39 protein-coding genes are annotated in these 46,116 nt (G+C 64.6%); 20 read left to right on the forward strand and 19 right to left on the reverse strand.

The genetic code is table 11. The features are described from left to right. Positions 1-97: 97 nt before the first annotated feature. The 5 genes from ACFFWD_RS03830 to ACFFWD_RS03850 all read right to left on the reverse strand — a co-directional run bounded on the left by ACFFWD_RS03830 (position 98) and on the right by ACFFWD_RS03850 (position 5,533). Complete coding sequence (locus ACFFWD_RS03830; RefSeq protein ID WP_376961747.1) at positions 98-904, reverse strand: helix-turn-helix domain-containing protein; 807 nt, start codon at positions 902-904, stop codon at positions 98-100. A gap of 148 nt (positions 905-1,052) precedes the next feature. After that, positions 1,053-1,709, reverse strand: a complete 657-nt coding sequence (locus ACFFWD_RS03835) for a glutathione S-transferase family protein (RefSeq protein WP_376961604.1) — start codon at positions 1,707-1,709, stop codon at positions 1,053-1,055. 102 nt (positions 1,710-1,811) lie between these two features. Then, entirely contained in the window at positions 1,812-3,023 is a 1,212-nt protein-coding gene (locus ACFFWD_RS03840) for an acyl-CoA dehydrogenase family protein (RefSeq protein WP_376961606.1), read from the reverse strand. Between the two features lie 52 nt (positions 3,024-3,075). Continuing rightward, a complete protein-coding gene (locus ACFFWD_RS03845; protein WP_376961608.1) occupies positions 3,076-4,239 on the reverse strand; it encodes an acyl-CoA dehydrogenase family protein in 1,164 nt (387 codons plus the stop codon). A 157-nt stretch (positions 4,240-4,396) separates the two neighbouring features. Beyond that, positions 4,397-5,533 (reverse strand): acyl-CoA dehydrogenase family protein, encoded by a 1,137-nt coding sequence (locus ACFFWD_RS03850; protein WP_376961610.1) that lies wholly within the window; start codon positions 5,531-5,533, stop codon positions 4,397-4,399. A gap of 219 nt (positions 5,534-5,752) precedes the next feature. Here ACFFWD_RS03850 and ACFFWD_RS03855 point away from each other — a divergent pair, with 219 nt between their 5' ends. Next, complete coding sequence (locus tag ACFFWD_RS03855) at positions 5,753-7,294, forward strand: acyl-CoA synthetase (protein WP_376961612.1); 1,542 nt, start codon at positions 5,753-5,755, stop codon at positions 7,292-7,294. Between the two features lie 137 nt (positions 7,295-7,431). Then, positions 7,432-8,658: an ABC transporter substrate-binding protein gene (locus ACFFWD_RS03860; RefSeq protein ID WP_376961614.1), complete on the forward strand. Its 1,227-nt coding sequence runs from the start codon at positions 7,432-7,434 to the stop codon at positions 8,656-8,658. Between the two features lie 149 nt (positions 8,659-8,807). Here ACFFWD_RS03860 and ACFFWD_RS03865 read toward each other — a convergent pair whose 3' ends face one another. Further along, complete coding sequence (locus tag ACFFWD_RS03865; protein WP_376961616.1) at positions 8,808-9,572, reverse strand: helix-turn-helix domain-containing protein; 765 nt, start codon at positions 9,570-9,572, stop codon at positions 8,808-8,810. Positions 9,573-9,782: 210 nt separating this feature from the next. Between ACFFWD_RS03865 and ACFFWD_RS03870 the strand changes: the two genes are divergently transcribed. The 3 genes from ACFFWD_RS03870 to ACFFWD_RS03880 all read left to right on the forward strand — a co-directional run bounded on the left by ACFFWD_RS03870 (position 9,783) and on the right by ACFFWD_RS03880 (position 15,290). Continuing rightward, complete coding sequence (locus ACFFWD_RS03870; RefSeq protein ID WP_376961618.1) at positions 9,783-12,176, forward strand: marine proteobacterial sortase target protein; 2,394 nt, start codon at positions 9,783-9,785, stop codon at positions 12,174-12,176. A gap of 5 nt (positions 12,177-12,181) precedes the next feature. Beyond that, positions 12,182-12,751 carry a class GN sortase gene (locus ACFFWD_RS03875; protein WP_376961620.1) on the forward strand — a complete coding sequence of 190 codons (570 nt, stop codon included), beginning with the start codon at positions 12,182-12,184 and terminating at the stop codon, positions 12,749-12,751. A gap of 316 nt (positions 12,752-13,067) precedes the next feature. Then, positions 13,068-15,290 (forward strand): acetate--CoA ligase family protein, encoded by a 2,223-nt coding sequence (locus ACFFWD_RS03880; protein ID WP_376961622.1) that lies wholly within the window; start codon positions 13,068-13,070, stop codon positions 15,288-15,290. Between the two features lie 176 nt (positions 15,291-15,466). Here the strand turns inward: ACFFWD_RS03880 and ACFFWD_RS03885 are convergent, their stop codons facing one another. Both ACFFWD_RS03885 and ACFFWD_RS03890 read right to left on the reverse strand, forming a co-directional pair. Beyond that, positions 15,467-15,982: a DUF992 domain-containing protein gene (locus ACFFWD_RS03885; protein ID WP_376961623.1), complete on the reverse strand. Its 516-nt coding sequence runs from the start codon at positions 15,980-15,982 to the stop codon at positions 15,467-15,469. A 125-nt stretch (positions 15,983-16,107) separates the two neighbouring features. Further along, entirely contained in the window at positions 16,108-16,869 is a 762-nt protein-coding gene (locus tag ACFFWD_RS03890; RefSeq protein WP_376961625.1) for a S1 family peptidase, read from the reverse strand. 113 nt (positions 16,870-16,982) lie between these two features. Here ACFFWD_RS03890 and ACFFWD_RS03895 point away from each other — a divergent pair, with 113 nt between their 5' ends. The 6 genes from ACFFWD_RS03895 (at position 16,983) to recQ (ending at position 23,849) form a co-directional block, all read left to right on the forward strand. Then, positions 16,983-17,615 carry an HAD-IA family hydrolase gene (locus tag ACFFWD_RS03895; RefSeq protein ID WP_376961627.1) on the forward strand — a complete coding sequence of 211 codons (633 nt, stop codon included), beginning with the start codon at positions 16,983-16,985 and terminating at the stop codon, positions 17,613-17,615. 73 nt (positions 17,616-17,688) lie between these two features. Then, positions 17,689-18,009 (forward strand): hypothetical protein, encoded by a 321-nt coding sequence (locus ACFFWD_RS03900; RefSeq protein WP_376961629.1) that lies wholly within the window; start codon positions 17,689-17,691, stop codon positions 18,007-18,009. A gap of 154 nt (positions 18,010-18,163) precedes the next feature. Continuing rightward, the gene (locus tag ACFFWD_RS03905) at positions 18,164-19,111 is read left to right on the forward strand and encodes an AAA family ATPase (protein ID WP_376961630.1); all 948 of its coding nucleotides are present in this window, start codon (positions 18,164-18,166) and stop codon (positions 19,109-19,111) included. An 8-nt stretch (positions 19,112-19,119) separates the two neighbouring features. Further along, a complete protein-coding gene (locus ACFFWD_RS03910) occupies positions 19,120-20,496 on the forward strand; it encodes a vWA domain-containing protein (RefSeq protein ID WP_376961632.1) in 1,377 nt (458 codons plus the stop codon). 117 nt (positions 20,497-20,613) lie between these two features. Beyond that, positions 20,614-21,837, forward strand: coding sequence for a T6SS phospholipase effector Tle1-like catalytic domain-containing protein (locus ACFFWD_RS03915; protein ID WP_376961634.1), 1,224 nt, complete (start codon positions 20,614-20,616; stop codon positions 21,835-21,837). A gap of 143 nt (positions 21,838-21,980) precedes the next feature. Then, complete coding sequence (gene recQ, locus ACFFWD_RS03920) at positions 21,981-23,849, forward strand: DNA helicase RecQ (protein ID WP_376961636.1); 1,869 nt, start codon at positions 21,981-21,983, stop codon at positions 23,847-23,849. 27 nt (positions 23,850-23,876) lie between these two features. On the opposite strand, the gene ACFFWD_RS03925 is transcribed toward recQ, so the two are convergent. Both ACFFWD_RS03925 and ACFFWD_RS03930 read right to left on the reverse strand, forming a co-directional pair. Then, a complete protein-coding gene (locus ACFFWD_RS03925) occupies positions 23,877-24,263 on the reverse strand; it encodes a hypothetical protein (protein WP_376961638.1) in 387 nt (128 codons plus the stop codon). Between the two features lie 141 nt (positions 24,264-24,404). Continuing rightward, positions 24,405-26,321: an SWIM zinc finger family protein gene (locus tag ACFFWD_RS03930; RefSeq protein ID WP_376961640.1), complete on the reverse strand. Its 1,917-nt coding sequence runs from the start codon at positions 26,319-26,321 to the stop codon at positions 24,405-24,407. 70 nt (positions 26,322-26,391) lie between these two features. Here ACFFWD_RS03930 and ACFFWD_RS03935 point away from each other — a divergent pair, with 70 nt between their 5' ends. The 3 genes from ACFFWD_RS03935 (at position 26,392) to ACFFWD_RS03945 (ending at position 30,107) form a co-directional block, all read left to right on the forward strand. Next, positions 26,392-27,084 carry an alpha/beta hydrolase gene (locus tag ACFFWD_RS03935; RefSeq protein WP_376961642.1) on the forward strand — a complete coding sequence of 231 codons (693 nt, stop codon included), beginning with the start codon at positions 26,392-26,394 and terminating at the stop codon, positions 27,082-27,084. A 152-nt stretch (positions 27,085-27,236) separates the two neighbouring features. Beyond that, entirely contained in the window at positions 27,237-28,985 is a 1,749-nt protein-coding gene (locus tag ACFFWD_RS03940; RefSeq protein WP_376961644.1) for a flavin-containing monooxygenase, read from the forward strand. 180 nt (positions 28,986-29,165) lie between these two features. Continuing rightward, a complete protein-coding gene (locus ACFFWD_RS03945; RefSeq protein WP_376961646.1) occupies positions 29,166-30,107 on the forward strand; it encodes a metallophosphoesterase in 942 nt (313 codons plus the stop codon). 18 nt (positions 30,108-30,125) lie between these two features. Here ACFFWD_RS03945 and ACFFWD_RS03950 read toward each other — a convergent pair whose 3' ends face one another. Then, a complete protein-coding gene (locus ACFFWD_RS03950; RefSeq protein WP_376961648.1) occupies positions 30,126-31,391 on the reverse strand; it encodes a S1C family serine protease in 1,266 nt (421 codons plus the stop codon). A gap of 507 nt (positions 31,392-31,898) precedes the next feature. Beyond that, positions 31,899-32,912 (reverse strand): 1-aminocyclopropane-1-carboxylate deaminase, encoded by a 1,014-nt coding sequence (locus tag ACFFWD_RS03955; protein ID WP_376961650.1) that lies wholly within the window; start codon positions 32,910-32,912, stop codon positions 31,899-31,901. Positions 32,913-33,072: 160 nt separating this feature from the next. Between ACFFWD_RS03955 and ACFFWD_RS03960 the strand changes: the two genes are divergently transcribed. The 5 genes from ACFFWD_RS03960 (at position 33,073) to ACFFWD_RS03980 (ending at position 38,097) form a co-directional block, all read left to right on the forward strand. Beyond that, positions 33,073-33,537, forward strand: coding sequence for an Lrp/AsnC family transcriptional regulator (locus ACFFWD_RS03960; RefSeq protein WP_376961652.1), 465 nt, complete (start codon positions 33,073-33,075; stop codon positions 33,535-33,537). Positions 33,538-33,792: 255 nt separating this feature from the next. After that, positions 33,793-35,196 carry a selenium-binding protein SBP56-related protein gene (locus tag ACFFWD_RS03965; protein ID WP_376961654.1) on the forward strand — a complete coding sequence of 468 codons (1,404 nt, stop codon included), beginning with the start codon at positions 33,793-33,795 and terminating at the stop codon, positions 35,194-35,196. Continuing rightward, a complete protein-coding gene (locus tag ACFFWD_RS03970) occupies positions 35,193-35,867 on the forward strand; it encodes a hypothetical protein (RefSeq protein WP_376961656.1) in 675 nt (224 codons plus the stop codon). The genes ACFFWD_RS03965 and ACFFWD_RS03970 overlap by 4 nt, the downstream gene beginning before the upstream one ends. Positions 35,868-36,025: 158 nt before the next feature. Next, positions 36,026-37,183 carry a LysM peptidoglycan-binding domain-containing protein gene (locus ACFFWD_RS03975; protein WP_376961658.1) on the forward strand — a complete coding sequence of 386 codons (1,158 nt, stop codon included), beginning with the start codon at positions 36,026-36,028 and terminating at the stop codon, positions 37,181-37,183. Between the two features lie 107 nt (positions 37,184-37,290). Then, positions 37,291-38,097: an NAD-dependent protein deacetylase gene (locus ACFFWD_RS03980; protein WP_376961660.1), complete on the forward strand. Its 807-nt coding sequence runs from the start codon at positions 37,291-37,293 to the stop codon at positions 38,095-38,097. A gap of 164 nt (positions 38,098-38,261) precedes the next feature. On the opposite strand, the gene ACFFWD_RS03985 is transcribed toward ACFFWD_RS03980, so the two are convergent. From ACFFWD_RS03985 to ACFFWD_RS04005, 5 genes are all read right to left on the reverse strand, one after another. Beyond that, entirely contained in the window at positions 38,262-38,558 is a 297-nt protein-coding gene (locus ACFFWD_RS03985) for a hypothetical protein (protein ID WP_376961662.1), read from the reverse strand. Next, positions 38,555-38,833, reverse strand: coding sequence for a cell division topological specificity factor MinE (gene minE, locus ACFFWD_RS03990; RefSeq protein ID WP_376961664.1), 279 nt, complete (start codon positions 38,831-38,833; stop codon positions 38,555-38,557). The genes ACFFWD_RS03985 and minE overlap by 4 nt, the downstream gene beginning before the upstream one ends. Further along, entirely contained in the window at positions 38,833-39,648 is an 816-nt protein-coding gene (gene minD / locus ACFFWD_RS03995) for a septum site-determining protein MinD (RefSeq protein WP_376961666.1), read from the reverse strand. The genes minE and minD overlap by 1 nt, the downstream gene beginning before the upstream one ends. Before the next feature lie 20 nt (positions 39,649-39,668). After that, positions 39,669-40,370 (reverse strand): septum site-determining protein MinC, encoded by a 702-nt coding sequence (minC, locus tag ACFFWD_RS04000; protein ID WP_376961668.1) that lies wholly within the window; start codon positions 40,368-40,370, stop codon positions 39,669-39,671. 199 nt (positions 40,371-40,569) lie between these two features. Beyond that, positions 40,570-41,526, reverse strand: coding sequence for a tripartite tricarboxylate transporter substrate-binding protein (locus ACFFWD_RS04005; RefSeq protein WP_376961749.1), 957 nt, complete (start codon positions 41,524-41,526; stop codon positions 40,570-40,572). A 430-nt stretch (positions 41,527-41,956) separates the two neighbouring features. Between ACFFWD_RS04005 and ACFFWD_RS04010 the strand changes: the two genes are divergently transcribed. Then, entirely contained in the window at positions 41,957-45,103 is a 3,147-nt protein-coding gene (locus tag ACFFWD_RS04010) for an efflux RND transporter permease subunit (protein WP_376961670.1), read from the forward strand. Positions 45,104-45,200: 97 nt separating this feature from the next. Here the strand turns inward: ACFFWD_RS04010 and ACFFWD_RS04015 are convergent, their stop codons facing one another. Both ACFFWD_RS04015 and ACFFWD_RS04020 read right to left on the reverse strand, forming a co-directional pair. Beyond that, complete coding sequence (locus ACFFWD_RS04015; RefSeq protein WP_376961672.1) at positions 45,201-45,374, reverse strand: diguanylate cyclase domain-containing protein; 174 nt, start codon at positions 45,372-45,374, stop codon at positions 45,201-45,203. Between the two features lie 407 nt (positions 45,375-45,781). Next, entirely contained in the window at positions 45,782-46,012 is a 231-nt protein-coding gene (locus tag ACFFWD_RS04020; RefSeq protein ID WP_376961674.1) for a cupin domain-containing protein, read from the reverse strand. Positions 46,013-46,116 lie beyond the last annotated feature (104 nt).

The following is a 46,116-nucleotide window of genomic DNA, read 5'->3' on the forward strand; positions in this document are numbered from 1 at the left end:
ATGAACCGCTATCATTAGGATAAAACCGCCTTCCCGGAGCTAACTGGACAGGCTCCTAGTGCGCAATTGCGCACGGGGGGCGGGACGACGGCGACATTTACGTCAGCGCCGGCTCACTCACCGCCTGCCCGGCCCGGTAGATCGCGAGATCACGCGAGCCGGAGAAGATTGCGCGCGGCTTCAGGCCGTAGAAGCGGCGGATCGAATGGCTGAAATGGGTTGAATCGGGATAGCCGATATCCTGCGCGAGATGCGCGAGGTTGATGTCCTGATTGGCGAAGTGCAGGAGATGCCTGGCGCGCTTCCAGGCGCGGAACGAGCGGAAGGAGATTCCGGTCTCCTCCTTGAACAGATGCAGGAAGCGCGACGGCGACAGTCCGGCGTCCGCGGCGCATCCCGCCGCCGTGACCGGCTCGCCGGAGAACTGTCCGATGCGGCCGATCGCGCGTACCACGCGCGGATCGAGCTCTCGCTGCGGCAGCGCGTCGCCGAAGCACATGATGTCGAACTCGGCATTGGAGATCGCATCGCGATGCTGCATCTCGGCGAGCGTCGCATAGGCGGCACGGATGCGGTTCACGAACAACGCAGTATCCGGACTTTGCAGGCGGCGGGCCAACGCCTCGAGCGTGCCGTCCGGCACGCTCTCCGGCTCGATCGCGACGCAGATCGCCGAACGATACTCGCTGGTGATGGTGTGGCGCAGGTTCGGCATGGTCACGGCGAGTTCGCCATGCGCCTGCCGGCCGTCGCTGGTGGACAATTGCAGGCCGTCGCGGATCGCGACATAGACATGGAATGCGCCGGGGCAGCGCTCGCGCGGGCGGCCAAGCAGGCCGGCATAAAACACCCGTTCCGGCGTGATCAGCATCCGGTGGCCGGACTCGTGACCCTTGGCGTCCAAACCTTTGGCGTCCATGTCGTTGTCCATGGCAGGTTCCCTCCGCGCGCGGCTCTTTGGGCTCGCTGCGACGGCGGCTACCATAGCGCAAATTCAGAAGCTGTCACCGACAGGTTGGATCAATTCGGAGACAGATCGACGCTACCCGGACTCAGGGCCGGACGCGCGGCGCAACGTTTTGTTCTAGCCCGGCTTTTTGTTCCGCTGCGACCGCCCGCTTGAAGCCGTCGCGCTGCTGCAGTCGAGCCCAATAGGCCGCGACGTTAGGCCCGAAATCCTTGGCGAGGCCGATATTGGTGGCGAGCCGGAGCGCATAGCCGTTGGCGATGTCGGCGGCGGTAAATCGGCCGGCGCAGAGGAACTCCGAATTCGCGACCGCCGCCTCCACCGCGCGCAGGCGGCCGAGGAACCATTTGGCGTAGTCGCCCGAGACCTGCGGGTTGCGCCGCTCCTCCGGCTCGAGCTGGCTGTAGCGGAGCACCAGCGTCTGCGGAAAGGTCAGCGTAGCGTCGGAGAAATACATCCAGTTCAGGAAGGCGCCATAGGCCGGCTCGTCGGGGCCAACGATCAACGGCGTCGGTCCGTGTTTGGTACCGAGGTAATGGCAGATGCCTGATGACTCCGTCATCCTGGTCTCGCCATCGACCATGAACGGGATGGTGCCGAGCGGATTGATCGCGAGATACTCCTTGGCGAAGACGCGCGGCGGGAACGGCAGCATCTTCAGCTCGTAAGGCAGCCCCATCTCCTCCAGCATCCACAGCGGACGGAACGAGCGCGCGGCGTCGCAGTGATAGAGCGTGATCATCAGACGTTTCCCATGTTCTTGGTCGGCGCCACCATGGAGCGCCGCCGAGCCGACTGCAACAATCTCGTCATGCGCGGCGAGTGCATTGCGCACAATCCCGGTTCAGGCATTGCTGTGCTTGCGCAGCTCGAGCCGCGCGATCTGATTGCGATGGACCTCGTCCGGGCCGTCGGCGAGACGCAGCAGCCGGGCCGTCGCATAGGCCGCGGCGAGCCCGAAATCATTGCTGGTGCCGCCGCCGCCATGCGCCTGGATGGCCCAGTCGATGACCTGGCAGGCCATATTGGGGACCGCGACCTTGATCATGGCGATCTCGGCCTTGGCCACCTTGTTCCCGACGGTGTCCATCATGTAGGCCGCGTTGAGGGTCAACAGTCGCGTCTGCTCGATCATGATGCGCGATTCAGCGATCCGCTCCTGCGTGACCGTCTGCTCCGCGACCGGCTTGCCGAACGCAACCCGGCTCCTGGTCCTGACGCACATCTTTTCAAGGGTGCGTTCGGCCAGTCCGATCAGCCGCATGCAGTGATGAATGCGGCCGGGGCCGAGGCGGCCCTGTGCGATCTCGAAGCCACGGCCCTCGCCAAGCAGGATATTGCCGACGGGAACGCGCACATTGGTGAACACGACTTCCGAGGCACGGTCGGGCACGCCGTAGAACCCGAACACCGGAAGCGGGCGCAGCACCTCGATCCCGGGCGTATCCATCGGCACCAAGATCATCGACTGCTGGCGATGCCGGTCCGGATTGTGCGGATCGGTCTTGCCCATGAAGATGCAGATCTTGCAGCGCGGATCGGTGGCGTTGGTGGTGTACCACTTGCGGCCGTTGATCACATATTCGTCGCCGTCGCGCACGATCGAGCTTTCGATATTGGTTGCGTCGCTGGAGGCAACGGCCGGCTCGGTCATGGCGAAGCAGGACCGGATCTCGCCGGCGAGCAGCGGCTTGAGCCACCGCTCCTGATGCTCCCTGGTGCCGTAGCGCGCCAGCACCTCCATGTTGCCGGTATCGGGCGCGGAGCAATTGAAGACCTCGGGCGCAAGATGCGACCGGCCCATGATCTCGCACAGCGGCGCATATTCGAGGTTGGTTAGGCCGGCGCCATGCTCGCTCTCGGGCAGGAACAGATTCCAAAGCCCCTCGTCCCTGGCTTTCGGCTTCAACTCCTCGACGATCGGGAAAACCTTCCAGGGGCCAAGCTCCTCCGCCTCGCGATAGAACCGGGCCTCATTCGGATAGACGTGGCGATCCATGAACGACTGAAGGCGATGTTTCAGCTCGACGACTTTCTGGCTCTCCTGATAGAGCATATCGTCCTCCATCGGTGCTTTGAGGACCCGCGCATTCGGCGCGCGGATCGCGTTACTGCTTCTGCTTCGAGCCCGGCAGCGTGCCCATCATCTTGCACAGGACCATCAGCATCACCTCGTCAGCGCCGCCGCCGATCGAAGTGAGGCGGCTGTCGCGATAGGCGCGGCTGACCGGCGTCTCGTTGGTAAATCCCATGCCGCCCCAATATTGCAGACAGGCATCGGTGAGCTCGCGGCCGAGCCGGCCGGCCTTCAGCTTGGCCATGGTCGCGAGCCGCGTCACGTCCTCGCCCGCAACCAGCGCTTCACCGGCACGATAGATCAGCGAGCGCAGCAATTCGACCTCGGTCTGCATCTCCGCAAGCTTGAAGTGGACCACCTGGTTGTCCAGGATCGAGCCGCCGAAGGCCTTGCGGTTGCGGGTGTAGTCGATGGTCTCGTTGATGATGTATTCATGCGCCTTCAGGCAGGCCGCCGCGCCCCACAGCCGCTCCTCCTGGAACTGGATCATCTGGTAGGTGAAGCCCTGCCCTTCCTCGCCGATCCGGTTGCGCTTCGGCACCCGCACATTGTCGAAGAAAATCTGCGCGGTGTCGGAGGCGCGCATGCCGAGCTTGTCGAGCTTGCGCGCGACCTGAACACCCCTGGTCTTCATGGGAACGCAGATCAGCGACTTGTTGCGGTGGACCTGCCCGTCGCTGGTGTTGGCCAGAAGGCAGATCCAGTCGGCCTGGGTGCCGTTGGTGATCCACATCTTGCCGCCATTGATCACGTAGTCGTCGCCGTCGGATCGGGCCTGCGTCTTGATCGATGCGACATCAGAGCCGGCGCCGGGCTCGGAGACGCCGATGCAGGCGACCTGGTCGCCTGATATCGCGGGGCTGAGGAATTCGCGCCGCACCTCGTCGGAGCCGAACCGTGCCAGCGCCGGCGTCGCCATGTCGGTCTGCACCCCGATCGCCATCGGCACACCGCCGCAGGTGATGGCGCCCAGCTCCTCGGCCATCATCAGCGCGTAGGAATAGTCGAGCCCCTGACCACCGAACGCGACCGGCTTGTTGAGGCCGAGGAAGCCGAGATTGCCGAGCTTCTTGAACAGCTCGTGCGCCGGGAAGACACCGGCCTTCTCCCACTCGTCGACATGAGGATTGATCTCGGCCGCGATGAATTTCTGCAAGATACGGCGCGGTCCGTCGTGGTCGGCGGTGAAGAGCATCTTGTTTCCTCGTCATTCCTTCTTCTCACCTCCCCCTGAAAGGGGGAGGTCGGAACGCTCGGCAGCGCCGAGCGGGCCGGGTGGGGGTCGAACTAGCAGTCGGACTCGTGGCTGGACCCCCACCCCGCCCTCCCCCTTTCAGGGGGAGGAAGAACAATCACAGCCCCATCTGCCGGCTCGCAAGATCCTTCATGATCTCCTCGGTGCCACCGCCGATCGCGTTGACCTTGACCTCGCGGTAGATGCGCTCGACCTTGATGCCGCGCATGAAGCCGGCGCCGCCGAAGATCTGCACCGCCTCGGACGCGCAATGCGCCATGGTCTGGGTCGCCTGGTTCTTCATCATGCAGATCTCGGCGACCGGACTCTCGCCCTGGCCGAGCCGCCACGCCAGCATTTCCAGCATCGCCTGCGAGGCCGCGACCTTCTGCGCCATGTCGACGATCTTGTGGCGGATGACCTGGTGCTGGGCGATCGGCTTGCCGAACGTCTTGCGCTCCTTGGCGTAGGCGATCGCCTCGTCGAGGCAGACGCGGGCGTAGGCCGTGCAGCTTGCCGCCATGCCCATGCGCTCGCTGTTGAAGTTCTGCATGATGATCTTGAAGCCCTGCCCCTCTTCGCCGATCAGGTTCTCGACCGGCACGCGGCATTCGTCGAAATGCAAGGTCGCGGTGTCCGATGCCCACCAGCCCATCTTCTTCAGCTTGGTGCGCGACAGGCCGGGCGTGTTGCCCTCGATCAGGAGCAGGCTGACGCCGCCGGGGCCCTCGCCGCCGGTGCGCACCGCGACCGTCAGATAATCGGCGCGCATGCCCGAGGTGATGAAGGTCTTCTCGCCGCTGACGACATAGTGATCACCCTCCCGCCTTGCCTTGGTGCGCAAGTTCGCGACATCGGAGCCGCCGCTCGGCTCGGTGATCGCAAGCGCCGAGATCTTCTTGCCCGACAACACCTCGGGCAGCACCCGTGCCTTCACTTCCGGCCGCGCGGCGCGCGCAATCGGCGGCGAGCCGATGGTGTGGCTCATCAGGCTCGAGCTGACGCCGCCGGCTCCGGCCCGGGCGAGTTCCTGCGACGCCACGATCTTCATGAACTGGTCGGCGGCGATCCCGCCATATTCCTCGGGGAAGCCGAGGCCGAGCAGCCCGATCTCGGACGCCTTCACATAAAGCTCGCGCGGAAACTCGCCCGCCTCGTCCCATTGATGGGCATAGGGCTCGATTTCCCGCGAGACGAAACGGCGCATCACCTCGCGAAAGGCCTCGTGTTCGCTGGTGTAGAACGGGTTCGCCATCCGCCTTGCTCCGTTGATTCCTGCTGGCGGACGATGTCCGGAATCCCGCGGCCTAACTTGCGTCGAGTGGCTGCCGTTGATCGGCTGACCGCCCTCCGGCCAGCAGCCAGCAACTAAACGCAAGACAGTATCTCGATACGCCGCCTCCACTGCCCCTTTATGGCATCAATCGAGCCGGGGCCAGGCGGCGCAAGACCGCCGGTCCAGCAGGAGGGACATTTGCCGGTTCGTCATTACGACTGGATCGCCCATCATCGCCGGCGCACGCCGGACAAGATGGCGCTCGTCGACCTCGCAAGCGGTCGCCGTTTCACCTACGCGGAGCTGGACGCGCGCGTGGCGCGGCTTGCCGGCCATCTCCGTAACCAGTTCAACGTTATCAGCGGCGATCGCGTCGTGGTGCTCGCGCTGAACACGACTGACACGCTGGAGGTGCAGTTCGCCTGCTTCCGGCTCGGCGCCGTCTTCGTGCCGCTCAACACCCGCCTCACCGTCCCCGAACTGCACTACATCGTCGGCGACGCCGCACCCAAGGCGATGATCCACGACGACGATCTCGCCGAGACCGCGCTTGCGGTGGCAAAGCTCTGCAATGTTCCGTCGGTGCTGAAGTTCGGACCCGGCGGTTCCTATGAGAACGCCATCGCGACGGCAAAACCGCTCGAACGGATCGAGGAGGTCATGCTCGATGACATCTCGACCATCATGTACACCTCGGGCACGACCGGCCAGCCCAAGGGCGCGATCATCACGCACGGGATGACGTTCTGGAATTGCGTCAATCTCGGCGGGCCCGCCTACATCTCGCCATCCTCGGTGCTGCTCACGGTGCTGCCGCTGTTCCACACCGGCGGGCTGAATTGCTACACCAACCCGGTGCTGCATTCCGGCGGCACGGTGCTGATTATGCGCGCCTTCGATCCCGGCGAAGCACTGCGGCTGATCAGCGATCCCGCGCAGGGCATCAACGTATTTTTCGGCGTGCCCTCGATCTACCAGTTCATGGCGCAGCATCCCACCTTCGCAGCCTCCGACTTCAGCCGGCTGGTCGTCGGCGGCGTCGGCGGCGCACCGATGCCGGTGCCGCTGCTCAAGACCTGGGAGGAGCGCGGCGTGGCGCTGCAGCAGGGCTATGGCATGACCGAGACCTCGCCTGCGGTGATGGTGCTCGACCGCGAGGACGCCGCGCGCAAGGCCGGCTCGTCAGGCAAGCCGGTGCTGCACACCGAGGTACGGATCGTGCGCCCCGACGGCAGCGACGCCGATGTCGGCGAGCTCGGCGAACTCTGGGTCAAGGGACCGAACATCACACCGGGCTACTGGAACCGGCCGGATGCCAACGCATCCTCCTTCACCGACGGCTGGCTGCACACCGGCGACGCCACCCGGATGGACGAGGACGGCTTCTACTACATCGTCGACCGCTGGAAGGACATGTACATCTCCGGCGGCGAGAACGTCTATCCGGCCGAGGTCGAGAGCGTGCTGCATCAATTGCCGGCGGTTGCTGAAGCCGCCGTCATCGGCATCCCGAACGAGCAGTGGGGCGAGGTCGGCATGGCAATCATCGCCGTAAAGCCTGGACACTCGCTGACGCCGGCGGAGATCCACGCGCATTGCCAGGCCAATCTGGCGCGGTTCAAATGCCCGCGTCTGGTCGAGTTTGTTGACGCCCTGCCGCGCAATGCGACGGGCAAGATTCACAAGCCCACCTTGCGGCAGGCTTTCAGTCAGCCGAAGCCGACCGATAGCGCCGCGTGACCCGATCGCGACAAGCGCGTAGGCGCTTGCGTGGAGGAACACAAGCGAACACGAACTGCCTCGCAATCGTCTGCCGGGACCGGTTGCGAGTTTTTCCAGGAAGTCCCCAACCAGAATAAATCGAGGATTATGCCTTTATGAATACCAAGAAGAAAATGTCGCTGCTGGCGGCCGCCACGGCGCTCTGCCTGCTCTCCACCCAGGCCGCCTTTGCGCAAAAGAAATACGACACCGGCGCTTCCGACACCGAGATCAAGATCGGCAATGTCGAGGCTTACAGCGGCCCGGCGTCCGCCTATGGCATCATCGGCAAGACCGAGGAAGCCTATTTCAAGATGATCAACGACCAGGGCGGCGTCAACGGCCGCAAGATCAACTGGATCTCCTATGACGACGGCTATTCGCCGCCGAAGACCGTGGAGCAGGTCCGCAAGCTGATCGAGAGCGACGAAGTGTTTTTGGTGTTCAACGCGCTGGGCACGCCGACCCAGACCGCGGTCCAGAAATATCACAACGCCAAGAAGGTGCCGCAGCTTTTCCTCGCCACCGGCGCCAGCAAGTGGAACGATCCGAAGGACTTCCCGTGGACGATCGGCTTCCAGCCGAGCTACCGCGTCGAGGCACGGATCTTCGCGAAGTACATCCTCAAAGCCAAGCCGAACGCCAAGGTCGTGGTGTTCTATGCGAATGACGATTTCGGCAAGGACTATGTGCAGGGCCTCAAGGAGATCTTCGGCGACAAATCCTCCAGCATCATCGTCGCGGAGGAGAGCTACGAGACCACCGAGCCCTCTATCGATTCCCACATCGTCAAGCTCAAGGGCACCGGCGCCGACGTGTTCGTCAACATTTCGACGCCGAAATTCGCCGCGCAGGCGATCAAGAAGATGCACGAGCTCGAATGGAAGCCGATGCATGTGATGACCGACGTCTCGATCTCGATCGGCGCTGTGATGAAGCCGGCCGGGCTCGACGCCTCCGAAGGCGTGGTGTCGGCGAGCTACCTGAAGGATGCCTCCGATCCGCAGTGGAAGAACGACGAGGGCATGAAGAAGTTCATGGCCTTCGTCGACAAGTACATGCCGGGCGCCAATCTCTCCGACACCAACCTCGTCTACGGCTACGCCGCGGCGCAGACCATGGTGCAGGTGCTGAAGCAGTGCGGCGACAACCTGACGCGCGAGAACGTGATGAAGCAGGCCGCCAGCCTGAAGGACTTCGCGCCCGACACCCTGATCCCTGGCATCAGGGTCAACACCGGCGCAGCCGACTTCGCCCCGATCGAACAGCTCAAGATGATGCAGTTCAAAAATGGGCAGTGGGAATTGTTCGGCGACATCATCAGCGCCGAGACTGGGGGCTAGTTGATTCACCTCTCCCCGCCTGCGGGGAGAGGTCGGATCGCTCTTGCGATCCGGGTGAGGGGGCACAGGTTCATCAATTGCAGTAAACGTTCGCGGAGAGAAGCCCCTCACCCCAACCCTCTCCCCGCAAGAGCGGGGCGAGGGAGAAGCTACCCCGGCAAGAAAATCGCAAACTGTTCGTCGACCGTGCGGCGCAAGTGCTCGCGGTAGACGGCGTGATTGGGATCATCGGGCGAAATCCGTCCCACGCTCGGGTTGGGAACGTTCTTCACCGGCAAGAACGCGATCGGGGCCGCGATCGGCGTCAGCAGCGAGCCGCGCCCGGCGAGCAGGGTCGTGATGATGCCGTACATCTCGCCGGTGTTGCGCGGGCGCGAGACCGTGATCAGGCGGTGCTGGCCGTGCCGGTTGGTCACGAGGTAGACGAAGCCTGACTCGTTGGGAACAGCCACTTCGCCATACTGGGTGTAGTCGGCATCCTGCCGCTCGCCTTCATGAAACCCGAGCGATGCGGCGACCTCGTCCCAGGCGATCACGGTGCGATAGGCATAGATCGCGTCCTTGTCACCGAACGACGGCCGCACCGTGATGTAGGTCCCCTCGATCCGCGACACCGCACGGCGCGAGTAGGATCCGAGGCTGTCGGGTGCGACCTCGCCGTTGGCTGACGCCGCAAGCGGCGTCGCGGCCGGCGCCCTGCGCAGGGCGACGCCGAGCGCCTGTTCGAGCCGCACCGTGGTCGCGAGCGTGAACGGGCGGCGGCCGCCGAGCACTTTTTCCAGCGTGGAGAGGCTCAGCTTCGCCTGCTCGGCCAGCGCCTGCCGCGAGATCCGGCGGCGCGCGATCTCCTCGCGGATGGTCTCCGCCACCTGCCGGCTCTGCTCGGCGGAAAGCTGCTTGTCCGGCGTCGGCATCGTGGCCCCTTGCGCGATTCCTGATCGAATTCGCTCAAGTCTAGCAGACCGCACAATCCATCACAAAGCCACACAAATCCGCCTCGGCGGACGGCGGACGGCGGACCGCGCCGGGCGGCGGCCGAACATTGCCGATCATTCTGCTCGCGCCAAACCGCGCGTTCTCCAAGATTTCGACAGCAGCGAACACCTCGCTCGGGAGTGACTGACATGACGACGATTTGCGATGAACTTGATTCCAGCCGGCGCGGGCGCCTGTCGCGCAAGATGCGTATTCTGCTGTTCTTTCTGGTGGAAGGTGTCGCCGCCCTCGTGATCGGGTTTGCGGCGCTGTTCCTGAGCTTCGACCCCGTGTGGTCGGCCGAGCGGCCGCAACCGGCGGTGTTGCGGCCGGGCGATGCCCGCTCCGGCTCGCTGCTGCTCAAGACCGAGGACGGCTACGCCGATGCGCTCAGGCTCGGCATCGATGTCGACCTGACCGTGTCGGGCCCGACCATCCGCGCCCGCGTCACGCAAATCTTCCGCAACCCGACGCAAAACTGGATGGAGGCAACCTATGTCTATCCGCTGCCGTCAGGCGGCGCGGTCGACACCTTGAAGATGGTGGTCGGCGACCGCGTCGTGGTCGGCGACATCAAGGAACGGCAGCAGGCCCGCGCGATCTACGAGCGGGCCAAACAGAACGGCCAGAAGGCGGCGCTGATCGAACAGGAGCGGCCGAACATCTTCACCAATTCGGTCGCGAACATCGGCCCCGGCGAAACGGTGCTGGTGCAGATCGAGTATCAGGAACCGGTGCAGCAGAACGGCAGTGAGTTCTCGCTGCGGGTGCCGATGGTAGTCGGCCCGCGCTACAATCCACTTCCATTGGTGCAGAGTGTCGACCTCCGCCCCGACGGCGGCGGCTGGGGTGCGACCAAGACTGATCCGGTGCCCGATCGCGACCGCATCTCGCCCCCGGTGCTCGATCCCGCCGAGCATGCGTCGATCAACCCAACCAACGTCACGGTGCGCCTGCAGGCCGGCTTTCCGCTCGGCGAGGTGAAGAGCCATCACCACAACGTCAAGATCGAAAGCCCCGACAGCGCTACGCGCATCATCAAGCTCGCCGAAGGCCTGGTGCCGGCCGATCGCGATTTCGAGCTGACCTGGAAGCCGGCCGCGGAGAAGGCGCCGTCGGTCGGGCTATTCCGCGAGCATGTCGGCAATTCCGACTATCTGCTCGCCTTCGTCACCCCGCCGTCGGTCGACCAGACGGAGCAAAAGCCGTTGCCGCGCGAAGTGATCTTCGTGATCGACAATTCCGGCTCGATGGGTGGCACCTCGATCATCCAGGCCAAGGCGAGCCTTCTGTACGCGCTCGGCCGCCTGCAGCCGACCGACCGCTTCAACGTGATCCGCTTCGACGACACCATGGACGTGCTGTTCCCGACACCGGTCGCTGCGACCAGCAGCAACGTCGCAAACGCGACATCGTTCGTCAGCGCCCTGCAGGCCCGCGGCGGCACCGAGATGGTGCCGGCGATGCGCGCCGCGCTGTCGGACACCAGCCGCGACAACGCAGACTACGTCCGCCAGGTCGTGTTCCTGACCGACGGCGCGATCGGCAACGAACAGCAATTGTTCGAGACCATCAGCGCGCTGCGCGGCCGCTCGCGCGTCTTTATGGTCGGCATCGGCTCGGCGCCGAACACGTACCTGATGACACGGGCCGCCGAGCTCGGCCGCGGCACCTTCACCCATATCGGCTCAGTCGAGCAGGTCGAGGACCGCATGCGTGGCCTGTTCGCCAAGCTGGAGAATCCCGCGGTGACGGGGCTCACCGCAAAATTCTCCGATGCCGCCGCCGACCTGACGCCGTCGGCACTCCCCGACGTCTATCGCGACGAGCCGCTGGTGCTTGCTGCGAAGCTCGACAAGCTTGCAGGCTCGGTCGAGATCAAGGGCCGCGTCGGCGACCGTCCCTGGACGGTGACGCTGCCGCTCGCGAACGCCGCCGAAGGCAAGGGCCTGTCAAAACTGTGGGCGCGCCGCAAGATCGCCGATGCCGAGGTTGCGCGCACCACGCTGCAGGCAAGCGTGGAGGATGCCGACAAGACCATCCTCGCGCTGGCGCTGGAGCATCAGCTCGTCTCGCGGCTGACCAGCCTCGTTGCCGTCGACAAGACGCCGAGCCGTCCCGACGGCGAGCCGCTGAAGCTTGCCGAGCTGCCGCTCAACCTGCCCGCCGGCTGGGATTTTGCCAAGGTGTTCGGCGAGCGGCCGCGCCTGCCGGTGGCGCCGACCGAACGCCGCGCCGAAGCAGACGGTGCCAGGGTGCAGGTCGCGGCGTTGAAGCGGCCGATGCCTGTCGTCACCGCGGCGCCTGCGACGGTGCAGCTGCCGAAGACGGCGACCGATGCCGAATGGAAGATGATTGCAGGCGCGATCCTGCTCGCGATCAGCCTGCTCATCGTGGTGTTCAACCGACGTCAGATGTCACTTGAGTTGACGTCGGATGAAAGGAGGAGGCGACCCCCGACCTCCTCTTTCAAGAGCGCGCGCGGCCTCCCACCCGTCCCCCAAGGGCCGCGCGCGCAACTCTTTCTCTCCAGCCGTCACTAACGCGAATGCCCCGCTTCATCCCGCCCCTGGTCTTCGCCCTCATCGGCCTCATCCTGTTCGGCCAGGGTGCCTACATCCACGCCAAGGCGCTGCTGGCGCAGGTGCTGCTGGAGCGGGCCTTCGCAAGAACCATCGCCACAGGTCGTCCGGTCAAGCCGTGGAGCTGGGCCGATACCTGGCCGGTGGCGCGGATCGAGGTGAAGCGCCTTCACGCGTCTGCGATCGCGCTCGCCGGCAGTAGCGGCCAGGCGCTGGCTTTTGGCCCGGGTCATGTCGAGCAAACGGCGGAAGCAGGCGAGCGCGGCATCGCGGTCTATTCCGCGCATCGCGACACCCATTTCCGCTTCCTCAAGGACGTCGCTCTTGGCGACGAGATCGACGTGACGAGAGGCGACGGCAGGACGTTCCGCTACCGTGCGGACAGCAGCTCCGTCGTCCGTTTCGATCAGTCCGGCATCGATCCCGTGACCGACCGCCATGAGCTCGTGCTGTCGACCTGCTGGCCATTCGACGCGCTGACGTCGGGGCCGGAACGCTATCTGCTACACGCGACCCTGATCGAACCGGGTTCGTGAGCGTCTGCAGGAATGCAGCCAATGAAACCCAATCCTCCTACCCGGCTCGTCATGGCCGGGCTTGTCCCGGCCATCCACGTCTTTCTCGCTTGACATGAGCAAAGACGTGGATGCCCGGCACAAGGCCGGGCATGACGAGAAAGGAAGCCACAAAATTCTCCGTGTGCCGGGATATTGCGCGCGATGCCTGACCTGCGCTGGTGTGAGTTGCCTCCCCCTTCCCCTGCCCATAAAAGGAATCAAAAATCAGGGCGCGCGGCGACCGACCGCGGGTCAAGGGAAAACGACAAAAGCAACAAGGATAAGGGCAGGCTCCATGGAAGCTCTCGTAAGCACCGCGTCTCATCCGGCTACAAAATGGTCGCCCCCTGCCGACGCCAACGACGTCATCAAGAGCATCCACGCGATGCTGCACCCGCGCAATATCGTGCTGGTCGGCGCCACCGACAAGCCCGGCAACTATGCCGAGCGCATCTGGAACAACCTGATCAAGTACAGATATGCCGGCGGCCTGTTCCCGATCAACGCCAAGCGCGAAACGATCTGGGGCGTCCCTTGTTACAAGGATTTTGCCAGCCTCCCCGAGAAGCCCGACCACGTGCTGGTGCTGGTGCCGGCGCGGTTTGCGGTGCAGGTGATCCGCGACGCCGCCGCAGCGGGCGCGCGCTCGGCCACCATCGTCACCTCCGGCTTCAGCGAGTTGCAGGATGAGGAGAGCCAGCGGCTCGCCGTCGAGCTGAAGCAGGCGATCAAGGAAACCGGGCTCGCCGTCACCGGCCCGAATTGCCTTGGCAATTTGAGCGCCGGCGAGAATCTCTTCACCAATATCGACGATCGCATCGTCACCATGGACCAAGGCGCGGTTGCGATCGCCGGCCAATCCGGCGCGATCGTGATGGCGATCCGCCAGACACTGGAAGATCGCGGGGTCGGCGTCGGCTACATGGTCACGACAGGCAATGAATCCGGCCTCGAAACGCCCGACCTGATGGCCTATTTCGCCGCCGATCCGAGCATTCGCGTGATCGTGGTCTATCTCGAAGGCGTCCGGAACACGAAAGCGTTTCGCGATGCCTGCAAGGCCGCGCGCGCCGCGGGCAAGCCGGTGATCGCGCTCAAGCTCGGCGCATCCGAGGGCGGCCGGGCGGCTGCGATGGCGCATACCGGCGCGCTGGCCGGCTCGATCGAGACCTTTGACGCGATCTCGACCCGCGAAGGCGTGATCCGCGTCCGCGGGCTCGATGAGTTGATCGAGACTACCGAGTGCTTCGTCCACGCCGATCCGCCGAAGGGCAATCGCCTCGCCGCCGTGTCGCTGTCCGGCGGCAAGCGCGGGCTGTTGATCGACGCCTTCTATTCGGCCGGCCTGAACTTTGCGCCGCTGAGCCCGAACGCATCGGGACAATTGGCAGAGATGCTCGGGCCGGGCAGCATCGTCGGCAATCCGCTCGATGCCGGTTTCGCCGCGGTGGTCGATCCCTCCGTCTACATGAAGTCGATCAAGATCATGATCGACGATCCCGACACCGACATCGTCATCATCGATGCGGAGCTGCCCAAGGCGCCGCACGAATTGCGCGAGCGCAATCTGCGCATCGTCAACGAGATGGCCGGCAGTGCCCACAAGCCGGTGATCTATATCAGCGCGATGTCGATCGGCTTCACCGAGCACACCAAGGCGCTGCGCAAATCGCTGCCGAACATCGCCGTATTGCAGGGCCTCGACCGCGCCGTCGGCGCGATCAAGTCGCTGATCGAGTATGCGAGTTTGCGTAAGGAGATGCCCGATGTCGCCTCGAGCTCGAAGGCATCGGCGCGCGCCGTGCTGGAGAAGACGCTGAAGAGTGCCAACGGCGCCGCCGCGCTCGACGAGGTCGCCTCAAAGAAGCTGCTCAAGGCCTACGGCATCCCGATCTCCAAGGAAGAGGTCGCACAGACCGCGGCGGACGCCGTGAAGATCGCGAAGAAGATCGGCTTTCCGGTGGTGGCGAAGGTGGTCAGCCCCGACATCCTGCATAAATCCGATGTCGGCGGCGTGGTGCTGAACCTCGGCAGCGCCGCCGAGGTGAAGAAGGCGTTCAACGACATTACCGCGCGGGTTAAGAAGCTGAAGGGCAAGCCGAAGCTCGAAGGCATCCTGATCGCGCAGCAGGTCAAAGCCGACCTCGAGCTCGTGGTCGGCGCGTCGCTCGACGCCGAGATGGGCCCCGTGGTGCTGTTCGGCACCGGCGGCGTCGACATCGAGTTGTTGAAGGACGTCGCGCTGGCCGGCGCGCCGCTCGATGCGGCCGAGGCGAAGCAGTTGATCGCCAAGACCAAGGCCGGGATCAAGATGAAGGGCTATCGCGGCAAGCCCGCGCTGCACGAGCCGTCGGCGGTGAAGGCGCTGGTCGGCCTCGCCAACCTGATGGCGGACGCCGGCAACCGCATCGCCTCGATCGACGTCAACCCGTTCCTGATCAACAGCAAGCTCGGCGTTGCCGTCGATGGCCTGATCGTGCTGAACAACGCCGCCGCGAGCAAGGCGGCGGGGCATTAGGTTCGACCCACGCACAATCCGTAGGGTGGGCAAAGGCGCGTCAGCGCCGTGCCCACCCTCAAGAGCTCCGTGGTGGGCACGCTTCGCTTTGCCCACCCTACAACTGCATCCACAAGCTTGACTCTCGGGTGCCCCTCACCCGGACTGCCAGCGAGCGAACTGGTTCACTGATGTCGTCACCGGGTCATTCGACGTGCGGGCGCAGCGGCCGGTCGCAGCTCCATCTGGGATACGCCCGCCGCAATATTCACGCCCGTCTGCGCCTGCACCGAGACCGGCTGCAAGGCGACTGTGCGGTCCGAACCCCCGACCAGGAGGTTGGCACCAACCCCGGCGCCGACCGTACCACCGGCGGTCGCACCCGAATAAGTTCCCGCCAACGCCGCCCGGCGCTGCGTGGTCGGCGCAAAAACGGCCCAGGTCAGCCGGCCGCCGGAAGTGGCGCCGATGTCGAGGCCAAGCGTGCTGAAGGTGCCTTCATAAGCCTCGCGCGCCCTGCCTCTTGACGAGGCATAGATGCAGCTCAGTTGCCGCTGTCCCGCGACAATCATGCCAACACCGGGGGATATGTTACAGGTGAGCGTGCCGACCCTCGGTCGCGCGGCCTGCTGAGCCGCGGCCGGAACCGCCGCGAGGGCGAGCGCCAGAGCGGCGCACGCAGTTGCGATAGTGTTCAGCGTTGCTTTGTTCATGAGTGGCCCTCCATCGATTCATTCTGATGGCCCCTCAACGCGACCGACGTCGGGATGTTCCGGTTCCTCGCAGGGCGACGAAAGCGGACTCGGGCAGCTGATCGACGCCTTTATGGGTTCACGGCCTAAAACCCCGCTCCCCACTGTCGCGCGGTCTGCATCACCCAGTCGCGATAGAGCGTCAGCGGCGTGACGCCGGTGATGCCGCCGCAGCCGGCGGCGCCGTTCGGGCCGGTCGACCAGCTCACCACGCCGACGATCGCGGGACCACCCTGCTTGTCTTCGAAGACGGGCGCGCCGGAATCGCCGGTGCAGGCCCCTAACCCGTCGCGCGTGCCCTGCCCGACCGGATCGACAAGACGGATCTGCAACGTGCCCGGCTTGCCGGTTGCGACCAGGCCTGCAACACGGATCGTGCCGCCGCTCTTGCCATCGCCGCGCACGGTGACCCCGACGCCAGCGATGGTGAAGCGGCCGCCGACCTGGATCGGAATGTTGGGCATGCCGAGTGCCGACGGCGCTTTCCCGGTCGCGGGAGCCGCAAGCTGCAGCAGCGCAACATCCGCAGTCGCGCGATGATCGATCATCGCCTGCATGTTGAAGGCAGGATGGGTCGCGACCGTCCTGACGTCCTGCAGTTTCGGCTGTCGATCCGCACCATAGTCGACGATCTTGTAGTCGGCGCCGGGCTGCACGCAATGCGCCGCGGTCAGCACAACCTTTGGTGCGATCAGCGCACCGGTGCAGAAGTTGCCTCGCGAGCCGACGATGGTAACGATCGAGCGCGCCACGCCATCGGTCGATGGCGCACCACCGCCGACGATGGCAAAGGCCGGCGCGGAAACGAGCGGCGCAAAGGCCGTCATGATCACAAGCAGTTTCTTCATCGGCCCAGCAATAGCCGGTGCCACGCCGATCGCCAAGCTAGGGATCGGGCTGGCTCCGGTCATCAATCCGTGTTAGCCGCTCCCTCAAGCAAGGCTAGGCTCAGGCAGGACAGATGATCGAAGCAGTGATCTGGGATTTCGGCGGCGTGTTGACCACCTCGCCGTTCGAGGCGTTCGCGCGCTATGAGACCGAACGCGGCCTGCCGGCGGACATCATCCGCCGCACCAACGCGGCCAATCATCTCGAGAACGCCTGGGCCAAGTTCGAGCGCGCCGAGGTCGACATCGAGACATTCGACGAACTGTTCGCCCGCGAATCGAAGGCGCTCGGCGCCGAGGTCCGCGGCAAGGACGTGCTGCCGCTACTCTCGGGCGACCTCCGCCCCGAGATGGTCGAGGCACTGAAGCGCATCAAGGCGAAGTTCAAGACCGGCTGCATCACCAACAATTTGCCGGCAAATGCGATCGGCAGCAAGAGCGGGCGCACGCTCTACGTCGCCGAGGTGATGGCGCTGTTCGATCACGTGATCGAGTCGGCCAAGATCGGCCTGCGCAAGCCCGATTCGCGCATCTACCAGATGATGGTCGAGACACTGCAGGTGAATCCTGCGAACTGCGTCTATCTCGACGACCTCGGCGTCAATCTGAAGCCCGCGCGCGAGATGGGCATGACCACGATCAAGGTGCTGAATTCGGCGCAAGCGATCGGCGAACTGGAAGCCGCGACCGGCCTCACGCTGAGGTGAAGCGCCATCCGCACGCATTCACCGGGCATTCAGGCGACGGTTCTTAAGGGTCAACCTCCTTTTGGAGGTCCTCATGAAACTGTCTGTCGTCGCTCTCGTCTCAGCCGGCTCGATCCTGCTCTCGGTCGCGGCCTTTGCGCAGTCCACGCCGGGCGCGGCTCCTGCGGCACCGGTTGCCGCTTCGGCGCAAGCCAACACCGCGGCGGCAGCCCCGGTCCCCGGTGCCAAGCGCGCGGCCTGCCAAACCTCGGCGCAGGCGCTGAAAGGCCAGGACAAGCGCGACCAGATGCAGCTTTGCATGGCGCAGGCGCATCTCGATTGCCTGAAGCAGGCGATCGACCAGAAGGTTGTCGGCCCGCAGCGCAAGGATTTCGTCAAGAGCTGCGCCCACTGACGGGGCGGCTTCAGCTCCGTATTGCGCTCGGCGGAAATACCTCGGAACCATGCGCTAACGCCACGGCCTGACGGGCCAAACGAGCCTTGTGCTTTGCCCGTAACGGGGGCAGAACTGCTCCGCGTTCTCTTAAGACAACCCGGAGCTGATCCTCGTGGCTGACACCAGGCCCGTAGCCTCGATCGAGGCCGTGGAAAGCGGCCTTGCCGCGCAAGGCTATATCGCGAGCCGGCAGATCGCGACCGCGGTCTATCTGTCGCAGCAGATCGAGAAGCCGATCCTGGTCGAAGGTCCCGCCGGCGTCGGCAAGACCGAGCTCGCCAAGGCGATCGCCGCCTGGCGCGGCATGAAGATGATCCGCCTGCAGTGCTATGAGGGCCTCGACGAGGCCAAGGCGCTGTATGAATGGAAATACGCCAAGCAGCTGCTCTACACCCAGATCCTGAAGGACAAGCTCGGCGAAGTGCTCGGCGGCGCGCAGACCCTGCATGCGGCGCTCGACCAGCTCCACACCTTCGGCGACGTGTTCTTCTCCAAGGAGTTCGTCGAGCCGCGCCCGCTGTTGCAGGCGCTGGAACAGCCCAATGGTTGTGTGCTCCTGATCGACGAGATCGACAAGTCCGACGCGGAATTCGAGTCGCTGTTGCTCGAGATCCTCAGTGATTTCCAGGTCACCATTCCCGAGCTCGGCACGGTGTCGGCGGTGGCGCCGCCGACCGTGATCCTGACCTCGAACAGCGAGCGTGACCTCGGCGACGCCTTGAAGCGGCGCTGTCTGCATCTGCATATCGGCTTCCCCGAGCAGCGGCTGGAGGAACGCATCGTCGAAAGCCGCGTGCCCGGCGTCTCGCAGACGCTGCGCCGGCAGATGGTCGGCTTCATCCATGAGATCCGCTCGCTGGACCTGAAGAAGCTGCCGTCGGTCAGCGAAGCGATCGACTGGGCGCGCGTGCTGGTGCTGCTGCAGGCGACCGATCTGGACCATGAGATCGTCAAGGACACGCTCAACGTGCTCCTGAAATACGAAGCCGATATCGAGGCCGCAACGCCGCAGGTGTCCGCCTTCATCGCCAAGGCATCGCGGCACGGCGTGTTCAGCTAGGCCCGAAGATGCGCGAGAACCTGCATCGCTTCTTTCGTGCGGCGCGGGGAGCCGGGGTCCGGGTCTCGCCCGCCGAAAGCATCGACGCGATGCGCGCGGTCTCCGCGGTCGGCCTCTCCGATCGCGCCATCCTGCGCGACACCTTCCTCTTGACGCTCGCCAAGACACAGGACGAGAAGCGCGCGCTCGGCGACTGCTTCGATCTGTTCTTCAGCGCACCCGAGCCGGAGCAGGACAGCTCGGAGCAGCAACAATCCGACGACCGGGACAAGTCCGGCGCCAACCCGTCGGCTGATGCGCATGGCGATGCGGCGGGCGGCGCCGCGAACGAGAACGTCGGGCCACTGGCCGAGATGCTGCTGTCACAGGATCGCAACGCGATCTCGGCGGCGATCGCCAATGCGTCCGGAGCGGCGTCGCTGCCCGACATCCGCTACTTCACCCAGCGCGGCATCTTCCAGACACGCATCCTCGATGCGATGGGCATCCAGCGCCTGCGCGACGACATCGACAATGCGACTGCGACGAATCCGGCGCTCGCCGAGCGGCTGCAGGATGCGCTGAATGGCTTGCGCGGCACCGTCCGCGATGCGGTCTCGCAGGCGCTCCTGCTCTACGGCCGCGAGGAGGCGGAGAATCTGCGCAACGAGATCCTGCGCAACGCGCCGCTCGCCCGGATCGAGCCGCGCCAGGTCGAGCAGATGCGCACACTGATCCGCCAGATCGCACGCCGCCTGCGCGAGCGCTATTCCAAGCCGCGCAAGCGGCAGCGCCGCGGCCATCTCGACGTTCGCCGCACGCTGCGGCGGAACGCGGCCTGGGGCGGCGTCCCCTTCCTCACGGCGTGGAAGCGCAAGCACCGCGACCGGCCGAAGATCGTGGCGCTCTGCGACGTCTCGGGCTCGGTCGCGCGCGTCTCCGACTTCTTCCTGCTCCTGATCCACAGCCTGCACGAAGTCGTCGACGACGTCCGCTCGTTCGCCTTCTCCGGCCATCTGATCGAGGTAAGCCGCATCCTGGAATCGAAATCGCCCGAGGAGGCGATGAAGGAGATCATGTCCAAGGTCGGCTTCGGCTCGTCCGACTACGGCAATTCCTTCGCCGGTTTCGAGGATGAATTCATGAGCACGCTCACGCCGCAGACCACCGTGATCGTGCTTGGCGATGCCCGCAGCAACAACCTCGACCCGCGCGCCGACATCCTGCGCCGCATCAGCGAGCGCTCCAAGCGGCTGGTGTGGCTGAACCCCGAGGGCCGCATGACCTGGGGCTTTGGCGATTCCGAGATGCCGCGCTACGCGACCTTCTGCACCGTGGTCCGCCAATGCGCCACCGCCAAGCAGCTCGAGCGCGCGGTGTCCGATATCGTCGCGGTGTATCAATAGGTTGTTCGCAAAACTGTCATTGCGACCGCCGGCGACGACCTCAATTTGAGATTGAATCCGACGCCCGTTTTGCCCTACGATAGATGAGGAGATTCACGGCGACCGCGGGGGCATCGGATGCCGAAGGATATCATCATCTGCTGCGACGGCACCGGCAACGAGATCGGCGCCAATATTTCCAATGTCCTGAAGCTGTTTCGTGTCGTCGACAAGGGCGACCGGCAGCGCATCTATTACCATCCGGGCCTCGGCACGATCGGCCTGCAGAGCTCGTGGGGGCGTTTCAAGCAGGAGGCGCGCGGCGTGCTCGGGCTTGCCACCGGCGCTGGCCTCGACGAGGACACGCTCGGCGCCTACCTGTTCCTGTGCAAGGTCTGGGAGCCCGGCGACCGGGTCTGGCTGTTCGGCTTCAGCCGCGGCGCCTACACGGTGCGCGTGCTCGCGGCCTTCATCCATGTGATGGGATTGTTGCCGGTCGACCAGCTCGACCTCGCCGGCTATGCCTTCAGCTCCTACAAGAAGGCCAGTTCCGACAGCCAGAAATCCGACGGCGCGCCGGACGACTCGCCTTTGAAGGAGGCCTGTCATTTCAGCCAGATCGCCGGCGGCCGCATCATCGAGATCGACTTCATCGGGGTGTGGGACACGGTGGCCTCCGTCATCGTGCCGCGGCAGGACAATTTCCTGTTCGACCTGCAGACGCTGCGCTTCACCCGCACCAATTCCAGCGTCAAGAAGTTCCGGCAGGCGATCTCGATCGACGAGCGCCGGCGCATGTTCCGCCTCAATCGCTGGACCGAGCCGCAGAAGTACCGCTCGAACCCGTTCGATGCGTCGACCGCGGTCGACCAGGACATTCGACAGGTCTGGTTCGCCGGCGTACACGGCGATGTCGGCGGCGGCTACCCCGAGGACCAGAGCGGACTGTCGAAGTTTCCGCTGATATGGATGCTGACCGAAGCCCGGGCCGCCGGGCTGCGCTTGGATCAGGCGTTGATCGACCACTACGCCTGGGGCATGCCGATGCCGCCGAGCAAGCACGAATATGTACCGCCGAACGCGTTTGCGCAGATGCACGTCTCGCTGAAAGGCGCCTGGGAAATCCTCGAATGGCTGCCAAAGCGCGACAAGTGGAAGGAATGGCCGGAACGCAAATCCTTCCTCGGCTACTACCTGCCGCGCGGCGAGCCGCGGTTGATTCCGGAGGGGGCGATCATCCATCGCTCCGTGCTTGAACGACTAGAGAAGGATCCGACCTACCGGCCGGTCAACATGCCGAAGACCTACACGGTGGAGGAAATGACGTCGCCTCCCGCCGGGGTTACCGCCCAGGTTGCCTGACAGCACGGGCAAACAGGCTTGGAGAAGGTCCGTTCACTGCTCGTCACGGCGGCGTGCCTGTTGTAGGTTGCGGCGCATCGTGAGCGCTGTCTGCGCCGGTTCCACCGGACAGGCATCGCGCGCAACCGGACCATTCCTTATCCATGCCCACCTCGTTAGCCCGTAACCAGCCGCCGGACACCGGGGCCCGCGCCCTCTCCGTGCTCAACGCAGTGTTCGGGCTGCCGGCCTTTCGCGGCGCGCAGGAACAGATCGTCAGCCACGTCGCTGCGGGCGGCAATTGCCTGGTGCTGATGCCGACCGGCGGCGGCAAGTCGCTGTGCTACCAGCTGCCGTCGCTGCTGCGCGACGGCTGCGGCATCGTGGTGTCGCCGTTGATCGCGCTGATGCGCGACCAGGTCGCTGGCCTCGTCGAGGCCGGCGTCAACGCCGCGGTGTTGAACTCGACGCTGACGTATGAGGAGGCCTCCGAGGTCGAGCGGCGGCTGCTCGCCGGCGACCTCGACCTGCTCTATGTCGCGCCCGAGCGCCTGCTCACGCCGCGCTGCCTCAATCTGCTCGGCCAGGCGCAGATCGCGCTGTTCGCAATCGACGAGGCGCATTGCGTCTCGCAATGGGGCCACGACTTCCGCCCCGAATATATCGGCCTCTCGGCGCTCGCCGAGCGCTTCCCCGACGTGCCGCGCATCGCGCTGACCGCGACCGCCGACGCCCTGACGCGCAAGGAGATCGCCGAGCGGCTGTCGCTCACGGACGCGCCGCAATTCGTCGCGAGCTTCGACCGGCCCAACATCCGCTACGAGATCGTCGACAAGCAGAACGCGACGACGCAGCTCAAGACCTTGATCGCCGAGCGGCACGCCGGTGACGCCGGCGTCGTCTATTGCCTGTCGCGCGCCAAGGTCGAGGACGTCGCGGCGTCGCTGAACGATGCAGGCATTCCGGCGCTGCCCTATCACGCCGGGCTTGACGCCGGCGTGCGCGCAAGGCACCAGGACCGCTTCATCAACGAGGACGGCGTCGTGATCGTCGCCACGATCGCGTTCGGCATGGGCATCGACAAGCCGGACGTGCGCTTCGTCGCGCATCTCGATCTGCCCAAGAGCATCGAGGCCTATTACCAGGAGACCGGCCGCGCCGGACGCGACGGCAAGCCGTCCACCGCATGGATGGCCTATGGCCTCTCCGACATCGTGCAGCAGCGCCGCATGATCGACGAATCCACCGGCTCGGATGCGTTCAAGCGCGTCTCGATCGGCAAGCTCGATGCGCTGGTCGCACTGGCCGAGACCGTGCATTGCCGCCGCCATCGGCTGCTCGGCTATTTCGGCGAAACGCTGGAACGCGAGACCTGCGGCAATTGCGACAATTGCCTGTCGCCGCCGCGCGTCCGCGACGGCAAGGTGCTGGCGCAGAAACTGCTGTCCTGCGTCTACCGCACCGGGCAGCGGTTCGGCGCCATGCATCTGATCGACGTGCTGGTCGGCCGCCTCACCGAGCGCGTCAAGCAGTTCAGCCACGACCAATTGTCGGTGTTCGGCATCGGCCGCGAGCTCAACGAGAAGCAATGGCGCGCGGTGCTGCGCCAGCTCGTGGCGATGGGACATCTGCGCGCCGACAGCGACGCCTATGGTGCGCTGAAGCTGACCGAGAGCGCTCGCGGCGTGCTGAAGGGCGAGACCGCGGTGATGCTGCGCGAGCAGCCGGAGGGCGCGCGCAACCGCGCGATCCGCGGCAAGTCGCGCCGCGGCGAGCTGGCGCCGGCAACCGACGGCAAGGGCGCCGCCGCAAACCCGGCCCTGCTCGCCACGCTGCGGGCCTGGCGTTCGGACGTCGCGCGACAACGCGGCGTACCGGCCTATGTCGTGCTGCACGATTCCACCATCGACGGCATCGCCGCCGTGCGCCCGACCACGCTGACCGAGCTGCGCGGCATCGCCGGCATCGGCGACAAGAAGCTCGAGCATTACGGCGATGAGCTGATCAGACTGGTGAAGAGTGCGCAGGGGTAGACATGGCGAGACGCCAAGAACGGCCGATCATCTCTCCCAGGGCACGGGACGTTTGCGGTTTGCCCAGTATGGACAATGAGGACAGACCTCACCATCGGGATAATCAATTCCCTCTTCATGCGGACATCCGAGCAAATCCGGCGTCACAACGAGGGAACGCACCTCTTCCGTCCTGAGAAAGGTGGCGACCTGCTCCATGATTGCCGAATCATTGCGGATGTCGCCGCTTTCGATAAACCATCTGCGCAATGCGAACGGTGGCGTGTCCGGCACGGTGATCACTGCAACGGCAACCTTGCTGGCGCGCTCATTGTCGGGCCCGTAGAACGCCACGGTCCCGACCGGGTAGCCGCGAAAACCTGATTTGCTCTTCTTCTCCAGCCACTTTTGCGGCCGCCAGCCGATCTTCATCATAGTCTCTCAAAATCGTGACTAAAGCATGATCCGGAAAAGTGTGAAGCGGTTTTCCGAAAAGATCATGCTCAAACAAGAAACTAAAGCGCGATGACGATTCAACCTAATCTCATCGCGCTTTAGTCCACGAAGTTCATTGTCTCAGCGGGTGCCGCTCGACATCAAGAGCTTGATGAAATTCCGCCTCGCTTTGTGGCGGTCCTTGAGGTCGGCAAGGTACGCGGCATGTTGGGTGCTCTCGTCAAGCCGCTCCCGCAAGCCCCGCATCCGCTCGATCATGCCGTACGCGGCCTCATAGTTGGCCTGCCCGCCCGTTCGGACCCTCCGTTCCACCAGTTGGGCATAGGCCTTCAACGCCTCGTCCGGATGGTCCGATTCGCTTGCCCTGGCGAGCTCTTCCATGAGGCCCTCGCGGCAACCGTGGTTGCCGACGGCGGCCCACGCGTCCGCGACCAATCCTTCCGTCAAAAGCAACCGAATCAGAACGTCGGCGGTCTCCGACGACAAGGGCCAACGTCCTTGCGGACGCGATTTCGCTGCTTGCTCTCTCAGCAAGGCAATGGCCCTGTCCCGCACGGCGATCCCAAACATCCGATCGGCACCGGCCGTAGACTTCAATCGCTCGTAAAGGCCGATTCTGGGTTCCCTGGCGAACGTCCGCCAGAGCAGCTCAGTGGCATTTTCGTTCCGCCCCTTGCGCTGATAGAGATCGCAAGCAAACAGAACCAGGCGTTGGTCGGGGCTATCTTCGAACTTCCACAGCCCCTCCTCCGCCCATTTCAACGCCTCTTGTTCCCGCCCGTTGTCGAGGCAGACCTGCGCAATGCCGAGGTAGTCATATGCGCTCGACAAATCGCCGGATCGAACGGCGATGATCCCGTCGATGTCGTCCTCTCGTTCGGCAAATCGTTCCATCATGGCCCTAAGTGCGAATCCGTCGCCAGGTCGATCGTCGGCTTTCTTTCCTCGCTTGGATTTCGCCTTTTTCCACGCTTCGGTTGCGAGGCTGCGATATTCGGCGAGACCGGCCTTACCCAGGACTTCAGCATAGGTCTCGCTCGCACCGAAGAAGAACTCCCAGTCGGAATCGACCTCGCGCGCAAATAGCGTCCGCGCCAAATCGACAGGATCAGGCTTTGCCTTTTGGCAAGCGGCTAGGTGAATGCCGCAGGCTTTCGCGTAGCACGCTCCGGCGCCGCCATCGGAGTCGTCGACCTTGGCGAGTGCATCGTCCATTCGCGCGAAAAAATGGTCGAGCAGCTGCAGGACAAGCGACGCCCGTCCACTCTCAAGCAGAATCGAGAGGCGATCGAGCACGCGCTCGATCCCCTGCGCCCAGTCGCGCATGTCACGATACTCAATGTAGCCGCGGACGCGGGTCGCGTCGGTGATCGCCTTCTTGAATTGTGCGAGCAGCGTTGGGTCGTCTGTTGTCTCGAGAGCCGTCGAGAGCGCCAGCTCCTCAAACAGCGCGGAATCGCGCTCGGCGAGCTTCAGAATCATCGTGGTGAGCTGCTCGACGCCCCTTGCGCGCAGATGATCACGGATCTTGTCGAGCCGGTTGGCGGTTTGCTCGAGCGCATCCGGCTTGAGACAATTGACGGCAAGCGCGGTCGCCACAAGATGCTTGCAAAAGCCCCAATCGTCGAATGCCCGGCAGGAGCAGTTGCCGGAAAAGCTCCGGCCCCGCCCGGTCAGCTCACAACGATAGCTTTCCGTGCCGACGACCCGAGCGACCACGCGGGCCTCGTCGATCGTCATGATCTCGACCCGGCCGTCTGCTTGGTAGGCACTACCGCGGTTGAACGCCTTTTCACCAGCAATATCCCGCAACACCGCGACATCGAACCGGGCCGGACGAGCAGCAGCTTCGATGTCTTGGGTATCGCGCTTGGAGGCTTGCGTCACTCGCACGGACCCTCTTGATCCCACACCGAAATCGGAACGCTTGACTGTATCCGTCCCGCGCGCCGGTCTCGACGAACTTCGGAGGTTCCTGAACCGTACGCGGCGAATTAGCTCTTCGTCAACGCGCCCAATCAGCTCGGCGAACGGCATTCTTGCCCGCGGGCATGGGCGGTGCGAGGATTGGCGCGTGACTTACTCTGTCGTGTCAGAGGAGCGCATCATGAGCAGCAAGCCTACGATCGTTCTGGTTCACGGATTCTGGGGTGGCGCGGCGCACTGGAGCAAGGTGATCGTCGCGCTTTCGCGCAAGGGACATGACGGGCTGCATGCCGTCGAAATGCCGCTGATTTCACTCGCCGATGACGCCGAACGCCTGCGCAAGATGGTGAAGCAGCAGAGCGGCCCGGTGCTGCTCGTCGGCCATTCCTATGGTGGCGCCGTCATCACGGAGGCCGGCGATCTGCCCAATATCGCGGGCCTCGTCTACATCGCCGCCTTCGCGCCGGACGCCGGAGAGAGCCCGGGCGGCATCAGCCAGGCGCTTCCGCCGGCTGCGATCGCCAATCTCGCGCCTGACAGCGACGGCTATCTCTGGATCAAGCCGGACAAATTCCACGAGAGCTTCTGCCAGGACCTCTCCGCAGACGAGGCGCTGGTGATGGCGGTAACGCAAAAGGCCCCGCTCGCCACCACCTTCGGCAACAACGTCACCGCGCCGGCGTGGAAGAACAAGCCGGTCTGGTATCAGATCTCCAGCGAGGACCGGATGATCAATCCGGAGAACCAGAAGCGCATGGCGGAGCGGATGAAGCCGCGCAAGATCATCACACTCGGCGCCGGCCATGCATCGCTGGCCTCGAAGCCGGTTGAGGTGACAGCCTTGATCGACGAGGCGGCAACAAGTCTCGCGTAAACGGCGCCTGGATACCGCAGTGATGACCGCGGCGACATAGGAGCTATTCGCTGCACGGCAACGCACTTGCTTGCAGGCTTCGCCGTATCAGCCCTAATCTTTCGTTGCCGCGCCCGCAAGGCGCGGCCAACAAAGACGGGATGAAACGGATCATGGCTCAGGTCAGCGCTGCGCGCGGTGATGCGCGCCCTGCGGAAAGCGGAACGTTCGATGCGGTCGTGGTCGGCGCGGGCTTTGCCGGCATGTACATGCTGCACCGGCTGCGCGGGCTCGGCCTCACCGCGAGAGTCTATGAGGCCGGCGGCGGCGTCGGCGGCACATGGTACTGGAACCGCTATCCCGGCGCGCGCTGCGACGTCGAGAGCCTGCAATACTCCTTCTCGTTCTCCGAAGAGCTCGACCAGGACTGGAACTGGTCGGAGAAATATTCGCCGCAGCCCGAGATCCTCGCCTACGCCAACCATGTCGCGGACCGCTTCGACCTGCGCAGCCAGATCGCGTTCGACACTCGCGTCACCGCGGCGACTTTCGACGAGACCGCCGGCACGTGGCTGATCGAGACCGACCGCGGCGACAAGGTCACGGCGAGGTTCTGCATCATGGCAGTCGGCTGCCTGTCGGCGCCGAACCGGCCGGTCTTCCCCGGCATGAACGATTTCCGCGGCCCGATCTATCACACCGGTGAATGGCCGCATGAGGGTGTCGACTTCACCGGGCTGCGCGTCGGCGTCATCGGCACGGGGTCATCCGCGATCCAGTCGATCCCGATCATCGCGCAACAGGCCGCTCACCTCACCGTGTTCCAGCGCACCGCGACGTGGTCGGTGCCGGCATGGAACGCGGCGCTCTCGGCTGACGCGCTGAAAGAAGCCAAGGCGCATTACCCGGAGTTGCGGGCGAAGGCGCGGGCACGGCCGACCGGCTTCTATTTTCTGTTCAACACCCAGCCCGCCCTGCAGGCCAGCGCCGCAGAGCGCGAGCGGCAGTATGAAGAGGCCTGGCAGCGCGGCGGCCTGCCGTTCCTCGGCGCCTACGGCGACCTGCTGTTCGAAAAAGCCGCCAACGACACCATCGCCGATTTCGCGCGGAAAAAGATCCGCAGCATCGTCAAGGATTCCGCGACCGCCGAGCTGTTGTGTCCGCAGAACGTGTTCGGCTGCAAGCGGCTCTGCGTCGACACCGACTATTTCGAGACCTACAACCTGCCGCATGTGCACCTGGTCGATGTGTCGACGACGCCGATCGCACGCATCACCACCGATGGCATCGTGGTCGACGGCACGGAGCACAAGGTCGACGCGATCGTCTCGGCCACCGGCTTTGCCGCGATGACCGGCTCGTTCGACAAGATCAGGATCACCGGCCGCAGCGGCGAGACGCTGGCCGAGAAGTGGCGCGCCGGCCCGCGCGCCTATCTCGGCATCGCCTCGCAGGGCTTCCCCAATTTGTTCATGATCACCGGACCCGGCAGCCCGTCGGTGCTCGCCAGCATGATCCAGGCGATCGAGCAGCATGTCGACTGGCTGGCGGATTGCATCAGCCACATGCGCGACGTCGGCGCCGCCACGATCGAGCCGACCCGCGAAGACGAGGATGCCTGGGTGACCCACGTCAACGACGTCTCGACGGTGTCGCTGCGCTCGACCTGCAGCTCCTGGTATGTCGGCACGAACATCCCGGGCCGGCCCCGCGTCTTCATGCCGTATATCGGCGGCTTCCCGGTCTATGTGCAGAAGTGCAACGAGGTGATGAACGCAGGCTATGACGGCTTCGTGCTCGATGGCGCGCGCAGCGGCAACGCTGCCCCGCAAGTGCGCTTCACCGGGCGCTGGCAGGTGCCGCTCGACATCGAGGTGATCTCGCCGGCGGCGGTGGCCGCGAGGCGCGTACCCGTGGTCTGAGGCGCCCCTTGACCGAACCTTGTCCCGCCTTGCGGAGGCAGGGAGGCGGGGCGCCATCGCGCCAACCGGGACATTTAAGGCTTTAGACACTTCTTCGCGCGAACCGATTATCCACTTCGCTCAAACCACGATAGAGTCATGCCGAACCGGGCTGGGCGTCTGCGGACCAGACGGAAGGCGATGACCGACACAGAATTGCAGGGACTGATCGAGCGGATCGGCGCCGAGCACGTCGCGCGCCGGCTTGAAATCGAGACCGGGCACGAGGCCCAGCTATTCGGCCAGGGGACGCTGGTCTTCAATCTCGAGAACTGGCTCGTGGCGCCGCTGGTCGTCGAGGGGACGCTCAAACTCGTAGGCCTCTATGGCCGTGCGCGGCGCAATGCCGATCACGTGAAGCTACGGCACAACACGGTAACGTCGGCCAGATTGCCGGCCGCCTTCGAGGGCTTCACCATCCTGCAACTCAGCGACCTCCATGCCGACATCAGCGTCGGCGCGATGCGGCATCTGACGGGCTTCATCGGCGATATCGCCTGCGACATCTGCGTGATGACCGGCGACTATCGCGGCAAGACGTTCGGGCCGTTCAGCAAGAGCCTGTTGCTGATGAAGGACCTGTGCGCGGAGCTGAAGGTGCCGCTCTACGGCATCCTCGGCAATCACGACAGCATCCGCATGACGCCGGCGCTGGAGGCGATGGGGATCCGCATGCTGTTCAACGAAAGCGCGACGATCGTGCGTGGTGCGGACGCGATCCACCTCGCCGGCGTCGACGACGCGCACTTCTACCGCGCCGACGACATTCCGAAGGCCGCAGCAAGCATTCCGCGCGAGGCGTTTTCCATCCTGCTCGCTCACACGCCGGAGTCCTACCGCGCGGCGGCGCAGGCCGGCTTCGACCTCATGCTGAGCGGCCACACCCATGGCGGCCAGCTCTGCTTGCCCGGCGGCATCGCGATCAAGCTGGAGGCGCGACTGCCGCGCCGGATGGGCGCAGGCGCCTGGCGGTTTGATCATCTCGCGGGCTACACCTCGCGAGGTGCAGGCACCAGCCTGTCGCCGGTGCGGCTCAACTGTCCGGCGGAGGTGACGCTGCATCGGCTCAAGCGCGCCGCGTGACACGCCCTCGCCCGCGCCTCAATTACCCTTCTTCGCGCTCGCGCTTTGCTCGCTCACCGTACAGCTGATCAGCAGCGTGTAGCCGCGCGCCGATTTCGCGATATCGGCGGTCTCGTTCTTCATCGAATCGTGCCGGTCGCTGGAGCGGTACGTCACCGCGCTGTTGTCGAGGAAATCGCGCAGCGCGCCGGTCTTGATGGCGAAGTTGATGCTTTCCGGAATCGTCCCGGTCGCCCTCGCGACCTTGATCGCATCGATCTTAGCAGCCACCACACCGACGACCATGCCGCTCTGGTCGAACAGCGGCCCGCCGCTGTTGCCCGGCTGCACCGCGGCACTGATCTGCAGGAAGCGGGTGTCGTTGAGCAACCCGCTCAACGAGCTGACGATACCCGTCGTCACCGTGAAATCGGAGGTCAGGAGGCCGTGGTAGGGAAAGCCGATCGCGACCACGCTGTTGCCGACCTGGACCGAATTCTGCTTGATGACGGCGACATCCTCGAACGGTGACGGCGCCTGCAACAGCGCGAGATCGTTGATCTCGTCGCTGGACACGATCCGCAGCTTGACCGGCGCCTCCCCGCTCAGATTGCCGGAGATCTTGCCGCAGCCGTCGATGACGTGCTGGTTGGTGACGACGTGACCGTTGCTGCTGACCACGAAACCGGTGCCGGTCTGGGTGCCGGACTTGCTTTGCTTGGGCGACGCCGACGGCGGGGCGCTTGACGGCGGTGACGTCGGCGCGGCCGTTGCAGGCTTTGCGGCCACCGCAAACTCCCCGGCATTGGCGACGCCATTTTTCTTCACGGTGGCAACGCAGTTGAGCAATGCCGGCAGCATTTGCGCGGTTTGATTCAGGTTGAATTGAAGCAACTGTCCCTGCGCGAAGGCCGTCATCTGCCGCGCCTTGCGGAACTGGTTGATCAGGGTCGAGTTCACCGGCAGGTCGACGCTGACGATCTGCGCGTCCCTCGGCATGCCGTAGACATTGAACGCGGGCTGCGCATCGAACGTCAATGCGAGCGGAAACGCCTGCCCCGGCGTCAGCCGCCAGTTGTCATGGGCAAAGCCCAGCCACCAGTTTCCGTTCGCCGCGATCGAAACGGAGAAGTAAACTCCGTTCTGATAGGCTGTGACTGCCGAGCAATGGGTGAACGCGCCGTTCTTGTCGTTGGTGTAGGCGCCGCCCTGCCAATTGCCGACGGTGATCGAGCCATAGGGGCCGCGGGCACTCGACGGCGTTGCGGACACAATCAGCCAGGCGGCCGCAACGACCGCCCACATTACAATTCTCATTACGCAAGACCCCCGGCCACGAGCAATGATAGGAGGCGTTGAAATACATCCGCAAGTGGTGCGCGACTTGCCTCTGGCCGCGTCCATGTGTCGCGCCGCCGCGGATGCAGTCATCGCTGCACCTTCTGGTTACCTCTAATGTTCCTATTTTGTTCCAGAATTGTCAACCGGAGCCCGGCCGCCCCAATCCGGGACATGAACCCTGGCATGGTTTGTGCTGTCCAAGAGGTGCCCGGGAAATTTCCTCCCACCCGGGGCGTGAACCAGCGCCGCCCGCGATCATACTCCGCATGGCGGCGCTGTCCCTTTTGGGGCTACCGAATGAACGAAAGGCCCCAGCACCGTCGGTGCTGAGGCCTCTCGGGACCAGTTTTCGTGTAACCCTCCAATCATCGATCAGAGCGCTGCGGGTGACCTGTCCCAATTTGTCGCAGTGCGTCCGAAACGGGACAACTCCCGAGTGCACTCGCTCCCCGCAGGTGGAGCGATCGCGCCTCAGCCATTCCGGAACGCGTAGCCATAGCCGTTGATCGCCGGCGCGCCGCCGAGATGGGCGTAGAGCACCTTCGATCCGGCGGGGAAGAATCCCTTCTGCACGAGGTCGATCATGCCCTGCATCGATTTCCCCTCGTAGACCGGATCGGTGATCATGCCCTCGAGCCGCGCACAGAGACGGATCGCATCCTTGGTCGCCTCCGACGGCACGCCATAGGCCGGATAGGCATAGTCCTCGATCAGCACGACGTCGTCAGCGACGATGTCCTTTCCGAGTTCGACGAGCTCTGCCGTGTTCTTCGCGATCGACAGCACCTGCGCTTTGGTCTGCGCCGGCGTGAACGAGCCGTCGATCCCGATCACGTTGCGCGCACGGCCGTCTGCCGCGAAGCCGACCAGCATGCCCGCATGGGTCGAACCGGTCACCGTGCAGACGACGATGTAGTCGAATTTGAAGCCGAGCTCCTTCTCCTGCGCGCGCACCTCTTCGGCGAAGCCGACATAGCCGAGCCCGCCATATTTATGCACGGAGGCACCGGCGGGAATCGCGTAGGGCTTGCCGCCCGCCGCCTTCACCTCCTCGATCGCCTGCTCCCAGCTCTTGCGGATGCCGATGTCGAAGCCTTCATCAACAAGCCGCACGTCGGCGCCCATCACGCGGCTCAGGAGGATGTTGCCGACGCGGTCGTAGACCGCATCCTCATGCGGCACCCAGCTCTCCTGCACCAGGCGGCACTTCATGCCGATCTTGGCCGCAACCGCTGCGACCATGCGGGTGTGGTTCGACTGCACGCCGCCGATCGAGACCAGCGTATCGGCGTTGGAGGCGATCGCGTCGGGGATGATGTATTCGAGCTTGCCGAGCTTGTTGCCGCCGAAAGCGAGGCCGGAGTTGCAGTCCTCCCGCTTGGCATAGAGCTCGACCTTGCCGCCGAGATGCTTCGAGAGCCGATCGAGCTTCTCGATATGCGTCGGCCCGAAGGTGAGCGGATAGCGCGCGAATTTTTGGAGCATGTCGGCATCCCCTGATAGTCTGGTGTCAGCGGCAAGCCCTATCATCACGGGAAAGAAAGGTGCTCTCTATCTCGAGGCCACCTCTCTCTAATCATTACGAAATGTCCAACTTATGCTATCTATCCTTTCACCGATTAGCCAATCTATGAAAGACTCTTCCATGCCCGCGCGGCTCGACCGGACCGACCTTAAGATGTTGCGATTGCTGCAGAAGAACGGCCGGCTCAGTAATGCCGAGTTGGCCGATCAGGTCGGCGTCAGCCCCGCCACCTGTCACCGCCGGACCCAGGCCCTGTTCGACGACGGCTTCATCAGCGAGGTCCGCGCCGTGGTCGCGCCCCGCAAGGTCGGCAAGGGCACGCTGGTCATGGTCGGCGTGGTGCTCGACCGCTCGACCCCGGAGAGTTTTGCGAGCTTCGAGCAGGCGGCCGCAAAGCTGAAATTCGTGCTCGACTGCCATCTCGTCGCGGGCGATTTCGACTACTTCCTGAAGATCCGCGTCGGCGACATGGAGGACTTCAACCGCATCCACGGCGACCAGCTGATCGCGCTGCCCGGCGTGCGGCAGACGCGCACCTTCTTCGTGATGAAGGAGGTGGTCGACAACGCCGCGCTGGAGTTTTGAGCCCGGCGCGATCTGCGTCATGGATCGCAAACAGTTTGCCGTTGCGCGTCGCAGCGGGAACCTGGCCGCGTCAACAAGCCGCGTCAACAAAATGCGAGATTGTTTCGCGCTTCCGTCTGATGCCGTAAGCTCCTCGCCGCCAACTTCGCCCGCGGAACCGCAGGCCGCATAGGCGTCAGCGCATACACCAGTCCGTCTCAATGCTCCGCGCGACCCGAGCCGTTGGCGAGAAGCCGACAAAACCGGGAGGACGTCATGACGATGCGACCCGACCCTACGTTTCACGCCTCGCCAAGGCTTGCCATGGAGGCGCCGCCGGAGAACTTTGCCTATACGCTGCTGCTCAGCCCTGACTTCGCAAAGCCCGACGCGCTTGCGGTGATCGACGTCAAGCCGAGCTCGAAGACCTATGGCCAGGTCGTCCACACCGTGGCGATGCCGAACAAGGGCGACGAGTTCCATCACTTCGGCTGGAACGCCTGCTCCTCCGCGCTGTCTCCGCTCGCCGGACATGCCTTCGTCGAACGGCGCTATCTCATCATTCCGGGAATGCGCTCCTCGCGCATCTATATCATCGACACCAAACCCTCGCCGCTGGAAGCGAAGATCCATAAGATCATCGAGCCGGAGGAGGTGTTCAAGAAAACCGGCTACTCGCGGCCGCACACCATCCATTGCGGGCCGGAAGGCATCTATGTCTCTACCCTCGGCGGCGGCAAGGACGGCACCGAGGGGCCTCCCGGCGTCTTCATCATGGATTGCGAGACCTTCGACGTGCTCGGCCGCTGGGAGATCGACCGCGGGCCGCAGAAGCTGCACTATGATTTCTGGTGGAATCTGCCGCGCGACTACATGGTGAGCAGCGAGTGGGCGCTGCCGCCGCAATTCGAGAACGGCATCGTCGCCGAGGATTTACTGGCGAACAAATACGGCCACCGCCTACACTTCTGGGATTTGCGCGCGCGGCGCAATGTGCAGACCATCGATCTCGGCGCCAATCACCAGATGGCACTCGAGGTCAGGCCCGCGCACGATCCGATCCGCGAATACGGCTTTGTCGGCGTCGTCGTCGACACCACCAACCTTGAAGCCTCGATCTGGACCTGGTGGCGCGAGGGTGGGAAATTCCACGCCGAGAAGACCGCGACGATACCGCCCGAGCCCGCGCCGAAGGAGAAGCTGCCGCCGCTGCTGCAGGGGTTCGGAGCGGTGCCGCCATTGGTGACCGACATCGACCTGTCGATGGACGATCGCTTCCTCTACGTCTCCTGCTGGGGCACCGGCGAGATGCGCCAGTACGACGTCCGCGATCCCAGGAAGCCGAGGCTTTCCGGCTCGGTGCATATCGGCGGCATCGCCCGCCGCACGCCGCACCCGAACGGCAAGGCGTTTGCCGGCGGCCCGCAGATGGTCGAGATCAGCCGCGACGGCAAGCGGGTGTACTGGACCAACTCGCTCTATTCGACCTGGGACGACCAGTTCTATCCCGACGGCATGCCGGGCGCCGAAGTCATGGCCGATGTCGGCACGGATGGCGGGCTGGAACTCGCAAAGGACTATTTTGTCAGCTTCCCCGAAGGCTATCGCCCGCACCAAGTCCGCCTCGAGGGCGGCGACTGTTCGACGGATTCCTTCTGCTATCCGTCGGTCTGGAATTGAGTGACGCTGATACGACGGCCATCTGGCTGTGGCTCGCCATCATCGCGAGCGGCCTCTACCACGGAATCAATCCGGGCATGGGCTGGCCGCTCGCGGTCTCCGCGGGCTTGATGGAGAAATCCCCGCGCGCGCTTGCCACAGCATTGCTGCCGCTCTCGGCGGGCCACCTTGCGGCGATGCTGCTGGTGCTGCTGCCCTTTGCGCTGCTGATCACGCTGGTGAAATGGCAGCATCAGATCCAGATTGCGGCCGCCATCATCGTCATCGCCTTTGGTCTGGTGCGTCTCGTCGATCGTCGTCATCTGCGCGCGCTGGTGCGGATACCGCCGACCAGGCTGGCGTTCTGGTCGTTCGCGGTGGCGATTGCGCACGGTGCCGGCCTGATGCTGCTGCCGATCTATCTCGGCCTCTGCGCGACGTCAGCCGCGCATGGCGGCCACGCGGCCGCGGCCCGCGTGATCGATCAGGATCTTGCGATGGCGCTCTTGGTCGCGTTCATTCACACCGCCGCCATGCTCGGCGCCGGCGGCCTGCTGGCTTGGCTGGTCTATCGCTATCTCGGCGTGAGATTCGTTGCGCGGAGCTGGTTCAATCTGGAGACGGTGTGGGCGGTCAGCCTCATTCTGGTGGGCGGCGCGGCGCTTGCCCTTAACGTGGCGGCGTGGCGCTGAGGTGTTGGGTCAGCCGGGCTGCCCGAGCGGAGTAAGGGGAGTAACCCTTTCATCCGACTTGATGGTCGAAGCAAATCGGCGCAGTCTCCAGCGAATCCTCACAGGGCCTGCACGGCGGCGTACGGACGCGCGGGGACATGCATCCGCGGATGAAAATCATGAACGCCACGGCGATGCGAATGGTCATACCGTTGCTGGCGCTTGCCGTTGGCGGCGCCGCCGCCCTCGTCTTCGGCATCCGCCAGACCCAGCAATCCCCGGCGGTGGACACGCGCTTGATGGCGGCGACGCCGTCTACGCCGGCAGCCCCCGCGCGAGATCAGGACAAGACCGGGCTGGCAAAGGCGCAAACCGAGACCACAGCGCTGGCCAACGCATTGGCAGGACGGTCGCCACCGTCGAGCGGCGACGCGGTGCCGGAGTTCGACGTCGTCAGTGTCGAACCGACGGGCGAGACCGTTGTCGCCGGCCGGGCCACGCCGGGTGTCACGGTGGAACTGCTCCGTAATGGCGAGGTGCACGATCGCGCGGTGGCGGACAAATCCGGACAATTCGTCATGGTCCCGCGCCCGCTTCCGCCGGGAAACTATGACCTGACCCTGCGCATCACGCGTGGCGGCAAGGCGGTGACATCCAGGCAGAGCGTGGCGGTGGCGCTCGAAGCCAGGGCCAAGGAGCGGCCGATGGTGGCGCTGATGGCGCCGGGCAAGCCGATCCGCGTGCTGTCGCAACCTCCGGCCGCGACGCCGGCGGCCGGGAAGATGGCCGTCGAGGCGATCGAGACCGAAGCAGGCGGAAAGCTCCATGTCAGCGGTCAGGCCGCTCCCGGCGCCACCGTCAGGCTCTATCTCAACGACAGTCTGATCGCATCCGCCACCGCCGATGAGAGCGGACACCTCGCGGTCACGATCAACAAGGGTGTGGCAGCCGGCGATTATCGGGTCCGGCTTGACGACGTGGACCCCGGCTCCGGCAAGGTCCGCGCGCGTGCAGAAGTGCCGTTCAACGTGCCCGACACCACGACGACCGCATCGATCCCGGCGCCGGCGACTTCCTCCGCCCGTGCGGACATGGCCACGCCACGGCTCGCGGCAGCGACGGCTCCCGCCGTACCGGACGGGCGCTCACCGTCTGCCGTGATCGTGCCGAAGATCACGACGACCACTGTGTCCCGCGGCGACAGTCTCTGGCGGATCAGCCAGCGCACATTCGGCGCCGGGCAGCGCTACGCGGTGATCTATCGGGCGAACAAGCAGCAGATCCGCAATCCCAATTTGATCTATCCAGGGCAGATCTTCGTCCTGCCGACACGGTGACGCATCAGGCCGCCGGAGCCAAACGCGCACGCGCGCCGGTATCCGGCCTCATGCCGTCGCGCTACGCGTGTCCTTGTGGTGGCCGCCCGGCGCACTAGATACGGCCCATGCAACACCCCACCCTCGAGGATTTCGTCGCCGGCTGCCAGCGTCTGTTCGTCCTGACCGGGGCCGGCTGCAGCACCAATTCCGGCATTCCCGACTATCGCGATCACGACGGCAACTGGAAGCGGACGCGGCCGGTCACCATCCAGGCATTCCTAGGTGAGCCCGGCACGCGCCAGCGCTATTGGGCGCGGAGCATGGTCGGCTGGCGGCGGTTCGGCCGGGCAACGCCGAATGACGCGCATCGCGCGCTCGCTCAACTCGAGGCGCAAGGCCGCTGCGAATTGCTCCTGACCCAGAACGTCGACCGGCTGCATCAGGCCGCCGGAAGCCGGCGCGTCATCGACCTGCACGGACGCCTTGACGTGGTGCGCTGCCTCGGCTGCGCTGCGACGTTGCCGCGCGAGGCGTTTCAGCAAGAATTGACGCGGCTCAATCCCGCCTGGCTGGCGCTCGATGCCGCGGATGCGCCCGATGGCGACGCCGATCTCGAGCATCAGGATTTTGCGGCCTTCGTCGTCCCCGCGTGCGAGGCCTGCGGCGGCGTGCTCAAGCCCGACGTGGTGTTCTTCGGCGAGAACGTGCCGCGCGAGTTGGTCGCCTTGGCGCAGGACCATCTCGAACAGGCCGACGCGATGCTGGTCGTCGGCACGTCGCTGATGGTCTATTCCGGCTTCCGTTTCGTCCGCATGGCGGAGCAACGCGGCCTGCCGATTGCGGCTGTCAATCTCGGCCGCACCCGCGCCGACGACCTTCTCTCGCTCAAGGTCGAAGACCAGTGCGCGGCGGCGCTGTCGTTCCTGCTGTAACTAAAGCATGATCCGGAAAAGTGTGAAGCGGTTTTCCGAAAAGATCATGCTCAAACAAGAAACTAAAGCGCGATGACGATTCAACCTAATCTCATCGCGCTTTAGTCGCCCGAGGTACGTCATTGCGAACCGACAGGTCGCTGTGACGAGGCTGCGTCAGCGCATCACGCCCGATGGCGCTGCGGCTTCGCCATCGGCATGTTGGCGTTCCAGTGGGTCCAGCTGACGCGCGCGAGGCTGCCGAGGTCGGTTGCCAATGGCCGCCGGGTCCGCCGCTCATATTCGGCGATGCAGCGACCGGATTCGCTGATCTTGCGCTGCAACTCGGCGATCGTCGTCTGCGCCGAGCGGCCGCAATTGGCGACCCCGGACTGCCCAACCTCGAGCTCCTTCAGCGCGGCGCGGTGCTTCTTCAATTGGGCCCGTTGCCAGGCGATGTGACTATTGCTGTCTGCAGTCATGTGGCCGCCACCGTCATTGATCGTTGCACGCCATTGGGCACCTCGATGTCGACTTCCAGCATCGAGACGAACTTGCCACGGTCCATCCGCACCACGACCTTCTCGGGGTCGAGGTCGACATGCTTCGACACCACGGCGAGGATCTCCGTGCGCAGGACCTCCAGAAGATCGGACGCGCCGTTCCGGCCGCGCTCATGCGCGAGCAGGATCTGCAGCCGTTCCCGTGCGACGGGCGCGGACGCAGCGCGGCCGCCAAAGAGCCGCATCAGGTTCATCATGCCGCCCTCCTTCGCAGTAGCCGATCCATCAGGCCCTTGCGCTCGACCGGCACCGTCATCGCAACGGTCTCACCCATCAGGCGGCGCACGGCGTCCATATAGGCCCGGGCCGGCGCGCTGTTCGCGTTGTTCAGCGTCACCGGCGAGCCGACATTGGAGGCCTTCAGCACGTCCTGGCTTTCCGGCACGATGCCGAGCAGGGGCGTTGCGAGGATCTCCAGCACGTCGTCGATCGACAGCATTTCGCCGCGCGCGGCGCGGGCGCTGTCATAGCGGGTGATGAGCAGGTGCTTCTCGACCCGCTCGCCGCGCTCGGCACGGACCGTCTTCGAATCGAGCATACCGATGATGCGGTCGGAGTCACGCACCGACGAGACCTCTGGATTGGTGACGATGATGGCTTCGTCCGCGTAGCGCATCGCCAGCGTCGCGCCGCGTTCGATGCCGGCCGGGCTGTCGCACAGGATCCAGTCAAACTTGGTCTTGAGGTCGGCGATCACCCGTCGGACGCCGTCTTCGGTAAGCGCGTCCTTGTCGCGGGTTTGCGATGCCGGCAAGAGCCAGAGGTTCTCCAGCCGCTTGTCGCGGATCAGCGCCTGCGGAAGTTTGGCGACGCCCTGCACCACATTGATGAGGTCGAACACCACCCGCCGCTCGGCGCCCATCACGAGATCGAGGTTGCGCAAGCCAACATCGAAGTCGATGACGACGACGTTTTGTCCCATTTGCGCGAGTGCCGCGCCCAATGCGGCGGTCGACGTCGTCTTGCCGACCCCGCCCTTCCCAGACGTCACGACCAATACCTTCGACATTCTTTTCTCCTCGCGGCCGATCAGTTCAACGGTGTGATTCGGAGCGCATCGCCTTCGAGCCACGCCTGGGCGGGCCGGTTGCGCAAACGATCGCCGATCTCTTCGGCGGTCTGGTAGTAGCCATCGATGGCGAGCAACTCAGCCTCGATCTTCTGGCAGAAGATCCGTGCCGCCGAATTGCCGTTGATGCCGGCCATCGCGCGGCCGCGCAGCGTGCCGTAGACATGGATCGAGCCGCCGGCCACGATCTCGGCGCCGGAGCCGACCGATCCCAGCACGGTGACGTCGCCATCAGCGAACACGATCGACTGACCGGAGCGGACCGGACTGTCGAGCAGGAGCGAGGCCGTCTTGGCCTTCGGCTTCGCCTGCGCCTGCGCTGGCGGCTCGACCTGGGCGATGACGGTGGATCGGCCGCCGGTCAGAAGCGGCGGCATGTTGGCGCCAAGCTTTGATTCGTCGACGCCCTCGATGCCGAGAACGCGGATGCTGCGCTGGTCGAGGCTCTGGAGCAGATGCGCAATCGCGCTGGTGCTGAGATCGACGGCGGCGAGATCAAGCACGACGGGCTTGCCGGTGAAGAACCCGGGCGAACGGGCCAGCGTCGCGTCGATATCCTCGAGCCAGGTGACGATCGGCACCACGGGAGAAAACACGAACGCGACGTAGGAGCGACCGCGCATACGAACCGGTTGACGTGCTGTCTGCGTACTGGCGTCCATCGCCCCTGACTCGGCTGTGTTGTTGAATGGTTAACAATCGTCATGCATGGTTAACCAATGGTTAATGCCGTCAGGGTTTTCACTGATTTGGTCAGCGGACTCCGGCCGCTACGCACGGTCGGCGCGACGCAGGCGGGATTCCGCACGTCAAGCTTGCAGGTAGCGGCCTGGCGGGGCCGCGGATGCCGCGATCGGCCGCCTACTCCGCCTTGATATTGGCGGACTTCACGATCGGCCACCATTTGTCGATCTCGGCGGCCTGGTGGCTCCGCAGCGAGTCGGGCTTCTGCCGGTCCGGCGGCGGGATCTCCTGCCCGAGCTCCAGGAAGCGCTGGCGCGCATTGGGCTCGGCGAGCGCGGCCGTCACCGCCGCGCTCAATGTCGACACGATCTCGCCGGGCGTGCCCTTCGGCGCCCAGATGCCGTGCCAATAGGCGATATAGAGCCCCGGCAATCCCGATTCATCGACGGTCGGAATTTCCGGCGCCGAGGCGAGCCGCGACGACGACGTCACCGCATAGGCCTTCACCGTGCCGCTCTTCACCTGCGGCAGCGAGTTGGAGGCCTGGTCGAACATGATGTCGATATGCCCGGCCATCAGATCGTTGAGCGCGGGACCTGCGCCGCGATACGGCACGAAGGAAAAGTTCGTGTCGGTCAATTGCTGGAAGAACACGCCGGCGACATGCGCGCCCGACCCGGGTCCGGCGGTGCCCGACGTCGCCTTGCCGGCATTGTCCTTCAGCCAGGCGATCAGCTCCTTCAGGTTTCTCGCCGGCAGGTTGGGCCTGCCGATGATGAGCTGCGGCCCGCTGGCGATCAGCGCGATCGGCGCGAATTCGCGCACATCGTATTGCAGCTGATAGATCGCGCCGTTGAGGCAATGCGTGCCCCAATGCCCGATCGTGATCGTGTATCCATCCGGCGCCGCACGCGCCGCCCGCAGGCCCGCGACCGTGCCCGAGGCGCCCGTAACATTCTCGATCACGACGGAATGCCCCAGCGTTGCCCGCATATATTCGGCGACGATCCGCGCCAGCACGTCGGTCGGCCCGCCAGCGGCGAAGGGCACGATGATGGTGATCGGGCGCGAGGGGAAGGTGTCGGCGCGGGCGGCGCGTGAGGCGAGCGGAAGGGAGACAGCACCGAGGGCCAGCTTGAGAAAGGGTCGGCGGGACAGCTTGGGCAATCCATTCCTCCGCATGTTGTCGTCGCGACGACGCGACGCGACCGGTCTTGCTATCGCTAGCATTATTTCGCGGTCCCGAAAAATCGTGTCGTGGAGCGCGGTCCCTCGAAAGACGCCTGCTCTGGGCGTGTCGGGCCCGGGCGCGAGAGCATTTCGCGCCCGCGAAGGCGCGCGTTGGACAAAGGTCTAATCCACCAACCCGGGTTTCGAGTCGCAAGCCACCGCCAAGGGGCTAAGCTTGCAGAGCACAACGCCGGTCTTGGGACCGCCGAAGCTCCCGAGGCGCAAACAAGGCTCAAGGTTTTCAAGGAAACGCACGTTCGCGCTCGCCCCACCGGAGCGCGGCTCCCGATCGCTCCAAGGAGAAGATGCGCTGGCCATCCGATGGTTTCAGGGCATGTACGAGAGCATCTCTTCTCCGTTCATTCGCTATCCGATCGGGACCTCGCTTTTGATGGCGGGCGTGCTGTTCGTAGGAGTGGTTGCCTATCCGCTGCTGCCGGTCGCGCCGCTGCCGCAGATCGACTTCCCGACCATTCAGATCTCCGCGAGCCTTCCGGGCGGCAGCCCGGAGACGATGGCTTCCTCCGTCGCGCAGCCGCTCGAGCGCCAGTTTGCGCAGATTCCCGGCATCGCGCAGATGACATCGACGAGCTCGCTCGGCTCGACCGCGGTCACGATCCAGTTCGATCTCGACCGCAAGATCGACGCGGCGGCCGGCGACGTCCAGGCTGCGATCAACGCAGCGAGCGGGCAGTTGCCGAAGAATCTGCCTTCGCCGCCGACCTATCGCAAGGTCAACCCGGCGGACTCGCCGATCATGATCCTGTCGGCGACCTCGGACGCGCTGCCGCTGACTACGGTGAGCGACCGCACCGATGCGCAGCTTGCGCAGCAGATCAGCCAGATCTCCGGCGTCGCCCAGGTCTTTGTCGGCGGCCAGCAAAAGCCGTCCGTCCGCATCCAGATCGATCCGGCGAAGCTCGTCGCCAAGGGCCTGTCGCTGGAGGACGTGCGCAGCCAGATCGCAATCGCAACCACAGACAGCCCCAAGGGTAATATCGACGGCCCGCGGCGTGCGTTCACGATCTACGCCAACGACCAGTTGACCGACTCGAAGGACTGGAACGACGTCATCATCGCCTATCGCAATGGCGGGCCTTTGCGGATCCGCGACATCGGCCAGGCGGTGGCGGGGCCTGAGGACATGAAGACCGCGGCCTGGGCCGACGGCAAGCGCGGGGTGTTCCTCGTCATCTTCAAGCAGCCCGGCGCCAATGTGATCGACACCGTCGACCGCATCAAGGAGCAGTTGCCGCGGCTGATCGCGGCGATACCGCCGGCCATCAAGATCAAGCTGATCAGCGACCGCACCCTCACGATCCGGGCCGCGATCGAGGACGTGCAGATCACCCTTATGATCACCGTCGTGCTCGTCGTGATCGTGATTTTCCTGTTCCTGCGCAGCTTCTGGGCGACGATCATCCCGAGCATCACGGTGCCGCTGGCTCTCCTCGGCGCCTGTTCGTTGATGTGGGTGTTCGGCTATTCGCTGGACAATCTCTCGCTGATGGCGCTGACGATCGCGGTCGGCTTCGTGGTGGACGACGCGATCGTGATGCTCGAGAACATCACCCGCTACGTCGAGAAGGGCGAACAGCCCATGGATGCCGCCTACAAGGGCGCCAGAGAGATCGGCTTCACCATTGTCTCGATCAGCATCTCGTTGATCGCCGTCCTGATCCCGCTGCTCCTGATGGGTGGCATCATCGGACGACTGTTCCGCGAGTTCGCGGTCACGCTCTCAATGGCGATATTCGTATCGCTCGTGGTCTCGCTGTCGCTAACGCCCATGATGGCCTCGCGATTCCTGCGCGCCCATCACGAGGTCAGGCACGGCCGCTTCTACCAGTGGAGCGAGCGGATGTTCAGTCACCAGCTCCGCGCCTATGAGAGGGGTCTCGATCTCGCGCTGCGGTTCAGCCTGATCACGCTTTGCATTTTCTTTGCAACCGTCGCGCTCTCCGTCTACCTCTTCATCATCATTCCCAAGGGGTTCTTTCCGCAGCAGGACAACGGCTTCCTCACCGCGGTATCGGAAATGCCCCAGGACATCTCCTTTGCCGAGATGAAGCGGCGGCAGGAGGAGCTCAGCCAGATCGTGCAGGCCGATCCCGCAGTCTCCTCGATTGCGATGTTCATCGGCGGCGGCGGCACCGCGCTGAATTCGGGGCGCATGTACGTCACCTTGAAGCCGCGCGAAGAGCGCGATGTCAACGCGCAACAGATCATCGCGCGACTTCGGCCCAAGCTCGATGAGGTCGTCGGCGCGCGCCTGTTCATGCAGGCGTCCCAGGACGTACGGCTGGGCGGCCGCGCCACGCGGACACAGTTCGAGTTCACGTTGCAGGACGCCAACCTCGCCGAGCTGAACGAATGGGCGCCGAAGATCCTGGCAAAGATGAGGACACTGCCGGAGTTACGCGACGTCGCGACCGACCAGCAGACCGAAGGCACGACGCTGCAGCTGACGATCAATCGCGACACCGCGTCGCGCTATGGCATCCAGCCGCAACTGATCGACGACACGCTCTATGACGCCTTCGGGCAACGCCAGGTCGCGCTGTATTTCACCCAGGTGAACACCTATCACGTGATCCTGGAGATCCTGCCCGAGATGCAGGGCAAGATCGATACCCTCAACAAGATCTATCTGAAATCGCCACTGACGGGGGACCAGGTGCCGCTTTCGGTGTTCTCTAGCTGGACCGATGTGCCGGTGCGGCCGCTTGCAATCGCCCATCAGGGGCAGTTTCCAGCGGTGACGATCAGCTTCAACCTCGCCGAGGACGTGGCACTCGGACAGGCCACTGACGCGGTGCAGCGCGCCGTGGCCGAGATGGGAATGCCCGGGACGCTTGCGACAAGCTTCCAGGGCACCGCGCAGGCGTTTCAGCAATCGCTCAGCACGGTTCCGATGCTGATCCTGGCGGCGCTCGTCGTGGTCTATCTAATCCTCGGCGTGCTCTACGAAAGCTACATCCATCCGCTGACCATTCTCTCCACGCTGCCGTCTGCCGGCGTCGGCGCAATTGCGATCCTGATGGCGTTCGGGTTCGATTTCAGCCTGATCGCGCTGATCGGAATCATTCTGCTGATCGGCATCGTCAAGAAGAACGGCATCATGATGGTGGACTTTGCAATCGCCGCCGAGCGCGAACGGCATTTGACCCCGAAGGAGTCGATCCGCGAGGCTGCGCTGCTCCGCTTCCGCCCGATCATGATGACGACGATGGCCGCGCTGTTCGGCGGTGTGCCGCTGATGCTTGGCACCGGAACAGGTGCAGAAATACGCCAGCCGCTCGGCTATGCCATGGTCGGCGGCTTGTTGGTCAGTCAGGCGCTGACGCTGTTCACGACGCCCGTCGTCTATCTCTATCTCGACCGCCTCTCCAATTTTCTCCTGGGCTGGAGCTGGACTCAGCGCAAACAGCGAGAGGAGACGTCGGCAAAGACGGAGCGGCTAGATGATGCCGCCGAGTAGTAGGGATGGTCAGGACGCAGAACGCGCAGAAGCGTCTTGCTTTTGACAAGCCGAGGGCGTCGGGCCGGGCCGGCATTAGCGGCGCGGATGCAAGTCGCTATTCGGCCGCGAGTTTCGGCGGAGGCGGCGGCGACCAGCACATCGGGCGATTGCGGCCCTCTGCCTTGGCCTGATAGAGCGCGTTATCGGCCGCCCTCATCAAGGCGTGGGCACCGGACATGCTGGTGAAAGCCTCGGCGACGCCAATGCTCGCAGTCAATTGCAACGGCACATTGTTGACGGTGCGGGTTTGATTCTAATGTTAAGCGCTGTTTACGTGGAACCCTGGCTCAAGCCCTGCCCTCGTTCCCGCGGAACGACGCAACCTGTTGAGCCATCCGCCGCGTGCGCACGCACGCCACCGTACTCCTACGGGGCGATTGATCATGCTTACGCCCCATTGCGGCGTGCACTATCCGCACCGGGACAAAAGGGTGGAATGCGCTATGCCGGCGGATGCCAAACCATCTCCGCAGGCCGACACCTGTTCGTGCGACGCCTGCGGAAATCACATGACACTTCTGGCTGCCTTGCCGAAGACCGCAAGGCACGAAGCCGTTCGCATTTTCCGTTGCTATGGCTGCAATGCGGTCAAGTCGGAGCGCGACTGACGCCGGTGCAGCACGCGCCTGACTTGCCCTATTTTGCGGTGAGCATTTCGATCAGCGGGCGGTCCTTTGAATCGGTCAGGTAGAAGGCGAGGATCTCCGCCGGCTCGGTCGTTGACGCGTTGTCGAAGCGCTCGATCGTAACGTCGGCCGGCTCGTGTTCCGTGGACGACGAAAGGTAGCCCCGAATTCCGACGCCCGCCCACCTCAGGAAAGCAGTGACGCTAGAGCTTCTGGATTTCGGCCGGCGGGCGGCCGGCATGCAAGCCGTCACGGGCCGAGGCCGTCCTCATCACCGCGGCAAAACTCTTGCGCTCGTCGGCCAGGCCTTCGGCCAGAGGACGGTCGAGGGCTGCCCGGGTGAGG

Origin of the sequence: Bradyrhizobium erythrophlei (genome assembly GCF_042430365.1) — a bacterium.
GTDB classification, from domain to species: Bacteria; Pseudomonadota; Alphaproteobacteria; order Rhizobiales; family Xanthobacteraceae; genus Bradyrhizobium; species Bradyrhizobium erythrophlei.

Bases quoted from the DNA above. Each gene is read 5' to 3' on its own strand.
- ACFFWD_RS03835 (WP_376961604.1), bottom strand. From the start codon at position 1,709: ATGATCACGCTCTATCACTGCGACGCCGCGCGCTCGTTCCGTCCGCTG.
- ACFFWD_RS03840 (WP_376961606.1), bottom strand. From the start codon at position 3,023: ATGCTCTATCAGGAGAGCCAGAAAGTCGTCGAGCTGAAACATCGCCTT.
- ACFFWD_RS03845 (WP_376961608.1), bottom strand. From the start codon at position 4,239: ATGCTCTTCACCGCCGACCACGACGGACCGCGCCGTATCTTGCAGAAA.
- ACFFWD_RS03850 (WP_376961610.1), bottom strand. From the start codon at position 5,533: ATGGCGAACCCGTTCTACACCAGCGAACACGAGGCCTTTCGCGAGGTG.
- ACFFWD_RS03860 (WP_376961614.1), top strand. From the start codon at position 7,432: ATGAATACCAAGAAGAAAATGTCGCTGCTGGCGGCCGCCACGGCGCTC.
- ACFFWD_RS03865 (WP_376961616.1), bottom strand. From the start codon at position 9,572: ATGCCGACGCCGGACAAGCAGCTTTCCGCCGAGCAGAGCCGGCAGGTG.
- ACFFWD_RS03870 (WP_376961618.1), top strand. From the start codon at position 9,783: ATGACGACGATTTGCGATGAACTTGATTCCAGCCGGCGCGGGCGCCTG.
- ACFFWD_RS03875 (WP_376961620.1), top strand. From the start codon at position 12,182: ATGCCCCGCTTCATCCCGCCCCTGGTCTTCGCCCTCATCGGCCTCATC.
- ACFFWD_RS03880 (WP_376961622.1), top strand. From the start codon at position 13,068: ATGGAAGCTCTCGTAAGCACCGCGTCTCATCCGGCTACAAAATGGTCG.
- ACFFWD_RS03885 (WP_376961623.1), bottom strand. From the start codon at position 15,982: ATGAACAAAGCAACGCTGAACACTATCGCAACTGCGTGCGCCGCTCTG.
- ACFFWD_RS03890 (WP_376961625.1), bottom strand. From the start codon at position 16,869: ATGAAGAAACTGCTTGTGATCATGACGGCCTTTGCGCCGCTCGTTTCC.
- ACFFWD_RS03895 (WP_376961627.1), top strand. From the start codon at position 16,983: ATGATCGAAGCAGTGATCTGGGATTTCGGCGGCGTGTTGACCACCTCG.
- ACFFWD_RS03900 (WP_376961629.1), top strand. From the start codon at position 17,689: ATGAAACTGTCTGTCGTCGCTCTCGTCTCAGCCGGCTCGATCCTGCTC.
- ACFFWD_RS03910 (WP_376961632.1), top strand. From the start codon at position 19,120: ATGCGCGAGAACCTGCATCGCTTCTTTCGTGCGGCGCGGGGAGCCGGG.
- ACFFWD_RS03915 (WP_376961634.1), top strand. From the start codon at position 20,614: ATGCCGAAGGATATCATCATCTGCTGCGACGGCACCGGCAACGAGATC.
- recQ (WP_376961636.1), top strand. From the start codon at position 21,981: ATGCCCACCTCGTTAGCCCGTAACCAGCCGCCGGACACCGGGGCCCGC.
- ACFFWD_RS03925 (WP_376961638.1), bottom strand. From the start codon at position 24,263: ATGATGAAGATCGGCTGGCGGCCGCAAAAGTGGCTGGAGAAGAAGAGC.
- ACFFWD_RS03930 (WP_376961640.1), bottom strand. From the start codon at position 26,321: ATGCCGTTCGCCGAGCTGATTGGGCGCGTTGACGAAGAGCTAATTCGC.
- ACFFWD_RS03935 (WP_376961642.1), top strand. From the start codon at position 26,392: ATGAGCAGCAAGCCTACGATCGTTCTGGTTCACGGATTCTGGGGTGGC.
- ACFFWD_RS03940 (WP_376961644.1), top strand. From the start codon at position 27,237: ATGGCTCAGGTCAGCGCTGCGCGCGGTGATGCGCGCCCTGCGGAAAGC.
- ACFFWD_RS03945 (WP_376961646.1), top strand. From the start codon at position 29,166: ATGACCGACACAGAATTGCAGGGACTGATCGAGCGGATCGGCGCCGAG.
- ACFFWD_RS03950 (WP_376961648.1), bottom strand. From the start codon at position 31,391: ATGTGGGCGGTCGTTGCGGCCGCCTGGCTGATTGTGTCCGCAACGCCG.
- ACFFWD_RS03955 (WP_376961650.1), bottom strand. From the start codon at position 32,912: ATGCTCCAAAAATTCGCGCGCTATCCGCTCACCTTCGGGCCGACGCAT.
- ACFFWD_RS03960 (WP_376961652.1), top strand. From the start codon at position 33,073: ATGCCCGCGCGGCTCGACCGGACCGACCTTAAGATGTTGCGATTGCTG.
- ACFFWD_RS03965 (WP_376961654.1), top strand. From the start codon at position 33,793: ATGACGATGCGACCCGACCCTACGTTTCACGCCTCGCCAAGGCTTGCC.
- ACFFWD_RS03975 (WP_376961658.1), top strand. From the start codon at position 36,026: ATGAACGCCACGGCGATGCGAATGGTCATACCGTTGCTGGCGCTTGCC.
- ACFFWD_RS03980 (WP_376961660.1), top strand. From the start codon at position 37,291: ATGCAACACCCCACCCTCGAGGATTTCGTCGCCGGCTGCCAGCGTCTG.
- ACFFWD_RS03985 (WP_376961662.1), bottom strand. From the start codon at position 38,558: ATGACTGCAGACAGCAATAGTCACATCGCCTGGCAACGGGCCCAATTG.
- minE (WP_376961664.1), bottom strand. From the start codon at position 38,833: ATGAACCTGATGCGGCTCTTTGGCGGCCGCGCTGCGTCCGCGCCCGTC.
- minD (WP_376961666.1), bottom strand. From the start codon at position 39,648: ATGTCGAAGGTATTGGTCGTGACGTCTGGGAAGGGCGGGGTCGGCAAG.
- minC (WP_376961668.1), bottom strand. From the start codon at position 40,370: ATGGACGCCAGTACGCAGACAGCACGTCAACCGGTTCGTATGCGCGGT.
- ACFFWD_RS04010 (WP_376961670.1), top strand. From the start codon at position 41,957: ATGTACGAGAGCATCTCTTCTCCGTTCATTCGCTATCCGATCGGGACC.
- ACFFWD_RS04020 (WP_376961674.1), bottom strand. From the start codon at position 46,012: ATGCCGGCCGCCCGCCGGCCGAAATCCAGAAGCTCTAGCGTCACTGCT.